The sequence below is a fragment of the Streptomyces sp. NBC_01429 genome (assembly GCF_036231945.1).
Taxonomy (GTDB): domain Bacteria; phylum Actinomycetota; class Actinomycetes; order Streptomycetales; family Streptomycetaceae; genus Streptomyces.
This window is the reverse complement of record NZ_CP109599.1, coordinates 2,981,204-3,036,678: the sequence shown is the minus strand read 5'-3', so window position 1 is coordinate 3,036,678 and position 55,475 is coordinate 2,981,204. Positions and strand designations below refer to the sequence as shown.

54 protein-coding genes, 1 tRNA gene, 1 pseudogene and 1 riboswitch (2 of these 57 running past the window's edge) are annotated in these 55,475 nt (G+C 70.8%); of the genes and pseudogenes, 32 read left to right on the top strand and 24 right to left on the bottom strand.

Annotated elements, in window-relative coordinates:
- The 3 genes from OG627_RS12865 to OG627_RS12855 form a co-directional block, all read left to right on the top strand.
- Nucleotides 1-100: the final stretch of a hypothetical protein gene (locus OG627_RS12865; RefSeq protein ID WP_329064561.1), read on the top strand. Its footprint begins 632 nt before the window's first position; 100 of the gene's 732 nt are visible here — the last part of the coding sequence; its start codon lies beyond the left edge, outside the window; its stop codon occupies nt 98-100.
- Nucleotides 97-1,668 (top strand): serine/threonine-protein kinase, encoded by a 1,572-nt coding sequence (locus OG627_RS12860; RefSeq protein WP_329064559.1) that lies wholly within the window; start codon nt 97-99, stop codon nt 1,666-1,668. The genes OG627_RS12865 and OG627_RS12860 overlap by 4 nt, the downstream gene beginning before the upstream one ends.
- A 142-nt stretch (nt 1,669-1,810) precedes the next feature.
- The gene (locus tag OG627_RS12855) at nt 1,811-2,257 is read left to right on the top strand and encodes a GtrA family protein (RefSeq protein ID WP_329064557.1); all 447 of its coding nucleotides are present in this window, start codon (nt 1,811-1,813) and stop codon (nt 2,255-2,257) included.
- Here OG627_RS12855 and OG627_RS12850 read toward each other — a convergent pair.
- Nucleotides 2,228-3,289 carry an acyltransferase family protein gene (locus OG627_RS12850; protein WP_443073619.1) on the bottom strand — a complete coding sequence of 354 codons (1,062 nt, stop codon included), beginning with the start codon at nt 3,287-3,289 and terminating at the stop codon, nt 2,228-2,230. The genes OG627_RS12855 and OG627_RS12850 overlap by 30 nt on opposite strands.
- A gap of 369 nt (nt 3,290-3,658) precedes the next feature.
- Between OG627_RS12850 and OG627_RS12845 the strand changes: the two genes are divergently transcribed.
- From OG627_RS12845 to OG627_RS12800, 10 genes are all read left to right on the top strand, one after another.
- Complete coding sequence (locus OG627_RS12845; protein WP_329064554.1) at nt 3,659-4,315, top strand: SurA N-terminal domain-containing protein; 657 nt, start codon at nt 3,659-3,661, stop codon at nt 4,313-4,315.
- A gap of 66 nt (nt 4,316-4,381) precedes the next feature.
- Nucleotides 4,382-5,365: a nucleoside triphosphate pyrophosphohydrolase gene (locus tag OG627_RS12840; RefSeq protein ID WP_329064552.1), complete on the top strand. Its 984-nt coding sequence runs from the start codon at nt 4,382-4,384 to the stop codon at nt 5,363-5,365.
- Between the two features lie 145 nt (nt 5,366-5,510).
- Nucleotides 5,511-6,716, top strand: a complete 1,206-nt coding sequence (locus tag OG627_RS12835) for a peptidoglycan recognition protein family protein (RefSeq protein ID WP_329064550.1) — start codon at nt 5,511-5,513, stop codon at nt 6,714-6,716.
- A gap of 119 nt (nt 6,717-6,835) precedes the next feature.
- Nucleotides 6,836-8,104, top strand: coding sequence for a cytochrome P450 family protein (locus OG627_RS12830; protein ID WP_329064548.1), 1,269 nt, complete (start codon nt 6,836-6,838; stop codon nt 8,102-8,104).
- Between the two features lie 240 nt (nt 8,105-8,344).
- Nucleotides 8,345-9,124, top strand: a complete 780-nt coding sequence (locus OG627_RS12825; RefSeq protein WP_329064547.1) for a transglycosylase family protein — start codon at nt 8,345-8,347, stop codon at nt 9,122-9,124.
- A 349-nt stretch (nt 9,125-9,473) separates the two neighbouring features.
- Nucleotides 9,474-9,647: riboswitch (cyclic di-AMP (ydaO/yuaA leader) on the top strand.
- A 6-nt stretch (nt 9,648-9,653) separates the two neighbouring features.
- Nucleotides 9,654-10,376: a transglycosylase family protein gene (locus OG627_RS12820; protein ID WP_329072613.1), complete on the top strand. Its 723-nt coding sequence runs from the start codon at nt 9,654-9,656 to the stop codon at nt 10,374-10,376.
- Nucleotides 10,377-10,615: 239 nt separating this feature from the next.
- Entirely contained in the window at nt 10,616-11,911 is a 1,296-nt protein-coding gene (gene eno, locus OG627_RS12815; RefSeq protein ID WP_329064545.1) for a phosphopyruvate hydratase, read from the top strand.
- A gap of 187 nt (nt 11,912-12,098) precedes the next feature.
- Entirely contained in the window at nt 12,099-12,572 is a 474-nt protein-coding gene (locus OG627_RS12810; RefSeq protein WP_329064544.1) for an FtsB family cell division protein, read from the top strand.
- Nucleotides 12,573-12,629: 57 nt separating this feature from the next.
- Nucleotides 12,630-13,181 (top strand): DUF501 domain-containing protein, encoded by a 552-nt coding sequence (locus tag OG627_RS12805; RefSeq protein WP_329064542.1) that lies wholly within the window; start codon nt 12,630-12,632, stop codon nt 13,179-13,181.
- The gene (locus OG627_RS12800) at nt 13,178-14,119 is read left to right on the top strand and encodes a Ppx/GppA phosphatase family protein (RefSeq protein ID WP_329064540.1); all 942 of its coding nucleotides are present in this window, start codon (nt 13,178-13,180) and stop codon (nt 14,117-14,119) included. Before OG627_RS12805 ends, OG627_RS12800 begins: the two co-directional genes overlap by 4 nt.
- Before the next feature lie 4 nt (nt 14,120-14,123).
- On the opposite strand, the gene OG627_RS12795 is transcribed toward OG627_RS12800, so the two are convergent.
- Nucleotides 14,124-14,393, bottom strand: coding sequence for a type II toxin-antitoxin system RelE family toxin (locus tag OG627_RS12795; RefSeq protein ID WP_329064537.1), 270 nt, complete (start codon nt 14,391-14,393; stop codon nt 14,124-14,126).
- The gene (locus tag OG627_RS12790) at nt 14,390-14,662 is read right to left on the bottom strand and encodes a type II toxin-antitoxin system Phd/YefM family antitoxin (RefSeq protein ID WP_329064535.1); all 273 of its coding nucleotides are present in this window, start codon (nt 14,660-14,662) and stop codon (nt 14,390-14,392) included. The genes OG627_RS12795 and OG627_RS12790 overlap by 4 nt, the downstream gene beginning before the upstream one ends.
- Before the next feature lie 400 nt (nt 14,663-15,062).
- Between OG627_RS12790 and OG627_RS12785 the strand changes: the two genes are divergently transcribed.
- Together OG627_RS12785 and OG627_RS12780 are read left to right on the top strand one after the other, a co-directional pair.
- On the top strand, nt 15,063-16,442 hold the full coding sequence (locus tag OG627_RS12785; protein ID WP_329064533.1) for an NAD(P)/FAD-dependent oxidoreductase: 1,380 nt from the start codon (nt 15,063-15,065) through the stop codon (nt 16,440-16,442).
- Between the two features lie 259 nt (nt 16,443-16,701).
- A complete protein-coding gene (locus OG627_RS12780; protein ID WP_329064531.1) occupies nt 16,702-18,012 on the top strand; it encodes a cyclopropane-fatty-acyl-phospholipid synthase family protein in 1,311 nt (436 codons plus the stop codon).
- Nucleotides 18,013-18,137: 125 nt separating this feature from the next.
- On the opposite strand, the gene OG627_RS12775 is transcribed toward OG627_RS12780, so the two are convergent.
- Together OG627_RS12775 and OG627_RS12770 are read right to left on the bottom strand one after the other, a co-directional pair.
- Nucleotides 18,138-20,696, bottom strand: a complete 2,559-nt coding sequence (locus OG627_RS12775) for an ABC transporter permease (RefSeq protein WP_329064529.1) — start codon at nt 20,694-20,696, stop codon at nt 18,138-18,140.
- 97 nt (nt 20,697-20,793) lie between these two features.
- Entirely contained in the window at nt 20,794-21,564 is a 771-nt protein-coding gene (locus tag OG627_RS12770; protein WP_329064527.1) for an ABC transporter ATP-binding protein, read from the bottom strand.
- Between the two features lie 383 nt (nt 21,565-21,947).
- Between OG627_RS12770 and OG627_RS12765 the strand changes: the two genes are divergently transcribed.
- Together OG627_RS12765 and OG627_RS12760 are read left to right on the top strand one after the other, a co-directional pair.
- A tRNA-Leu gene (locus OG627_RS12765) sits at nt 21,948-22,030 on the top strand.
- 195 nt (nt 22,031-22,225) lie between these two features.
- On the top strand, nt 22,226-23,092 hold the full coding sequence (locus OG627_RS12760; RefSeq protein ID WP_329064525.1) for a Bax inhibitor-1/YccA family protein: 867 nt from the start codon (nt 22,226-22,228) through the stop codon (nt 23,090-23,092).
- A 101-nt stretch (nt 23,093-23,193) separates the two neighbouring features.
- Here OG627_RS12760 and OG627_RS12755 read toward each other — a convergent pair whose 3' ends face one another.
- Nucleotides 23,194-23,424, bottom strand: coding sequence for a DUF4287 domain-containing protein (locus tag OG627_RS12755; RefSeq protein ID WP_329064523.1), 231 nt, complete (start codon nt 23,422-23,424; stop codon nt 23,194-23,196).
- A 114-nt stretch (nt 23,425-23,538) separates the two neighbouring features.
- On the opposite strand from OG627_RS12755, the gene OG627_RS12750 reads away from it, so the two are divergent.
- Nucleotides 23,539-23,868, top strand: coding sequence for a hypothetical protein (locus OG627_RS12750; protein ID WP_329064521.1), 330 nt, complete (start codon nt 23,539-23,541; stop codon nt 23,866-23,868).
- Between the two features lie 16 nt (nt 23,869-23,884).
- On the opposite strand, the gene OG627_RS12745 is transcribed toward OG627_RS12750, so the two are convergent.
- The 3 genes from OG627_RS12745 to OG627_RS12735 all read right to left on the bottom strand — a co-directional run bounded on the left by OG627_RS12745 (nt 23,885) and on the right by OG627_RS12735 (nt 27,621).
- Entirely contained in the window at nt 23,885-24,850 is a 966-nt protein-coding gene (locus tag OG627_RS12745) for a hypothetical protein (protein WP_329072611.1), read from the bottom strand.
- Nucleotides 24,851-25,252: 402 nt separating this feature from the next.
- A complete protein-coding gene (locus tag OG627_RS12740) occupies nt 25,253-26,473 on the bottom strand; it encodes an acetyl-CoA C-acetyltransferase (RefSeq protein WP_329064519.1) in 1,221 nt (406 codons plus the stop codon).
- Nucleotides 26,474-26,595: 122 nt separating this feature from the next.
- Nucleotides 26,596-27,621, bottom strand: a complete 1,026-nt coding sequence (locus tag OG627_RS12735) for an SGNH/GDSL hydrolase family protein (protein ID WP_329072610.1) — start codon at nt 27,619-27,621, stop codon at nt 26,596-26,598.
- 169 nt (nt 27,622-27,790) lie between these two features.
- Here OG627_RS12735 and OG627_RS12730 point away from each other — a divergent pair, with 169 nt between their 5' ends.
- Nucleotides 27,791-29,185 carry a cystathionine beta-synthase gene (locus OG627_RS12730; RefSeq protein ID WP_329064517.1) on the top strand — a complete coding sequence of 465 codons (1,395 nt, stop codon included), beginning with the start codon at nt 27,791-27,793 and terminating at the stop codon, nt 29,183-29,185.
- Nucleotides 29,186-29,479: 294 nt separating this feature from the next.
- Here OG627_RS12730 and OG627_RS12725 read toward each other — a convergent pair whose 3' ends face one another.
- The 7 genes from OG627_RS12725 to OG627_RS12695 form a co-directional block, all read right to left on the bottom strand.
- On the bottom strand, nt 29,480-29,917 hold the full coding sequence (locus OG627_RS12725; protein WP_329064515.1) for a hypothetical protein: 438 nt from the start codon (nt 29,915-29,917) through the stop codon (nt 29,480-29,482).
- A gap of 89 nt (nt 29,918-30,006) precedes the next feature.
- On the bottom strand, nt 30,007-30,537 hold the full coding sequence (locus tag OG627_RS12720; RefSeq protein ID WP_329064513.1) for a potassium channel family protein: 531 nt from the start codon (nt 30,535-30,537) through the stop codon (nt 30,007-30,009).
- Between the two features lie 373 nt (nt 30,538-30,910).
- The gene (locus OG627_RS12715; protein ID WP_329064511.1) at nt 30,911-31,414 is read right to left on the bottom strand and encodes a DinB family protein; all 504 of its coding nucleotides are present in this window, start codon (nt 31,412-31,414) and stop codon (nt 30,911-30,913) included.
- Nucleotides 31,411-32,010, bottom strand: a complete 600-nt coding sequence (locus OG627_RS12710) for a TlpA family protein disulfide reductase (RefSeq protein WP_329064509.1) — start codon at nt 32,008-32,010, stop codon at nt 31,411-31,413. The genes OG627_RS12715 and OG627_RS12710 overlap by 4 nt, the downstream gene beginning before the upstream one ends.
- A gap of 7 nt (nt 32,011-32,017) precedes the next feature.
- Complete coding sequence (locus OG627_RS12705) at nt 32,018-32,470, bottom strand: hypothetical protein (RefSeq protein WP_329064507.1); 453 nt, start codon at nt 32,468-32,470, stop codon at nt 32,018-32,020.
- 89 nt (nt 32,471-32,559) lie between these two features.
- A complete protein-coding gene (locus OG627_RS12700; RefSeq protein WP_329064505.1) occupies nt 32,560-33,774 on the bottom strand; it encodes a hypothetical protein in 1,215 nt (404 codons plus the stop codon).
- A gap of 74 nt (nt 33,775-33,848) precedes the next feature.
- The gene (locus OG627_RS12695) at nt 33,849-34,361 is read right to left on the bottom strand and encodes an RICIN domain-containing protein (RefSeq protein WP_329064503.1); all 513 of its coding nucleotides are present in this window, start codon (nt 34,359-34,361) and stop codon (nt 33,849-33,851) included.
- Nucleotides 34,362-34,582: 221 nt separating this feature from the next.
- Here OG627_RS12695 and OG627_RS12690 point away from each other — a divergent pair, with 221 nt between their 5' ends.
- A complete protein-coding gene (locus OG627_RS12690; RefSeq protein ID WP_329064501.1) occupies nt 34,583-35,092 on the top strand; it encodes a DUF3515 family protein in 510 nt (169 codons plus the stop codon).
- A gap of 105 nt (nt 35,093-35,197) precedes the next feature.
- Here the strand turns inward: OG627_RS12690 and OG627_RS12685 are convergent, their stop codons facing one another.
- Both OG627_RS12685 and OG627_RS12680 read right to left on the bottom strand, forming a co-directional pair.
- Nucleotides 35,198-35,545, bottom strand: a complete 348-nt coding sequence (locus OG627_RS12685; protein WP_329064499.1) for a helix-turn-helix transcriptional regulator — start codon at nt 35,543-35,545, stop codon at nt 35,198-35,200.
- 236 nt (nt 35,546-35,781) lie between these two features.
- Nucleotides 35,782-36,228: an SRPBCC family protein gene (locus tag OG627_RS12680; protein ID WP_329064497.1), complete on the bottom strand. Its 447-nt coding sequence runs from the start codon at nt 36,226-36,228 to the stop codon at nt 35,782-35,784.
- 131 nt (nt 36,229-36,359) lie between these two features.
- Here OG627_RS12680 and OG627_RS12675 point away from each other — a divergent pair, with 131 nt between their 5' ends.
- Together OG627_RS12675 and OG627_RS12670 are read left to right on the top strand one after the other, a co-directional pair.
- Nucleotides 36,360-37,031: a hypothetical protein gene (locus OG627_RS12675; protein ID WP_329064495.1), complete on the top strand. Its 672-nt coding sequence runs from the start codon at nt 36,360-36,362 to the stop codon at nt 37,029-37,031.
- An 80-nt stretch (nt 37,032-37,111) separates the two neighbouring features.
- Entirely contained in the window at nt 37,112-37,489 is a 378-nt protein-coding gene (locus tag OG627_RS12670; RefSeq protein WP_329064494.1) for a hypothetical protein, read from the top strand.
- 15 nt (nt 37,490-37,504) lie between these two features.
- Here OG627_RS12670 and OG627_RS12665 read toward each other — a convergent pair whose 3' ends face one another.
- On the bottom strand, nt 37,505-38,815 hold the full coding sequence (locus OG627_RS12665; protein ID WP_329064492.1) for a class I SAM-dependent methyltransferase: 1,311 nt from the start codon (nt 38,813-38,815) through the stop codon (nt 37,505-37,507).
- A gap of 83 nt (nt 38,816-38,898) precedes the next feature.
- On the opposite strand from OG627_RS12665, the gene OG627_RS12660 reads away from it, so the two are divergent.
- The 3 genes from OG627_RS12660 to groL all read left to right on the top strand — a co-directional run bounded on the left by OG627_RS12660 (nt 38,899) and on the right by groL (nt 42,355).
- Nucleotides 38,899-39,972, top strand: coding sequence for a polysaccharide deacetylase family protein (locus tag OG627_RS12660; RefSeq protein WP_443073464.1), 1,074 nt, complete (start codon nt 38,899-38,901; stop codon nt 39,970-39,972).
- A gap of 353 nt (nt 39,973-40,325) precedes the next feature.
- Entirely contained in the window at nt 40,326-40,634 is a 309-nt protein-coding gene (gene groES, locus OG627_RS12655) for a co-chaperone GroES (RefSeq protein ID WP_023539274.1), read from the top strand.
- Between the two features lie 98 nt (nt 40,635-40,732).
- Nucleotides 40,733-42,355, top strand: a complete 1,623-nt coding sequence (gene groL, locus OG627_RS12650) for a chaperonin GroEL (RefSeq protein WP_329064488.1) — start codon at nt 40,733-40,735, stop codon at nt 42,353-42,355.
- 144 nt (nt 42,356-42,499) lie between these two features.
- Here the strand turns inward: groL and OG627_RS12645 are convergent, their stop codons facing one another.
- The gene (locus tag OG627_RS12645) at nt 42,500-43,273 is read right to left on the bottom strand and encodes an SDR family NAD(P)-dependent oxidoreductase (protein ID WP_329064486.1); all 774 of its coding nucleotides are present in this window, start codon (nt 43,271-43,273) and stop codon (nt 42,500-42,502) included.
- Nucleotides 43,274-43,349: 76 nt separating this feature from the next.
- Nucleotides 43,350-44,024: an MOSC domain-containing protein gene (locus tag OG627_RS12640; RefSeq protein WP_329064484.1), complete on the bottom strand. Its 675-nt coding sequence runs from the start codon at nt 44,022-44,024 to the stop codon at nt 43,350-43,352.
- Between the two features lie 92 nt (nt 44,025-44,116).
- Here OG627_RS12640 and OG627_RS12635 point away from each other — a divergent pair, with 92 nt between their 5' ends.
- Nucleotides 44,117-45,007 carry a LysR family transcriptional regulator gene (locus OG627_RS12635; RefSeq protein ID WP_329064482.1) on the top strand — a complete coding sequence of 297 codons (891 nt, stop codon included), beginning with the start codon at nt 44,117-44,119 and terminating at the stop codon, nt 45,005-45,007.
- A 184-nt stretch (nt 45,008-45,191) separates the two neighbouring features.
- Here the strand turns inward: OG627_RS12635 and OG627_RS12630 are convergent.
- Nucleotides 45,192-45,518: pseudogene (locus tag OG627_RS12630) on the bottom strand (WhiB family transcriptional regulator); the annotation flags it as partial.
- Between the two features lie 425 nt (nt 45,519-45,943).
- Here OG627_RS12630 and OG627_RS12625 point away from each other — a divergent pair.
- From OG627_RS12625 to OG627_RS12610, 4 genes are all read left to right on the top strand, one after another.
- Nucleotides 45,944-46,555 carry a response regulator transcription factor gene (locus OG627_RS12625; protein WP_003948568.1) on the top strand — a complete coding sequence of 204 codons (612 nt, stop codon included), beginning with the start codon at nt 45,944-45,946 and terminating at the stop codon, nt 46,553-46,555.
- A 295-nt stretch (nt 46,556-46,850) separates the two neighbouring features.
- Nucleotides 46,851-47,426 (top strand): sigma-70 family RNA polymerase sigma factor, encoded by a 576-nt coding sequence (locus tag OG627_RS12620; RefSeq protein WP_329064480.1) that lies wholly within the window; start codon nt 46,851-46,853, stop codon nt 47,424-47,426.
- Nucleotides 47,427-47,666: 240 nt separating this feature from the next.
- On the top strand, nt 47,667-49,169 hold the full coding sequence (gene guaB / locus OG627_RS12615; RefSeq protein ID WP_329064478.1) for an IMP dehydrogenase: 1,503 nt from the start codon (nt 47,667-47,669) through the stop codon (nt 49,167-49,169).
- A gap of 163 nt (nt 49,170-49,332) precedes the next feature.
- Nucleotides 49,333-50,457 carry a GuaB3 family IMP dehydrogenase-related protein gene (locus OG627_RS12610; protein WP_329064476.1) on the top strand — a complete coding sequence of 375 codons (1,125 nt, stop codon included), beginning with the start codon at nt 49,333-49,335 and terminating at the stop codon, nt 50,455-50,457.
- Between the two features lie 71 nt (nt 50,458-50,528).
- Here the strand turns inward: OG627_RS12610 and OG627_RS12605 are convergent, their stop codons facing one another.
- Both OG627_RS12605 and OG627_RS12600 read right to left on the bottom strand, forming a co-directional pair.
- Nucleotides 50,529-51,020 (bottom strand): hypothetical protein, encoded by a 492-nt coding sequence (locus OG627_RS12605; RefSeq protein ID WP_329064473.1) that lies wholly within the window; start codon nt 51,018-51,020, stop codon nt 50,529-50,531.
- Nucleotides 51,021-51,160: 140 nt separating this feature from the next.
- On the bottom strand, nt 51,161-52,423 hold the full coding sequence (locus tag OG627_RS12600) for a nucleotide sugar dehydrogenase (protein WP_329064471.1): 1,263 nt from the start codon (nt 52,421-52,423) through the stop codon (nt 51,161-51,163).
- A 344-nt stretch (nt 52,424-52,767) separates the two neighbouring features.
- Here OG627_RS12600 and OG627_RS12595 point away from each other — a divergent pair, with 344 nt between their 5' ends.
- Both OG627_RS12595 and OG627_RS12590 read left to right on the top strand, forming a co-directional pair.
- Nucleotides 52,768-54,474: a glycerol-3-phosphate dehydrogenase/oxidase gene (locus OG627_RS12595; RefSeq protein WP_329064469.1), complete on the top strand. Its 1,707-nt coding sequence runs from the start codon at nt 52,768-52,770 to the stop codon at nt 54,472-54,474.
- 485 nt (nt 54,475-54,959) lie between these two features.
- A protein-coding gene (locus tag OG627_RS12590) for a serine/threonine-protein kinase (RefSeq protein ID WP_329064467.1) crosses the window boundary here: on the top strand, nt 54,960-55,475 show its 5' portion. Its footprint extends 1,383 nt past the window's final position; only the first 516 of its 1,899 coding nucleotides appear in the window; its start codon is at nt 54,960-54,962; its stop codon lies off the right edge, out of view.

Below are 55,475 nucleotides of genomic sequence, written 5' to 3'. Positions count from 1 at the left end.
GGACACCCGGCCGCGCGCCGAACAGCCCCGCATCCAGCAGGTCCGCGCCGAACTCGACGACCTCAGCGACATCCTGAGAAACCAGCGGGAAGGCCAGTGAACGGACGCGTCATCGGCGGCCGTTACGAGCTGTCCACCGTCATCGGCCAGGGCGGCATGGGCCAGGTCTGGACGGCGTACGACCAGCGCCTCGACCGGCGGGTCGCCGTGAAGCTGCTGCGCCCCGACCGGATGGCCGCCGCCACCGCCGCCGAGGAGATGCGCCGCCGCTTCGTCCGCGAGTGCCGCGTCACCGCCCAGGTCGACCACCCCGGCCTGGTCACCGTCCACGACGCGGGCAGCGACGGCGAGGACCTCTACCTCGTCATGCAGTACGTGGAGGGCGCCGACCTCGCCGACCATCTCGCCGAGCACGACCCGTACCCCTGGCAGTGGGCCGTCTCGGTCGCCGCCCAGCTGTGCGCCGTACTCGCCGCCGTGCACGCCGTGCCGATCGTCCACCGCGACCTCAAGCCGCGCAATGTGATGGTCAGACCCGACGGTTCGATCACGGTCCTCGACCTCGGCGTCGCCTCCGTCATCGACCGGGACACCACCCGCCTCACCCACACCGGCTCGCCCATCGGCAGCCCCGCCTACATGGCGCCCGAGCAGGCGATGGGCGGCGCCGTCGGCCCGTACACCGATCTCTACGCCCTCGGCGTGCTCCTCCACGAACTGCTCAGCGGCAACGTCCCGTTCGCGGGCTCCACCGCGCTCGGTGTGCTGCACCGCCATCTGCACGAGCCGCCGCTGCCCGTCCGCCGGATCAGACCCGAGACGCCCGAGCAGCTCGAAACGCTCGTCCTGCGGCTGCTCGCCAAGGACCCCCAGCACCGCCCGTCCGGCGCGCAGGAGGTGTACGAGCAGCTCAGCCCGCTGCTGCCGCGCTCCGGCCACGTCCCGGGCGGCCCCCCGGCGGGCCCGCTCGACCCGACCCGCCCCTTCACCCGCCCGCACGCGCCCTGGCCCGACCGCGCCGCCGCCCCGCCGCCCGCGCCCGCCCCCGTACCGCAGCGGGCCCCGGCGCCCGCCGCGGGGCGGCCCGATGTCGCGGCGGCCGTCGACGAGGTCAAGCGGCTGCTCGGCGAGGGCAGCATCACCCGCGCCGTGGACATCCTGGGCTCCATCCTCCCGGCCGCGGCCGTCGAGCACGGGGAGCGCTCCCCGGTGGTCCGCATCCTGCGCAAGCAGTACGCGTCGACGCTGCTGGACGACGGCCAGTACCGCCGCGCGCTCCCCGAGCTGCGCCGGCTCGCCGACGACCGGAGCGCGGAGGCGGGAGCGGCGGACCCGCAGGCGCTGGGGTTCCGCTACGACGCCGCGCTCTGTCTGGAGCAGCTCGGCGAGGCGAGCGCCGCGCTGGCGGAGTACCGCGCGCTCCTCCCTTACTACGAGACGTACCGGACGAACGGACACGCGCTGCCGCCACCGGGCGGCGACCCCGGGCGCGCCTTCGAGATCCGTCAGCGCATCGGCAATCTGCTGCTGGCGACGGGGGACCACACGGGCGCGCGGCAGCAGTTGCAGAATCTGCTCTGGGACACCGAGCGGGTCTACGGCCCCTACCACCCGCTGCCCGCCGAGATCCGGCGCGCGCTCGACCGCCAGCAGCAGTTCCGGGGCTGAGGCGGCAGCCGGGGCAGACGCGGAAGCCGGGGGCGCGGCGCGGCCGGGCGCGGTGCGGACAAGACGGACACCCCGCGCTGTGCCACACTCCTCGTGGCCGTCATCCCCGTGACGCCGGAGTCCAGGGAGAGCGCGTACGCAGATGACGGTCCGGATCCAGCTGGTCAGATTCGCGTTGGTCGGGGTGGTCAACACCGGCACGTACTACGGCTGCTATCTGCTCCTCCTGCACCGGCTGCCGTACGTCGTCTCGCACGTCGTGGCGTTCGTGCTGAGCATGACCGGCTCGTTCTTCCTCAACAGCCGGTTCACCTACCGGACCCGGCCGACCTGGCGGAAGTTCCTGCTCTTCCCGCTGACCAACGCGGCGAACTTCGTCATCACCACGGCCGGGGTCTATCTGCTGGTGGACGTCGCGCACTACAGCAGCCGCTACTCGCCGCTGATCACGGCGGCGGTGGCCGTCCCCATCACCTTCGCGGTCTCCCGCCTGATCATGCTCCGCCCGGAGCACGAGCCCACCGAGGGCCGGGAGCCCGGCCCCGGCCCCGACCAGGAACTACGCCGCCCGCATCCGTCCCGCCTGTAGCTTCATCGTCCGCTTCAGCCGCGGGCCGAACGGCTTCTCCACCAGCCGGTGGATCAGCCGGGCGAGGACGAGCATGCCCACGATCGTCGCCCCCAGCGTCACGCCCGCCGGTACGCCGAAGTGCCGGTGCAGGACGCTGATCGCGAACCATCCCAGATGCTCGTGGACCAGGTAGAAGGGGTACGTGAGCGCCCCCGCGAAGGTCAGCCAGCGCCAGTTCGCCCAGCGCAGCCACCCCAGCGCCACCGCCGCGACCGACGCGAAGGCGAAGGTGACGATCAGCAGGATCACGTGCGGGGAGCGGGGCTGGAAGACCTGGGTGGCTCCCGGGCTCCACAGCGCGACGGTCGCGAAGTGCTGGCCGAGCAGCCAGCTGGTCGCGACGATGCCCCAGAGCAGCAGATCGCCGCCGTACCGGTGGATCAGATAGAGCGCGAGCCCGCCGACGAAGAACGGCGCGTACTGCGGCATCACGATCTCCGCCACGAGCGGCACGTCGGTGACGGCGGACAGCGCCGCCGCCACCGTCCACAGGCAGCAGAAGACCACCACCCGGCGGTAGGTGACGCCCTTCCACACCACGAACAGCGCGAAGAGCAGATAGAAGCGCGCCTCGACCCACAGGGTCCAGCACACCCCGAGCACCCGGTGCACGCCCACCGGCTGCTGGAGCATCGTCAGATTCACCAGGATCTCGTTCAGCCGCAGCGGCTCGCTGACCGAGGGGAGTACGACACAGGCGGCGGTGACGAGGACGATGGCCGCCCAGTACGCGGGATAGAGCCGCGAGACGCGCGAGCGGAAGAAGTCGCCGAGGGAGCGCCCCCAACTGCTCATGCAGATGACGAAGCCGCTGATGACGAAGAAGACCTGCACGCCCAGGCAGCCGTACACGGCGAGCGCCGACAGCCCCGGGAACAGCTCCTTGGGGGACTGCCCCCAGACCTCGGTGATCTGCCCGCCTCTGCCCGTGTAGTGGTAGAGGCAGACCATGAGCGCCGCCAGGATGCGCAGCCCGTCCAGGGCGCGCATCCGGTCGGGCTTCGGGGCGGGGGCGGCCGGGAGCGCCGCCGGGTCCCGGCGGCCTGCCGGCCCGGGGCCCGGATCCGGATCCTGGACCCGGGCCAGTGTCGCGTGCGTCATGCGGAAGGACACTAGGCGGCGCTCGGTGAACGGGGCGTCGTCCGCCGGGTGAACAGGGCTTCCGGGCAGATGACTTACGGGTGAACGGCGCGGCCCGGAGCCGGCCGGCGCCCCGACCGCGAGGACCGGTGTCCGCACGCGCACCCCAATCTCTCGGTGAATCGTTGTCCAACCAGTGGCCCAGGCCACGCCGACTGCCTAACATCGATCACCGCAAGGTCTTGTGCATCGCCGCACAATCACGCCGGGAGGCCCCCTTTGCACCGCCGTCGTCGCACCGCGATCTCCTTCTCCGTCGCGCTTCTCGCCGCGGCCCCACTGCTCACCGCCTGCGGCAACGACTCCCACGCCGGAGCGGCGGCGGTCGTGGGCGGCCAGCGGATCGAGGTGTCCGCGCTCCAGGCCGAGGTACGGGACGTACGGTCGGCGCAGCGGTCCGCGCCCTATGCCGACCAGCTCATCAAGAACACCGGACAGCTCGGCCAGGCCAAGCTGAACAACATGATCTTCGACCGGATCCTCCAGCGGTCCGCCGACGACGCCGGGGTGAAGGTCAGCCGCAAGGAGGTCCAGGCCATCCGGGAGCAGGCCGTCGCGGGGTCGGGCGGGGAGCGGCAGTTCACCGAGACGCAGCTCCAGCAGCGCGCGCTCACCTCGGACCAGATCGACACCGCGATCCGCCGTGAGGTGCTGTTCGACAAGCTGGCGAAGGCGCTCGGCGCGGACACGTCGACACCGCAGGGCGTGCAGACGGCACTCGCCGATCTGACGGCGACGTCGAAGAAGCTCGGGGTCGACGTCAATCCGCGCTACGGCAGCTGGGACGAGAAGGAGGTCAGGCTGACGGAGGCCAAGCAGTCCTGGATCACCCAGGTCACCCGTGAGGCCACCGAGGAGCAGCCGACGGGCGCCTGAGCGGCGGCCCGTGGCCGGTCGTGGCCCCGGCGATCAGCTGCTCGCCTCCGGCGGTAGGTTCGAGAGGTGACACATGAAGCTCCCGGGGCCCCCGGCCGTATCGTCCTGCTGACCGCCAGCCACCGGGTCGCGCCCGGACTGCTGTCCTGGCCCGCCTGGCAGACGCTGCACGAGGCGGACCGGGTGCTGTGCGCCGACGCCCGCCATCCGCAGCTGCCGTATCTGCGCGACGCCGGGATCACCGTCGAGCACGCCGCACCCGGCGCCGAGGAGCTGGTCGACGCCTGCGCCGGCGGCCGTACGGTCGTGGTCCTGCCCGCCGCCGAGGGGGAGGGGACGGACGCGAGGCTCACCGACGGGCTGGCCAGGCTGGCCGGGTCGGGCCGGGTCCGGATGCCCGATCTGGAGCTGCTCCCCGGTTCGTACGATCTGCCGGGCGCCAGACTGCTCGATCTCGTCCAGGTCATGGACCGGATCAGGGCCCAGTGCCCGTGGTCGTCGGTCCAGACGCACCGGGGGCTCGCCAAGTACGCCATCGAGGAGGCGTACGAGCTGGTCGAGGCGATCGAGGACGGCGACCGCGACGAACTGCGCGAGGAGCTGGGGGACGTGCTCCTCCAGGTCGTCTTCCACGCCAGGATCGCCGAGGACGACCCGGACGAGCCGTTCTCCGTCGACGATGTCGCGGGCACCATCGTGGACAAGCTGATCCACCGCCACCCCCATGTCTTCGGCGACGAGACGGCCGAGACCCCCGAGGACGTCAAGGCGCACTGGCTCCGCAGGAAGGCGGAGGAGAAGCGACGCGACTCGGTCACCGACGGCGTGCCGCTCGGGCAGCCGGGGCTGGCGCTCGCCGCCAAGCTCGCCGGCCGGGTCCGCACCGCCGGGCTGGACGTCGCGCCGCCCGGGGGCGAGGGGATCGGGTACGAACTGCTCGCGCTGGTCGTCCGCGCCGAAGAGGCGGGCGTCGACCCGGAGACGGCCCTGCGCGCGGCCTCCCGGACGTACCGGGACGCGATCCGCGCCGCCGAGGGCCTCGCGTCATAGCCTCGTAACAAGAGAGCCGGCTTCCCCGTACGGGCGCGGGGGGAAGGGGCGGTGGGCCCTACAGGTTCTTGTAGCCTTCGCGTTCCAGCATCCCCGCGCGGGCCGACGCCCGTGCGGCGCACGGAACTTGAAAGGTGCCGCCCTCATGCCCGCTCTCCCCACAGAGCCCTCGCCCGCCGCCCCCGAGGCGGCCGGCTCTCCTTCTTCCGCTCCGCCCCCCTCCTCCCACCGCGTCAAGTCCCGGTTCTCCCGGCGGGGCGTGATCGGCGCCGCCGGGGCGGTGGCGGCGGCGGCCGTCGTCACCCCCATCGTCTCGGCGGCCCCGGCCGACGGCACGAAGGACAGCGCGGCCGACACCACGGGAAACGGCCAGGGCAACGGCGTGAGCGCCGGTCCCGGCGAGAGTGTCGAGACCTTCCCCGAGACCCGTTCCCAGGCGGCCACCGGTGAGCGGCCGGTCGAGGCCGACTTCCCCATCGGCCATGTCGGGGTGCGCTGGGACGGGCCCGCCGACGGCGCCGAGATCCGTCTCCGGCGGCCCGACGGCGGCCAGGGCGCGTGGAAGCCGCTCGGCGGCGGCTGCTCACCGGCCAACGGCGGCGTGGCGCTGGTAGCCGCCGGCGGTGCGGCCGGCTACGTGCTGAAGGCCGCCAAGGGGGTCACCGGCGTACGCTCGCTCGCCATCGACACCACGAAGGGCCCGCGGCACGGTGTCGCGGTCCCGAAGGACACCACCCGCGTGCGGGGAGTCGCCTACCGGTCGCGCGCGGCCTGGGGCGCCGACGAGTCCAAGCGCCTCAACCCGGACGGCACGGAGAACTCCCCGCGGGTCTACTACCCCTTCCAGACCGTCACGGTCCACCACACCGACACCGTCAACGCCGATCCCGACCCGGCGGCCACGGTGCGGGCGATCTACGAGTTCCACGCCATCGACAACGACTGGGGCGACATCGGCTACCACTTCCTCATCGACGCGGACGGCGTCATCTACGAGGGGCGCTACTCGGGCGACGAGGGCCTTCCGGCCCATGACGCGGACGGCGATCTGGTGACCGCCTTCCACGTCGGCGGGTTCAACTCCGGGAACCTCGGTATCGCCCTGCTCGGAGACCTGACGGAGGAGGGGCCGACCGTGGCGGCGAGCGACGCGCTCACCCGGCTCGTCTCCGCGGTGGCGCGGCTGCACGGCCTGGACCCGGCGGCGGAGCTCACCTACGTCAACCCCGTCAACGGCGTCACGAAGGACGTCCGCTCCATCAGCGGCCACCGCGACTGGATGGAGACCGACTGCCCCGGTGACGTGATGTACGGGGAACTGGCGGCCCTGCGCGAGCGCGTCACGGCGTAGCCGGGTACGGACGGGGCCGCGCCGGTCCCGTCCCGTGCTTCCGGCGGTCCTCTCCGGCCGTCCCTCCGGCCGTCCCCTCCGGCCGTAGCCCGCGTCGCCCCGGCGGCTACGGTCGGAGGGTGCCCGACACGTATGAGAACCACCCCGTCCCCGCGCTCTTCAGCTGGGAGTTCGCCACCGACCCCTACCCCGCGTACGCCTGGCTGCGTGAGCACGCCCCGGTGCGCAGGACCCAGCTGCCCAGCGGGGTCGAGGCGTGGCTCGTGACGCGGTACGGGGACGCCCGGCAGGCGCTCGCCGACACGCGGCTCTCCAAGAACTCCGCGCACCACGCGGGGCCCGCCCACGCCAAGGGCAGGACGGGCATTCCGGGCGAGCGCAAGGCGGAGCTGATGACGCATCTGCTGAACATCGACCCGCCCGACCACACCCGGCTGCGCCGGCTGGTGGCCAAGGCGTTCACGCCCCGCAGGGTCGCCGTATTCGCCCCGCGCGTACAGGAACTGACGGACCGGCTGATCGACGGTTTCGCCGCCCGGGGCGAGGCGGATCTGATCCATGATTTCGCGTTCCCGCTCCCCATCTACGCGATCTGCGATCTCCTCGGGGTGCCGCCGGAGGACCAGGACGACTTTCGCGACTGGGCCGGCATGATGCTGCGACATTCAAAGCCGGGACACGGTGGTGGGCCGCGCGGCGGAGTGGCACGTTCCGTGAAGAAGATGCGCGGTTATCTGGCCGAGCTGATCCACCGTAAAAGGGCGAATCCCGGCGACGATCTGATTTCCGATCTGATCAGGTCGAGCGACCACGGCGAACACCTCACGGAGAATGAGGCCGCCGCGATGGCTTTCATCATCCTGTTTGCCGGTTTTGAGACGACGGTCAATCTCATCGGCAATGGCATGTACACGCTTATGCGGAATCCGGAGCAGCGGACCCGGCTCCAGGATTCGCTCGCGGCCGGGGAGACCGGGCTGCTGGCCACGGGGGTCGAGGAACTCCTGCGGTACGACGGTCCGGTGGAGCTGGCGACCTGGCGGTACGCCACCGAGCCGCTCACCCTGGGCGGGCAGCGGATCGAGGCGGGCGACCCCGTGCTGGTGGTGCTCGCCGCCGCCGACCGGGACCCGGAGCGCTTCGCCGACCCCGATGTCCTGGACCTCGCCCGGCGTGACAATCAGCACCTCGGGTACGGGCACGGCATCCACTACTGCCTCGGCGCGCCGCTGGCGAGAGTGGAGGGGCAGACCGCGCTCGCGACCCTGCTGACGCGCCTTCCCGATGTGCGGCTTGCGGAAGATCCTGCCGATTTGCGATGGCGCGGCGGGCTCATCATGCGTGGATTGCGCACACTTCCGGTGCAGTTCACGCCATTGTCCGGCTGATAGCGCGGCGGCCCGGAAAAGGACAATCCGACGGCAATTCTCTGACGGTCCGTCAAGACTGTGACTTTTGCGTGATCTCCGCTGCATCGACTTGTGACAAGCGTTCGAGTACCGCTACGTTCACGACGACTCAGCAGTTCCACGCCGGGTCGAACTGACAGTCAGACGGAAGGCAACCGCATGCGCTCCGGGAAACATCGTCGGCCTCGCCAGGCCCCTGCCCTTCTCGTTGCCGCGGGGGTGACCGGGTCGGCGATCGCCATCCCCCTGCTCGCCGCCAGCGGCGCCGGCGCGGCGGAAGCCTCGACGTGGGACCGCGTCGCCGAGTGCGAGAGCGGCGGCCAGTGGAGCGCCAACCTCGGCAACGGCTCCTACGGCGGGCTCCAGCTGACCCAGGAGGCATGGGACAGCTTCGGTGGTGCGGAGTACGCGGCCAGCCCCGATCTGGCGAGCCGCTCGCAGCAGATCCTGATAGCCGAGAAGGTCCTGGAGGCGCAGGGCACCAAGGCGTGGTCGAGCTGCGCCACGGTCTCCGGCCTCACGAAGGGCATCGCGGGCGTCGTCGGCGGAGTGGTCGAGGGCGTGACCGGCTCCGGGAAGGGCGACCAGGGCACCGGCCAGTCGGGCAGCGGCTCCTCGGCCTCCCCCGGCACCGGCTCCTCGGCGTCGGACGACCAGGGCGACACGCAGACGGACGAGCCCACGACCTCCGGGTCCTCCTCCACCCCCGCGCCCGGAGCCACCGGTTCCGCGAGCCCCTCCGGCTCCGGCACCACCGAGCCCTCCAAGGGCAAGCACCGGGGCGCCGCCGCCAACGAGGACGGCGCGTCGGCCGATTCGGGTACGGAGCGCGAGCCGGACGACCGCGCCTCGCGCGGCGGCGGCTCGGGCCGTACCGGCGGCAGCCTCACCGGCGTGACGGGTGGTGAGGAAGCCGGTCAGGGTGAATCCGTCGTCGTCGGCGGCGAATCCCTCTCCGTCGTGATCGGCACCCAGAAGGTCGCCGGCGGCTGGGTCTGAGTGAACGGGGCGCCGTTGACGCCGACGGCGCCCCGCTCCGCCCTGGCCAGAGGCGTGGCCGCGCGGCCAAAAGGGCCTCGATCGAGGGGCAGTTAGCTGCCTTATGTCCGCTTCTGCGCAAATGAGACAAGGGTCTCTTTGCCGCAACTGCGGTCTTTTGGCCCGCCGGTTGATCCGATCGGCTCCCACCTGCGGAAACGGGGTGGCCCCCCGGGGCCGGAAGGGCGATTCCTCCCGGATGTCCTTCTTTGAACAACCGGTGGGCCTGTGATTACGGTCTGAACCGCTCGCACCGCGGGCCCCGTCGACCGGAACGCCGAATCCTGCCGCCGGTCGGGGGGAGTAGTCGTCGCGTCAAGCGCCGAAGGCAGGAGCGGGGGACCCAAAGGTTCGCGCCGGTCCCGGCCGTCGAGAGACGGTCCGGGCACGGCTTGGGGTGAAGCCGCGTGTGAGAGCACGCGGCCGGGCAACTCACTTGGCCCGAACCCGACAGCTGACCTCGTAGGCGTCGGTGAGGAGATGCTCCATGCTGCTGTTTTCCAGCAAGGCCAAGCACCGTCGTCCGTCCAAGGCGGTCCGCTACGCCACACTCGCCGGCATCACCGGTGCCGCCGTCGCCGCCCCGCTGATCGGCGCCACCTCCGCCTCCGCCGCCACCGCCTCCGAGTGGGACCAGGTCGCCCAGTGCGAGTCCGGCGGCAACTGGGCCATCAACACCGGCAACAGCTTCTACGGCGGCCTCCAGTTCACCAGCTCCACCTGGGCCGCGTACGGCGGCACCGCCTACGCCCCCCGCGCCGACCAGGCGTCCAAGTCCCAGCAGATAGCCGTCGCCGAGAAGGTCCTGGCCGGCCAGGGCAAGGGTGCCTGGCCGAGCTGTGGCGTGAACCTGTCGAGCGCCTCGTACAGCGGCGGCTCCGGTACGCAGGCCGCCCCGAAGCAGCAGTCGGCCCCCAAGCAGCAGTCCGCCCCGAAGCAGCAGACCGCCCCGAAGCAGCAGTCCGCTCCTCAGCAGCAGGCGCAGCCGCAGTCGAGCCGCGCCGAGGCGCAGCCCGCCTCGCGTAGCCAGAGCCGTCCCGTCACGATCAAGAAGGGTGACGGCGAGTACAAGGTCAAGTCCGGCGACACCCTCTCCAAGATCGCCACGGCCCACAAGGTCGAGGGCGGCTGGAAGAAGGTCTTCGACCTCAACAAGGACATCGTCAAGGACGCCGACGTCATCTACCCGGGCCAGCAGCTCCACCTGAGCTGACCCTCCTCCCGGGCCGCCCCGCGCGGCCCGGGCACACCACCCCGATCTCCCCGGCCCGGCGCGTTCACCCCCGTACGCGCCGGGCCGGGGTCTGCGCCGTACGGCCCGGCTTTCCGGCGTTACCGGTCAGTACGGGACGATAGGGGGCGGGCTCGGGCCGACCGATCATCCCGGGCCGGTTAGGCTCATGGCGCAAGGCCACTGAGAGCTTGCGCCCATGCGTCACATCCCAGAAGGAGATGCTCGTGCCGTCCATCGACGTCGTCGTAGCCCGGGAAATCCTCGACTCCCGAGGCAACCCCACGGTCGAGGTCGAGGTCGGCCTCGACGACGGCAGCACCGGTCGTGCTGCTGTCCCCTCCGGTGCCTCCACCGGTGCGTTCGAGGCCGTCGAACTCCGCGACGGAGACGCCAGCCGCTACCTGGGCAAGGGCGTCGAGAAGGCCGTCCTCGCCGTTATCGAGCAGCTCGGCCCGGAGCTGGTCGGGTACGACGCCACCGAGCAGCGCCTGATCGACCAGGCGATGATCGACCTGGACGCCACCGAGAACAAGGGCTCGCTCGGCGCGAACGCCATCCTCGGTGTCTCGCTCGCCGTCGCGCACGCCGCCTCCGAAGCCTCGGACCTCCCCCTCTTCCGCTACCTCGGCGGCCCGAACGCGCACCTGCTGCCCGTTCCGATGATGAACATCCTGAACGGCGGCTCGCACGCCGACTCCAACGTGGACATCCAGGAGTTCATGATCGCCCCGATCGGCGCGGAGTCCTTCTCCGAGGCGCTGCGCTGGGGCGCCGAGGTCTACCACACCCTCAAGAAGGTCCTGAAGCAGAAGGGCCTGTCCACCGGCCTCGGCGACGAGGGCGGCTTCGCGCCGAACCTGGAGTCCAACCGCGCCGCGCTCGACCTCATCCTCGAAGCGATCAACGAGGCCGGTTACGTCCCCGGCCGCGACATCGCGCTCGCGCTCGACGTCGCCGCGTCCGAGTTCTACAAGGACGGCGTCTACGAGTTCGAGGGCAAGTCGCGCTCGGCCGCCGAGATGACCGAGTACTACGAGGAGCTGGTCGACGCCTACCCGCTCGTCTCCATCGAGGACCCGCTCTTCGAGGACGACTGGGCCGGCTGGAAGGTCATCACCGACAAGCTGGGCTCCAAGGTCCAGATCGTCGGCGACGACCTCTTCGTCACCAACCCGGAGCGCCTCGCGCGCGGCATCGAGGAGGGCTCCGCCAACGCCCTGCTCGTCAAGGTCAACCAGATCGGCTCGCTGACCGAGACCCTGGACGCCGTCGAGCTGGCCCAGCGCAACGGCTTCAAGTGCATGATGTCCCACCGCTCGGGCGAGACCGAGGACGTCACCATCGCCGACCTCGCCGTCGCCGTGAACTGCGGTCAGATCAAGACCGGCGCCCCGGCCCGCTCGGACCGCGTCGCCAAGTACAACCAGCTGCTGCGCATCGAGGAGATCCTCGACGACGCGGCGGTGTACGCGGGCCGCAGCGCGTTCCCGAGGTTTCGCTCTGCGAACGATTAAGAGGATGCGCTCCGCGAACGATTAAGAGGATGCGCTCCGCGAACGACTGGTAGTGGACGCGTTCCGACCAGTAGTCACAGGAACGACCCGTACGAGGGCGACGGCCCACCGCCCGTCGTCCGTACGTCCCCGGCCGCGGTCCCGTACCGTGTCCGGGGACGTACGCACGTAACAGGGGAGGCGAGCGATGGCCGGGAACCGGGACCGGTTCTCCACCGCTACCAGGCTGCGGCTGCTCGGTGAGCAGACCGCCGCCCGTGTCTACCGCTCGCAGAACCGCAGGCAGGACCGCCGTTCCCGGCTCACCGGACGCGCGGCCTTCCTCGCCCTCGTGGTCTGCACGCTCGTGGTGGCGCTCGCGTATCCGATGCGGCAGTACGTGTCGCAGCGCAACGAGATCGCCGACCAGGAGCGGCTGGCCCGCGAGGCGAAGCTCCGGGTCGAGGAGTTGCGCGACGAGAAGGCGCGGCTCAAGGACGACGCCTACATCCGGCGGCTGGCCCGCGAGCATCTCCACTATCTGATGCCGGGTGAGACGGGATACACCGTGATCGACCCGGAGACCGCGAAGGAGCGGCGCGAGGACCAGGGGGCGGCCGACCGGCCCTGGTACTCGAATGTCATGGACGGCGTGGACAACGCGGACCGACCGGACAAGTAGCGCCCAGCCGCTGACCTTCGCACCCCTCAACCGCAGAACTTTCAGAACAAGGCAGGCATGAACACGCCCCCTCCGCAGACCGAACGCACCGAGCCCACCGACGCGGACGTCGCGGCCTTCAAGGAACAGCTCGGCCGTCCCCCGCGCGGACTGCGCGCCATCGCGCACCGCTGCCCGTGCGGACAGCCGGACGTCGTGGAGACCGCCCCCCGGCTCCCCGACGGCACCCCCTTCCCGACCACGTACTACCTGACCTGCCCGCGCGCGGCCTCGGCCATCGGCACGCTGGAGGCCAACGGGGTCATGCGGGAGATGACGGAGCGCCTGGCCACCGACCCCGAGCTGGCCGCCGCCTACCGCGCGGCGCACGAGGACTACCTCGCCCGGCGCGACGCCATCGAGGTGCTGGAGGGCTTCCCCAGCGCGGGCGGCATGCCGGACCGGGTGAAGTGCCTGCACGTCCTGGTCGGCCACTCGCTGGCGGCGGGCCCCGGGGTGAACCCGCTGGGCGACGAGGCGCTCGCGATGCTGCCCGAGTGGTGGGCCAAGGGCCCGTGCGTGAGCCCCTGCGCCGCCGTGGCTCCGGACACCGAGGGAGGTACGGCATGACCAGGGTCGCCGCCATCGACTGCGGTACGAACTCGATCCGCCTCCTGGTCGCCGACGCCGACCCGGAGACCGGCGAACTGGCCGACCTGGACCGGCGGATGACGATCGTCCGGCTCGGCCAGGGCGTGGACAGGACGGGCCGGCTGGCTCCGGAGGCGCTGGAGCGGACCTTCGCCGCCTGCCGCGAGTACGCCGCCGTCATCAAGGAGCACGGCGCCGAGCGGATCCGCTTCGTCGCCACCTCCGCCTCGCGCGACGCGGAGAACCGCGACGACTTCGTGCGCGGCGTCGTGGACATCCTGGGCGTGGAGCCCGAGGTGATCACCGGTGACCAGGAGGCGGCCCTCTCCTTCACCGGCGCCACCAAGGAGCTGCCCGGACAGGACGACTGCCTGGTCGTGGACATCGGCGGCGGCTCCACCGAGTTCGTCGTCGGCGACGACCGGGTGCGCGCCGCGCGCTCGGTGGACATCGGCTGCGTACGGCTGACGGAGCGCCACCTCGTACAGGACGGGGAGGTCACCGACCCGCCCACGCCCGAGCGGATCGCCGCCATACGCGCCGACGTCGAGGCGGCCCTCGACCTGGCGGAGGAGACGGTCCCGCTCCGCGAGCCCCGCACCCTGGTCGGCCTGGCCGGCTCCGTCACCACGGTCGCCGCGATCGCGCTCGGTCTGCCGGCGTACGACTCCACCGCGATCCACCGCTCCCGGATCTCCTACGACCAGGTCAAAGCGGTCACCGACCGCCTCCTGGCCGCCACCCACGACGAACGCGCCGCGATCCCCGTCCTGCACCCGGGCCGGGTGGACGTCATCGGCGCCGGCTCCCTCATCCTGCTCGCCGTCATGGAGCGCACCGGGGCCCGCGAGATCGTCGTCAGCGAGCACGACATCCTGGACGGCATCGCGTGGAGCTGCGTGCCCGACGGGCAGTGAGTGCTCAGATGCCGCGGTAGACGTCGTGCCGGTCGCCGGCCTTGACGACGAGGATGATGAGCGCGTCGTCCTCGACCTGGTAGGCGACCCGGTAGTTGCCGACCCGTAGCCGGTAGAGGCCCGAGGGCCCGGCGAGCTTCTTGATGTCGGCGTCCTCGCGGTATGGATCGTCGCCGAGTGCCGTCAGCGCGGCCAGGACGCGCATGGCGGCGGGCCGGTCGATGGCCCGCAGCTGCCGCTGCGCCGCCGCGGTGAACCGGAACGCGTACGTCACGCGGCGTCCTGCGCGCGTTCGGTGAACAGATCGGCCAGCAGCTCGGCCATCGTCACGGTCGGCCCGTCCTCGGCCAGGACGGCTTCCGCCTCCCGCGCGAGCAGCACGTCGGCGGCTTCCTCCAGCGCGTCGAAGTCCGCGATCGGGACCACGGCGGCCACCGGCACGCCGTTGCGGGTGATCACGGTGGGCGTGCCCTCCTCGGCACGATTGATGTGGTCCGCGAGGTGCGCGCGGGCTTCCCGTACGGTCACAGTGCTCTCAGCCATAAGGCAAGTGTACGCGCCTTTGTGTACACGAGCCGGGGCCTTGGCGTGACCCCGGCCGCGCATCGCGAGAAAGTTCGTGAAGTTCTTCACAAGGAATTCGGCCCTGATGGACCCACTTACCGCCGTCCGGGGCCTTCTGTCAGGAGCGCGGGCCCCCGGCGCCCTTATACCGGGCGGTTCCGGGCGCGTTACGGCGGCGTGAATCGGCCGGCCGGTCAGCTGCGGCGCGAAGTGCGGAGGGGCAGCTCACAAGGGGTGAACAACGTCCAAACACCCGGTCCGGTTCCCCTCCGGGGGTGCGATCTGGATCACGTGGGCCGCGGAGTGTAGCACGAGGGAGTCCACTCCTTGTGAAGGGGCTCACGAGCACCCCCCCCGGGCGAGGTGGATACTCGATGGCATGAGCACCACGGAGCGTCCCAGGATCCTCGTTGTAGGCGGTGGGTACGTAGGCCTGTACGCAGCTCGTCGCATTCTGAAGAAGATGCGCTACGGGGAGGCGACCGTCACGGTTGTCGACCCCCGCTCGTACATGACGTACCAGCCCTTCCTCCCCGAAGCCGCCGCCGGCAGCATTTCGCCTCGGCATGTCGTCGTACCGCTGCGACGCGTGCTGCCCAAGGCTGAGGTGCTCACCGGCCGGGTCACGACCATCGACCAGGACCGCAAGGTCGCCACGGTCGCGCCGCTCGTCGGCGAGGCCTACGAGCTGCCCTTCGACTACCTGGTCGTCGCGCTCGGCGCGGTCTCCCGCACCTTCCCGATCCCCGGCCTCGCCGAGCAGGGCATCGGCATGAAGGGCATCGAGGAGGCCATCGGGCTGCGCAACCACGTGCTGGAGCAGCTGGACAAGGCCGACTCCACGACCGACGAGGAAGTCCGCCGCAAGGCGCTGACCTTCGTCTTCGTGGGCGGTGGCTTCGCCGGTGCGGAGACCATCGGTGAGGTCGAGGACCTGGCGCGGGACGCCGCCAAGTACTACACGAACGTCAAGCGCGAGGACATGCGCTTCGTTCTCGTCGACGTCGCCGACAAGATCCTTCCCGAGGTCGGCCCGAAGCTGGGCGCCTGGGGCAAGGAGCACCTCGAGGGCCGCGGCATCGAGATCTACCTCAAGACCGGCATGGACTCCTGCGTGGACGGCCATGTGGTGCTCAACAACGGTCTGGAGGTCGACTCCAACACCATCGTGTGGACCGCCGGCGTCAAGCCGAACCCGGCGCTCGCCCGCTACGGTCTCCCGCTCGGCCCGCGCGGCCACGTGGACACCAGCGAGAAGCTCCAGGTGCAGGGCACCGACTACATCTGGGCCGCCGGCGACAACGCCCAGGTCCCGGACGTCGTCGGCCGCAAGGCCGGCAACCCGAACGCCTGGTGCCCGCCCAACGCGCAGCACGCGCTGCGGCAGGCGAAGGTCCTCGGCGACAACGTGATCTCGGGGATGCGGGGCTTCCCGCAGGCCGAGTACAGCCACGCCAACAAGGGTGCGGTCGCCGGTCTCGGCGTGCACAAGGGCGTCGCGATGATCGTCATGGGCAAGATGAAGATCAAGGTCAAGGGCCGGCTCGCCTGGTACATGCACCGTGGCTACCACGGCATGGCCATGCCGACCTGGAACCGCAAGATCCGGGTCTTCGCCGACTGGACGCTCGCCATGTTCCTCAAGCGCGAGGTCGTCTCGCTCGGCGCCATGGAGACGCCGCGCGAGGAGTTCTACGAGGCCGCGAAGCCGGCCCCGGCCGTCGCTTCGTCGGAGCCGGAGAAGGCCAAGGCGTCCTGACGCGCTCCCGGATTCCGTAAGGCGTCCGCGGCCCGTCCGTCGTACCCGCAGTATCCGCAGCCTCGAAAGGGCCGCCCGCCATCCGTGGTGCGGGCGGCCCTTTCGCGTGCCCCGGTGCGCCCGTACCGTACGAAAGTACGTGGTAGGTGCAGGTATTTTGCCTTCTCATTGCGCGCTGTCGGGACTGCATCGGCACCCCTCCGGTGTTTACGTGGTGTCGAGCACGTCCTTGAATCCACCACCACGGAGGTACAACGCCATGGCCGACGCCGCACTGCGGCTCACCACTCTCGCCGAAGAGTTGCTGGGGGCCCCGCTCCCGGTCCGTATCCGTGCCTGGGACGGCAGCGAATCGGGCCCCCCGGACGCTCCGACCCTGATCATCCGCAACCGCCGTGCCCTGCGCCGGCTCCTGTGGAAGCCCGGCGAGCTCGGCCTCGCCCGGGCCTGGGTGGCCGGCGAGATCGATGTGGAGGGCGACCTGTACGCCGCCCTCGAACGCCTCGCCGGACTCATCTGGGAGCGCGGCGCCGACGCGAAGGACACGGTCCATCCCGTACTCGACCCCCGGATGCGCGCCGCCGCCAAGGGGCTGGTCCGGATCGCGGGCGCCCTGCCGCCGCCCCCGCCGCCCCCGGAGGAGATCCGCCGCCGAACCGGCACCCTGCACACCAAGCGCCGCGACAAGGCGGCGATCAGCCACCACTACGACGTGGGCAACGACTTCTACGAGCTGGTCCTCGGCCCCTCCATGGTCTACTCGTGCGCCTACTGGGACGCGAAGGCCGGAGCGGGTACGGGATACGGACTCGAAGACGCACAGCGCGACAAGCTCGACCTGATCTGCCGCAAGCTCGCGCTCCAGGAGGGCGAGCGGCTCCTGGACGTCGGCTGCGGGTGGGGCTCGATGGCCATGCACGCCGCCCGCGAGTACGGCGCCCGGGTCACCGGCATCACCCTCTCCCGCGAGCAGGCCGCCTTCGCCCGCAAGCGCATCGCGGAGGAGGGACTCACCGACCGGATCGAGATCCGCGTCCAGGACTACCGCGACGTCAGCGACGGTCCGTACGACGCGATCTCCTCCATCGGCATGGCCGAGCACGTCGGCTCCGTCCAGTACCGCGAGTACGCCGACGACCTCTACAACCTGCTGAATCCCGGCGGGCGCCTCCTCAACCACCAGATCGCCCGGCGCCCGGAGAAGGACGAGGGCAGCTACCACGTCGACGCGTTCATCGACGCGTACGTCTTCCCGGACGGCGAACTGGCGCCGCTCGGCCGCACCCTCACCACCCTGGAGGAAGCGGGCTTCGAGGCGCGGGACGTCGAGTCGATCAGGGAGCACTACGCCCTGACCCTGCGCCGCTGGGTACGGAATCTGGAGGAGCACTGGGCCGATGCCGTACGCACCACCTCCGCCGGGCGCGCCCGCGTCTGGCGGCTCTACATGGCCGCCTCGGCGCTCTCCTTCGAGCGCAACCGGATCGGTGTGAACCAGATCCTCGCGGTGAAGACCCCGGAGGGCGGCGCGTCGGGCATGCCCCTGCGCGCCCGCCTGTGGGGCGCCTGACGCCGCGCGGCGCGGGCTGACCGGGGCCAGGCCCCGGTCAGCCCGCACCGTACGGCGCGAGGGCCGGACCCCGTTCCCGGGATCCGGCCCTCCGTGTCAGCGAGGCCCTGGGCGGCCTGCCGGTCCTATTCGGTCTTGATCGCCGTCAGCATGTTCAGCTTCGCGGCGCTGCGGGCCGGCCAGAGCGCGGCCAGCATGCCCACCACCGCGGCCAGCAGCATGAAGAGCGCGATCCGGTCCCACGGGATGACCAGCGCGTAGTTCGGGATGCTGTCCTTGATGGTCTGGCCGATCGCCCAGCCCAGGAAGGTGCCGAGCCCCACTCCGATCAGCGCGCCGAAGACCGAGATCACCACGGCCTCCAGCCGGATCATCCGCTTGACCTTGGTGCGGTCGAGGCCGATCGCGCGCAGCATGCCGATCTCCTGCTGCCGTTCGAAGACGGACATCGCCAGCGTGTTGACGACACCCAGGACCGCGATGATCAGGGCCATCCCCAGCAGGCCGTACAGGATGTTCAGCATCGTGTTGATCATGCCGCTGAACTCGTTCTTGATGCCTTCCATGTCCTTGACGCTGATCGCCGGGTTCTTGCCGAGCGCGTCCACGAGAGCCTGTTCGTTCGCCCGGCTCTCGCCGCCGGCCGTCTTCACCCAGATCTCGGTGATGTACGGCTTGGCCTCGTGCCGGTCGGACAGCTCGGTGGAGGTGATCACGCTGCCCAGGAAGTCGACCTGCTGGATGACGGCGCCGACCTTCAGATCCTCCGTCTTGCCGTCACCGAACTTCGCGGGGACGGTGTCGCCGGGCTTCCAGCCCTTCGACTTGGCGACCTCCTCGCTGATCGCGATGGCGTTCGCGTCCTTCGCCAGCGAGGAGAGGGAGCCCGAGACGGTCTTGAGGCTGAAGACCTTCTCCAGGTCGGCGGAGGAGAGCGCGCTGGCGTTCTCGTACCCGCTCTTGGTCTCGAACGAGGTCATCTGCCGCGGCGAGAGCGCGGACACGCCGGGCGCCTCGCGCAGCGCGTCGACCGCCGACGGGTCGATGTTGCCGAAGCCCGCCATCGACACCTGGTAGTCGGCCCTGATGTTGTCCGACGTCGACTTGTCGATGGCCGTGCCGACCGTGATGGCGACGACCGTGAGCGTGGTGACCAGCGTGAGTCCGATGGCCAGCGCGGAGGCGGTGGCACCGGTGCGCCGGGGGTTACGGACGGCGTTCAGACTGGCCAGCTTGCCGGAGACCCCGAAGACCGAGCTGAGCAGCGGCCGGACGAGTGCGATGACGGGGCGCGACAGCAGCGGGATCAGCACGATGACGGCGATCATCGTCAGGAACGCGCCGCCGCCGATGATGTACCCGCCGTCCTCGTCGGCCGACGCGCCGAGCACGATGACGGCCGAGCCGATCAGCGCCAGCAGGCCGCCGATGGAGTTGCGGACGACCAGCGACTTGGTGGTGGCGGCCAGGTGCGCGCTGCCCATCGCCGCCACCGGCGGGATCTTCGCGGCCTTGCGGGCGGGCAGCCAGGCGGCCAGGACGGTGATCACCACACCGACGGCGAAGGCGGCGATGACCGCGGTGGACGAGATGATCAGCGGGCCCGCGGGAACCTTGGCGTCCAGCAGCCCCATCGCGGAGCGCAGTCCGATCGCGAGACCGAGCCCGATGACGAAGCCGACCGCGGAGGCGACCACCCCGACCACCCCGGCCTCGATCAGCACCGAGCGCTTGACCTGGCGGCGCGAGGCGCCGACGGCACGCAGCAGCGCCAGCTCCTTGGTGCGCTGGGCGACCAGCATGGTGAAGGTGTTGGAGATCAGGAAGACCCCGACGAACAGCGCGACGCCCGCGAAGCCCAGCAGCATCTGGTTGAGGCTGGACAGGCCGTTCTCGATGTCCTTGGCCTGGTCGCTCGCGAGCTGCTCGCCCGTCGCCACGTCGGAGCCCTTGGGGAGGAGCTTCACGATCGCGGCGCGGATCTCGTCGTGCGAGGCCGCGGCCTCCGCGGTGACGGCGAGCTCGCTGAAGTAGCCGGGCTCCAGGTAGAGCTTCTGGGCGACGTCCGTGCTGAACAGCACCAGGCTGCCGCCCGCGTTGACCGCGCCGTCCTCGGTGGTGAAGATCCCGCTGAGGGTGTACTCCTTCACCGGCCCGTTGGTGGCCACGCGTACCTTGCCGCCGACCTTGTACTCGCCCCTGGAGGCGGTGTCCTTGTCGAGGGCGACCTGGCCGTCGTCGGCCGGGCCCGTGCCCTCGGCGAAGTCGTAGGCCGGGTCCTTGCCGTCCTTGCCGGGCGCGAAGTTGCCGCCGGTGTTGGACCAGCCGTTGCCAATCAGCCTGCCGTCGGGGTCGCCGACCCCGGCGAAGCCGCTGACCCGGCTGGTGACGGAGGCGACGCCGGGCAGCTCCCCGATCCGGTCGACGGTCTTCTGGTCGACGCCGGGAGTCCCCTCGTCCGCATCCGAGTCCGAGTCGCTGTCGTCGCCGCGGGTGTCCCAGACGCGGGCGCCGACGGCGACGTCCTTGTAGCTTTTGGCGCTTTGGTTGCGGAAGGCATTGCCCAGGGTGTCGGTGAAGATCAGGGTGCCGGAGACGAAGGCGACGCCGAGCATGACGGCGAGCACGGTCATCAGCAGCCTGGCCTTGTGCGAGAGCACATTGCGCAGGGCGGTACGGAACATGGTGGGAGTCCTGGTGTGGAGGGGGCCGGGGCAGGTGGACAGGACCGGGAGCGGTGCTGACACACCCGGTTGACGGAGCGTCGGATCCAGCGGTGCGTCAGCTGGTACGGCCCTTGGCGTCGAACGCCTTCATCCGGTCGAGCACGCGGTCGGCGGTCGGGTCGACCATCTCGTCGACGATCCGGCCGTCCGCGAGGAAAATCACACGATTCGCGTACGAGGCGGCCATGGCGTCGTGCGTCACCATGACGACGGTCTGACCCAGCTCTCGAACAGAGTTACGCAGGAAGCCCAGCACCTCGGCGCCGGAGCGCGAGTCCAGGTTCCCGGTCGGCTCGTCACCGAAGATGATCTCGGGCCGGGAGGCCAGGGCGCGCGCCACCGCCACCCGCTGCTGCTGGCCGCCGGAGAGCTGGGTGGGCCGGTGGCCGAGCCGGTCGGCCAGGCCGATCATGCTGATCACCTGGTCCATCCACTGCTTGTCCGGCTTGCGGCCCGCGATGTCCATCGGGAGCGTGATGTTCTCCAGCGCCGTCAGGGTCGGCAGCAGGTTGAACGCCTGGAAGATGAAGCCGATCTTGTCCCGGCGCAACTGCGTGAGCTGCTTGTCCTTCAGGGTGGACAGCTCCGTGTCCCCGATCCGCACGGACCCCGAGCTGAAGCTGTCGAGGCCGGCCACGCAGTGCATGAGGGTCGACTTGCCCGAGCCGGACGGGCCCATGATCGCGGTGAACTCGCCCTGCCGGAAGTCCACGGTCACCTTGTCGAGCGCGACCACCTGGGTCTCACCCATTCCGTAGACCTTCGACAGCTCGGAGGCGTGGGCGGCGACCGCGGTGGCGCGGTGGGCGATCGGGGTGGTGGTCACGGGGGGATCTCCTGTCGGGACGGGCTCGCTGCGGGGACGACCCCATCGTGTCGTCCGCGCACCGCCCGGGGCGTCCGTCCTCGTGCCCGTTCCCGGGGCCCTCTTGGGTCTGACCGCCGGGGCGCGCCCTCCTCCTCGGGTATGACACGACCCCTGAGACGCCCGCGACAGGATGCCGATTGCGTGACCGGGCGGCGACTTTTCGTCATTCCTGTGAGCCTCGTTACGAGATGCCCATCCGCGCCCGGCATGTGCGGATGGGCCGGTACGTGTGCTGACGCACCCTCAGACGTCAATAAAATAAGACAACATCGGGTAGTCACTCGGCTGTTCGAGTGGTGTGTCCCGATAGGCTCCTGTGCCAACGCGGCGTCGCGCGCCGTGCCCGGATGGTGGAATGCAGACACGGCGAGCTTAAACCTCGCTGCCCCTCGGGGGCGTGCCGGTTCAAGTCCGGCTCCGGGCACATCACCGGCCGGCATCGGCGGCTCCAGGTGCGCAGGCCGCATTTCCGGATGTGAGATGGGGCACTCTTCCGGGACGCGGGACCCGCGTCCCGCGCCACGATTGGTGAAAGATCCTCCCCGAGCACTAGGGCATTGCCTTTGCTCTCCCATTACTCTTAACGCAAGGCCGCGCTGGGTGGCCATGGAGGAGTGAGATGAGGAGCAGTAACCCGGTCTTCTCGCGACGGGGCTTCAGCCGCGACAACGGCCACGCGGGCTTCAACGCGGCGCCGCAGGCCGGGGGCGCCGCCGTTGGAACCAACCCCTACGCGACCAACCCGTACGCGCCGCAGCAGGGCGCCCAGTTCGGGGCGGGCCCGCAGGCGCCCGCGCGCGCCGACGTCATGACGATCGACGACGTCGTGACGCGCACCGCCATGACGCTGGGCACGGTCGTCCTGACCGCCGTCCTGTCCTGGGTCCTCCTGCCGGTGGACCAGGCCAGCCTCGGCAAGTCGTACGGCATCGCGATCGGCGCCGTACTGGTGGCGTTCGTCCTGTCGATGATCCAGGCGTTCAAGCGCAAGCCGGCCCCGGCGCTGATCCTGTCGTACGCCGCCTTCGAGGGTGTCTTCCTCGGCGTGATCAGCAATGTGGTGAGCACCTACGTCGCCCCCGGCGTGGTGATCCAGGCGGTCATGGGCACCATGGCGGTCTTCGCCGGTGTCCTCGTCGCGTACAAGATGCGCTGGATCCGCGTCACGCAGCGCTTCTACGGCTTCGTGATGGCCGCCGCCATGGGCTTCATGCTCCTGATGGTCGCCAACATGCTCTTCAGCGTCTTCGGCGGCGGTGACGGCCTCGGCTTCCGCAGCGGCGGTCTCGGCATCCTCTTCGGCGTCATCGGGATCATCCTGGGCGCCTGCTTCCTGGCGCTCGACTTCAAGCAGGTCGAGGACGGCGTCGCGTACGGCGCGCCGCGCGAGGAGTCCTGGCTCGCGGCCTTCGGTCTCACCGTGACCCTGGTCTGGATCTACATGGAGATGCTGCGTCTCTTCTCGATCCTGTCGGGCAACGACTAGGCAGCAGTACGAAGGACGGCGCGTCACTGAAGCGCCGAAGGGGTCCGCGGGCTTTCGCCCGGGGACCCCTTCTTCATTGGCCGGCCTCTTCGTGGGCCGGGTTACCGGAGGCGGCGGGCGGCCCGCCGCAGGTCGTACTCGTGGACGATCGCCTTCGCGTGTCCGTACGCGAGGTTGTGCTCACCCCGCAGCCAGCTGACCTTCTCCTCGAAACGGAAGAGGGACGGGCCTTCCTCGACGGTGCGCAGCCAGTCGGAGATCTCGCGGCCGGTGCAATGGGGGATTCTGGAGAGGAGATTGCGATGGGTCTCTTCGGAGAAGACAAGGGACATCGGCGCCTCCGGACGCTTCGCGCGTACTGGTCCTTTCCGCCCACCGTGCCTGAGCGTGCCGCCCTTGGCAAGACCCGCTGGCTCGGCGCCCGGGCGGGCGCGTAGGGTCGCCGCGTGCTCGATACAACGCCGCTGACGGCTGCCACGGACCGATTCGCCGACCGGCTGCGCAGCGCGCCGCAGAGCCGCCTCCAGCGCGGCGCCGCCGCTGCCGCGCTCGCGCTGGCCAGGGAACTGTCCGTACGGGCCCAGCGGCTCGAAGGGGCCGAGGGGGCCGGGGTCGAGCCGCGGATCATGCCGGACGCGGGGGTCTTCGCGGTCGCCGACCAGCTCACCGTCGCGGCGGCCGACCTGGTCGAGGCATGGCGAACGGCCCCGTCCGAAGCCGAACTGGACGAGGCCGTGAGGCTGGTCGAGCGGGCGGTCGCCACCGCCAAGCTGTGAGCGGCGGTGCGGCGACCTACAGCGAGGCTATGACGCGGTCAGCGAGGATGTAGACGTGCTCGGCGCCGTCCGCGCTCTCGCCGTAGCCGCCACCGCCGGTGGCGTCGTCGCCGCACGCGAAGGTCAGCGCGTAGGCGCCGGAGACACCGGACCCGCCCAGCAGGAACGGGCTCTCACCGGCCCGCAGCGCGTCGGCGAGCCGCTCGGCGGTCTCGCGGTGGCCCGGCGTCATGCAGAGCGTCGTACCGTCCGCGAAGACATAGACGTCGAGCGTGCCGAGGGGGCCGGGCCGCACGTCCGCGAGCGCCGTACGGGTCTCGGCCAGCTCCTCCAGCCGCGCGACGGTCCGCTCGTGGTCGGTGACGACCGGCGTGCTGACCGGCACGAAGTCCGGGTGCGAGGGGTGCCGGCGACGGGCGGCGGCCAGCTCGGGGGAGTCCTCGGCGAACTCCGCGCCCTCGACCGGCCCGCTCACCTCGCTGACCTCGGTCAGCTCCGGGTAGTCCGCGAAATCGGTGAAGTCGGCGAAGTCGTCGAGCGCTTCGAGGGATTCCAGCGCGTCGGTCTCGGCGGCTCCGTCGGTGCCGTCGAAGCGCAGCGCCTCCAGACCGGCGAAGTCCGCCTGGCGCGGTACGTAGAAGGGAGTCTCCTCGGTACCGAGTCCGGCCAGTCCGCCCAGCATCGACGGGGCGTCGGCCGCGTCCCTGGCCTCCTGCGCGGCCCAGAAGGCGCGCGCCTCGGCCAGCTCGCGCTCCCGCTCCTCGGCCAGCGCCTCGGCCACCGCGGTCCGTATGGCCTGGGTCTGGGTGGGGTGCATCGCGCTTCTGGCCTGCGGTACGGAGGCGGAGAAGCCGCCCGGGCGGTCCGCCACCAGCTCGCGGCGCAGGGCGCTGACCTGCCGGCGCAGCACATGAGCGGCGTGCAGGGCAGCGACACCCACGGCCGTGGCGGTGGCCGTGGTCAGCAGCAGGGCAAGAGACATGGCGCTCACTGACTACTCCCGATTCCGATCGATACCCCCGACTTCCTACCTCAGCTTGTCGTGGGCCCGAGCCCGTCGTCAGTGCATTACGTCACCAAATGGACAGGTCTTTGGGCCTTATATTTCCTGCGCGCGCGGTTCTGACCTGGGCAAACGAATCTCCCCCGGGCGTAGGTCACATCCTGGGGGAGATTCAGTCACGACTGGGGATCGGTGCGGCGGAACAGTGCTTTTCGGTACGGCGTGACTACGGTGCGCGACGAGCGGCGGTGGATCGGGCGACCCCTACCCTCCGCTGCGGCTCAGCTCAGCCGCTCGTTTATTTGGTCGCGCTGAACTTCGCCTCCGCTGCGGGCAGGTGCCGCCCTCGTGCCTCGGGCGACCCCTACCCTCCGCTGCGGCTCAGCTCAGCCGCTCGATCACCATCGCCATTCCCTGGCCCCCGCCCACGCACATCGTCTCCAGGCCGAACTGCTTGTCGTGGAACTGGAGGCTGTTGATCAGCGTGCCGGTGATCCGGGCGCCGGTCATGCCGAAGGGGTGGCCGACCGCGATCGCGCCGCCGTTGACGTTCAGCTTCTCCAGCGGGACGCCCAGGTCCCGGTAGGACGGGATGACCTGCGCGGCGAACGCCTCGTTGATCTCGACCAGGTCGATGTCGTCGATGCCCAGCCCGGCCCGGGAGAGCGCCTGGCGGGACGCCTCGACCGGCCCGTACCCCATGATCTCCGGCGAGAGGCCGGTCACTCCGGTGGAGACGATCCGGGCCAGCGGCGTGAGGCCCAGCTCGCGCGCCTTGGTGTCGGACATGATCACGAGCGCGGCGGCGCCGTCGTTCAGCGGGCAGCAGTTGCCGGCCGTGACCAGACCGTCGGGGCGGAAGACGGGCTTGAGGCCCTGTGTGCCCTCCAGGGTGACCCCGGCACGCGGCCCGTCGTCCGCGGAGACCACCGTGCCGTCCGGGGTCGTCACAGGCGTGATCTCGCGCTGCCAGAAGCCGTTCTTGATGGCCTCCTCTGCGAGGTTCTGCGACCGCACGCCGAACTCGTCCATCTCCTGGCGCGTCACGCCCTTGAGCCGGGCCAGGTTCTCCGCCGTCTGCCCCATCGCGATGTACGCGTCGGGGACGAGGCCGTCCTCGCGCGGGTCGCGCCACCCCGCGCCCTCGCTCTGCGCGACCTCGGCGGTCCTGGCCTCGGCGTCGGCGAAGAGCGGGTTGTGCGTGCCGGGCATGCCGTCGGAGCTGCCGTTGACCGAACGCGAGACCATCTCGACGCCCGCCGAGATGAAGACGTCGCCCTCGCCCGCCTTGATGGCGTGCAGCGCCATCCGGGAGGTCTGGAGCGAGGAGGAACAGTAACGAGTGATGGTGCAGCCGGGGAGATGGTCCATCCCGAGCTGTACGGCGACGATCCGGCCGAGGTTGTGGCCCTGCTCGCCGCCCGGGAGGCCGCAGCCGAGCATCAGGTCGTCGATGTCGCGCGGATCCAGCTCGGGGATCTTCGCGAGCGCGGCCCCGATGATCGTGGCGGTCAGGTCGTCGGGCCGCAGCTCCTTGAGCGAGCCCTTGAAGGCCCGGCCGATCGGCGAACGGGCGGCAGAGACGATCACGGCTTCTGGCATCACGGCTCCATGAGGGCGAGAAAGGCAGGACTGAGGGGGAAGTTACCCGCACGTAGCGCGTGGGTCACCGGGGCGGACATGTGATGCGGGACTCTTTTCTAAGCGCTTGCTCAGAACGGTGGTCACTTCTTGCTCGGCGTCTGCCTGGCGTCCCGCCCGGCGCCCTCCTCCTCGTCCGCCGCCCCCGCCCGCGCGTCGGTGGTGGGCAGCACATGGCGGCGCCTGCGGTGCTTGAGCAGCGCCCAGGGCGCCCGGACGCCCGTGACCTCCGTACCCGCCTGGGCGGCCGCCGCCGAAGCCGCCTTCGCCACCGTGAGCATGTCCTCGTCCCGGGACGCGTCGAGGTGGTCCGTCTCCGGCCACAGGCCCAGCACCGCGCAGAGCGTGGGCAGGAGCGCCATCGCCGCCGTCGCGTACCCCTCGGCCGAGGGGTGGTAGTTGTCCGGGCCGAACAGCTCCCGGGGGTTCGCGGCGAACTCCGGGCCCAGCAGGTCCCCCAGCGAGACCGTACGGCCGCCCTGCTCGACCGCCACGATCGTCTGCGCGGCGGCCAGCTGCCGGCTCACCCGGCGGGCCACCCAGCGCAGCGGCTGGTACACCGGCTCGATCGTGCCCAGATCCGGGCAGGTGCCGACGACGACCTCCGCGCCGGCCGTCCGCAGCCGCCGTACCGCCGCCGCCAGGCACCGCACCGACTCGGTCGCCGGCATCCGGTGCGTGACGTCATTGGCGCCGATCATGATCACGCAGACGTCCGGCGGATGGGTCGTCGCCGACAGCAGCTGGGTGACCTGGCGTTCCAGATCGTCCGACCTGGCGCCCGGCAGCGCCACGTTCCGCAGATCCACCGGGCGCTCCGCGACCGCCGCCAGTCCCGAGGCGAGCAGCGCCCCCGGTGTCTGCCCGGCCCTGCGTACGCCCTGGCCCGCCGCGGTGGAGTCGCCGAGCATGCCCATCCGCAGCGGTTCGGTGTGTCCGAAGGCCAGCCCGTACCAGCCGTCCCCGCGGGGCGGTACGGGAGCGACCCCGCCGCCCACCGACCGCTTCGCGAGCTGGACCTCCGCCAGCAGTACCCCGACTCCCGCCGCGCCCAGCAGCCCGATGCTGCCGCCGCCGTATGCCGCGCCCGCGGCGATCCGCCGTGCCACCCTCGCCCTCGACACCGTCCGCGTCACCTCCCTGTGCGTACGAGTACGCGCCCCGGTCGTCCGGTCGAAGGGCACGTACACCAGCTAACTGCCCCGTAAGGACCGTCGCCCAATCTCACCCGGAGGCGCATACGCTGGCCGGACCATCACGGAGACCCCGGAGACAACGGTGCAATTCCACGACTCGATGATCAGTCTGGTTGGCAATACCCCGCTGCTGAAGCTGACCAGCGTGACCGAAGGCATTCAGGCGACAGTCCTGGCCAAGGTCGAATACTTCAACCCCGGAGGTTCGGTCAAGGACCGGATCGCCCTGCGCATGATCGAGGCCGCGGAGGAGAGCGGAGAGCTGCTGCCCGGCGGCACGATCGTCGAACCGACGAGCGGCAACACGGGCGTCGGCCTTGCCATCGTGGCCCAGCGGAAGGGCTACAAGTGCATTTTCGTCTGCCCCGACAAGGTCTCCACGGACAAGATCAACGTGCTGCGCGCGTACGGCGCCGAGGTCGTCGTCTGCCCCACGGCGGTCGACCCCGAGCACCCCGACTCGTACTACAACGTCTCCGACCGGCTGGTGCGCGAGACACCGGGCGCCTGGAAGCCGGACCAGTACAGCAACCCGAACAACCCCCGTTCGCACTACGAGACGACCGGTCCCGAGCTGTGGAAGCAGACGGACGGAAGAATCACCCATTTCGTCGCGGGCGTCGGTACGGGCGGCACCATCTCCGGCACCGGCCGCTTCCTCAAGGAGGCCAGCGACGGGCGGGTGCGGATCGTGGGCGCCGACCCCGAGGGGTCGGTCTACTCGGGCGGCTCGGGCCGGCCGTACCTGGTCGAGGGCGTCGGTGAGGACTTCTGGCCGACCGCGTACGACCGTACGGTGACGGACGAGATCGTCGCCGTCTCCGACAAGGACTCCTTCCAGATGACCCGGCGCCTCGCCAAGGAGGAGGGCCTGCTCGTCGGCGGCTCCTGCGGCATGGCGGTCGTGGCCGCGCTGAAGGTGGCGGAGGGGCTCGGACCCGACGACGTGGTCGTCGTCCTGCTGCCGGACAGCGGCCGCGGCTACCTCAGCAAGATCTTCAACGACGAGTGGATGAACGACTACGGCTTCCTCGACCACAGCGGGGACGCGCCGCGCGTCTCCGACGTGCTCCAGTACAAGGCGGGCCCCATCCCGACGCTCGTGCACATGCACCCCGAGGAGACCGTCGGCGAGGCCATCGAGGTCCTGCGCGAGTACGGCGTCTCGCAGATGCCGATCGTCAAGCCGGGCGCGGGTCACCCCGACGTGATGGCCGCCGAGGTCATCGGCTCCGTCGTCGAGCGGGAGCTGCTCGACGCGCTGTTCACCCAGCGCGCCTCGCTCGGCGACCCGCTGGAGAAGCACATGTCGTCGCCGCTGCCGCAGGTCGGCTCGGGCGAGCCGGTGGCCGACCTGATGGCCGCGCTGAGCGGTCCCGGTGCGTCGGACGCCGCGATCGTGCTGGTGGAGGGCAAGCCGACCGGCGTGGTGAGCAGGCAGGATCTGCTGGCGTTCCTCTCCAAGGACGCGAAGTAGCCGCTCGGAGCGGGTGAACGAGCCGCCCGGAGTCGCGGGTTCGTGAAAGTGGTACGAGCGCGACACGTCCGCGCAGCACCCTCTTAACACGCGTCCGGCACATTGGTTGTTGTCGGCGTCAAGGACTTCCGGAGCGGCTCCCGGACCTCCATGGACGCCCGGACACGTAAGCCGGCCCTGACCCGGAGCGTGTCCCTCGCGGGGACCGCCGTCGTCCCGCCCCCCGGTAACGGGGGTGCGGCGGTCCCCGCGACTATCTTTTCCCCGCCTCCCGCGCCGGACCGGCCGGGCCGGTCAGCCCTCCCAGTCGGAGGACTCCTGCCGCCGCCGTTCCTTCCACTGTCCCCATGGGGCCGAGGGCATCCGGTGCGCCGAGTTGAGGGCGTTCACCCCGACGATGCCCAGCCAGCAGACGATCAGGCCGCCGATCCCGGCGTTCACGACGGCGATCGCGGAGAGCGGGACGGCGAGAATCAGTGAGATCACCGCGAAGCCGAAGCGCTCACCGAACCCCTCGGCCGCCCCGGACGGGCGCGAGGATCCGCGGGCGGCCGCCAGCTGCTGTTCCGCGAGCTGACGGCGCACCTGGCGGTCGGCCGTACTGTCCAGTCGCCGCTCGACCTTCTCCAGGAACGATTCGACGAGCGCGGAGTCGTATTCCTCCCCCAGATCCCGCCGGGCCTGGAGGGTCGCGTTGAGTTCTTTCCGCAGATCGGGGTCGTGGGCGTCCATGGGCCAACGGTAGGCGGCGGAAGCGTCCCGGACAGTGGGGCATGCCCCCGTATCCGGCGGGGGGAGGCGTCAGGGACGGGGCCGGAGCGTCAGGCGGAGGGCGGCTGGTCCGGGCCCGGACCCGGCCCCGGCCCCGGGCCGCCCGAGCGCCGCACCAGCTGTTCGAGGTGGTCGAAGCGGGCGTGCAGGGCGCGCAGTTCGTCGGAGGCTTCCGCCCTCCCCTTCCGCTCGGCGCCTTCGAGCGCTTCGGCGACCTTGTGGGCGCGCCGCGCCGCGCTGCCGACGAACCAGGTGGCCAGGGACGCGGTGACGATGCTGAAGACCGAGATCCCGACCAGCATCACCACGCCCGCGATCAGGCGGCCCGGGACGGTCACGGGATAGAGGTCGCCGTACCCGACGGTGGTCGCGGTCTCGACGGACCACCACAGGGCGAGCGGGAACGAGGTGATGGTCGCCTTGGGCGCCGCCAGCTCGAACGGGACGATGATCCAGGAGCCGAGCAGCAGGACCACGACGACCCCGAGGGCGGCCCACGAGGCGGCCTTGACGTGCAGCCGCCGCCACCGTTCGTTGCCGAGCAGTCTGCGCAGCAGGTAGAGGGGGGAGAGCGGCGGCATGGACGTACCTCACCGGGGAGCGGTCGCGAGCGGTACTGCGGGCGGTACTTCGGTACTTCGGTACTTCGGTGCTTCGGTGCTTCATGGCGCGGTGGCCGCCTCGAAGCTACGCGGGACGGGCCGGTTCGCCGGGTTCTGACACACACTCGCCCGGGGGGACCGGGCGGAGGGGCGCGGGCCGGGCGACAGCCTCGGGCCCATGCCGCCCCGTACCCCTCTGCCGCCTCCTCCGCCGCGCGGGCGGTGGAGCACTACCGGTGGGCGGTGCTGCTGGTCGTACCGGCGCGGCGGGGTGCGCCGGCGGCGCACTGACGCCGCCGCCCCGCTCCGGCTCTCCTGCCCCCGCCCGTTGGCCTCCGCGCCCGTCCGTCCGTCAGGCGCCCACGCTGCCGTCGATCGCCTCGCGCAGGAGGTCGGCGTGGCCGTTGTGGCGGGCGTACTCATGGATCAGATGCAGCATCACCATCCGCAGGGACACCTCTTCCCGCCAGCTCGCCGCATGGGCCGTCACCTCCAGCGACTCCGCCGCCGCCTCGATCCGGCGGGCGTGCTCGACCTCCGTACGCCAGGCGCCGAACGCCTCCTCGCGCGTGGCCGTGCCGGGCTCGTACGCCACCTGGTAGTCGCCCTCGGGGGACCATACGAGCGGGATGTCCTCCCCGTTGACGACCCGGCGGAACCAGGCGCGCTCCACCTCGGCCATATGCCGGACGAGCCCCATCAGGCAGAGCGTGGAGGGCGGCATCGACCGCCGCCGCAGCTCCTCGTCGCTCAGGCCCTCGGTCTTCATGGCCAGGGTCGCCCGGTGAAAGTCGAGATACGAGCGGAGCATCTCGCGCTCGCCGGAGGTCGGGGACGGGCCGACGCGTTCGGTCATGGAGTGGGCGCCCCGTTCGAGGGATTCGTGGGAGTGGGCAGCAGGGGGGTGAGGAGCTTCGCCACCTCCGCCTCGGTCACCATGCCCATCCGGGCCGCCGCCACCTTCCCCGTCCGGTCGACGACGATCGTGAACGGGAGGGACTGCGCGTTCACCAGGCCGCGCGGGAGTCTCAGGATCTGCCGTTTGGCGGGGTCGTGCAGGGACGGGTAGGGGAGACGGAACTCCTGCTGGAACGCGAGGGCGTCGGCCTGGCTGTGGTCGTTGTCGATGCCCAGTACGTCGACGCCGCGGCCGCCCCACTTCTCCTGGATCTTCTTCAGCTCGGGCGCCTCCGCCCGGCAGGGACCGCACCATGAGGCCCACGCGTTGAGCAGGACGACCTTGCCCCGGTGGTCGGACAGGCGGATCTCGTCCCCCTCCAGGGAGTTCCCGGTGAGGTCGGGGGCCGTGGGGCGCTCGCCCTCCGCGTAGACCTTGCTGAACGCGTCCCCCGGGGTGGAGTCGCTGACCGGTTCCGGAGCGGCGCAGCCCGTGAGCAGCGCGCCGCTGGTGAGGAGGGCGCAGGTCACCAGCGCCGTGCGAGGGGTGCGCATCGCCCGGTCAGACCGCCGCCGGCCCGCGCGCCCCGGCGCGGCTGAGGACGACCTCCAGGTGCGGTGACCGCCACGCGGACAGCAGCCAGGCCGCCGGGAGTTGCAGTGTGAAGAGGGCGAGGATCGCCATGACGAACGCCGCGTCCACCGGCCCTTCGTCACCGGCGGCCCATGCCGAGATCCCCGAGCAGAGCAGCAGCACCGCCAGGTAGACCGCCCCGTCGATCAGCGCCACACGCCAGTTCGGCAGCACCGCGAGCACCCGGCGGACCAGGGTGAGGGCGATGACCGCGGTCACGACGAAGACGGCGTTCCACGGGTCCGTCACCCAGAACGACACCCAGGCCCCGAGGCCACCGGACGCCGCCTGCCAGGCGAGGTCGACCCCGGCCCCGGTCAGCCAGGACAGAACAACGACGGTGAGCGCGTAGGAGACGGCACTGCGCCAGGTCACGGTCACGTCGACCCCCCTTTCGTCACGGGCCGCCCGACGGCGTCCCGCTTCACGGCTCATTGTCCTCTCCGTACCGGCTGACCGGGGCCCGGGGGTCAGTAGCCCCCGTAGTTGCCGATCGTGCCCCGCTCGCACGCCGGCTGGGACAGGCACAGCAGGCTTGCCATTCTCGACTGGTGCACGGTCTTCGTGGTGTGCTTGGTGCTGCTGGTGTACCCGTACAGGTACATCTCGTGGTCCGGGGCCTGCCGGTACTTGCCCGACACGTAGAAGTCGCCGTTGCGCGCCAGCCGCGCGTCGTAGAACACGCCGATGCCCGCCCGGGAGACCCCGCCGGTCGGGCAGAACGGGTCCGTCGCCTCGATCTGCCCGTGCACGTCGCGGGTCTTGCCGTCGTACTTGGACTTCGTCCGGAAGTCGATGCCCTTCGCTGACGCCTTCCGCTTCTCCACGAACTTGCCGGTCTTGGCCTTGTACACCTTCGTCACGCCGGTCTGCGGGAACAGGTCGTACGAGGACTTCGTCCAGTACACGGTCCCGCGGAGGCCGGCCCGGAACGCCGGGCCGGTCACCTTGCTGGAGAAGCCGCGGTTGTCACCGGCGTACTTGTAGCCCTTGGTGTACTTGCAGCCCGACACCGAGCCGAGCTTGCTCGGAATGGTGGCCCACTTCTGCCGGATGAACGACCGCCACACCACCGTGGTCCTGGTGTACTTCTTCGCCTTCGCCTCGACCTGCCGCGCTGTCTTCGCGAGGGTGGCGGCGTCGTCGGACACCGGAACGGTCGCGGTCAGACCCCAGGTGTGCCCGACGCCCCCGACCTCGCCCGTGATGGTGTAACGGACCTCGCTGCCCGCCGGAACCCCGGTGTCCCGCAGGCTGTGACCGGACGCGTTCGCGATCTTCACACCGTCGCGGTAGACCTCGTACCGGGAAGCCCCCAGATCGGGCCAGGACAGATCCACGAACCGGGACGACGCCGCCCACGCCGCCCGCTCCGCCTTCGCCGGGGAGGACGCGAGCGTGATGTCGGCGATCACCCGCTGGCCACCGGCCGCCAGGATCTGGGTGTCGGTCGCCTCGCCCACGTACGTCCTGACCGGTGTCACCCGGGCCGACGAGGACGTCCGGAGGGCCGGCTTCGCCCCGCCGAACAGGCCGCTGTCCGCGTCCAGGACGAACGTGGGCGTACCGCCGGCCGCCGCCGCGGGCACCTCCTGCCCGGCGGCGGCGGTCAGCGAGGACGCCAGAAGGACCGGGGGAATCGCCGCCACCGCGAGCACGCGTGGCACGGATCGGCTCCACCGCATGAGAAACACTCCTTTGGTCGGGGGAGGTCTGTCGCGTCGTCTGTCGCGTTGTCCGGGCATCCGGCCGGGCCCGGTCAGGAAAGACCCCACTCCTGACGCACCCGCTCCTTGTCCGACGGGCTGGAGTGCCGTGTCTCCAGATACGGCTTCGAACCGGACTTGGTCGAGTTCGAGGCGATCGCCTTGCCCTTCGACTTGCTGATGATGAGTGAGCCGCTGAGCGCCCACTGCTGGCTCTTGGCCGACGCCTTGCAGGTGGACTGGACGAGGCGGCTCTTGGAGCCCACGTTCAGGCACTTGCCGGACTTGTCGTTCTTGATGGTCAGCAGTGACTTGTTGCCGCTCAGCCGCTTCATCGTCCAGCGCTGCGTCTTGTCGGTCTTGGCGCACTTGCCGACGACCAGCCGCGCGTTGTTCTTCTTGCTGCCCCCCATGGACAGGCATACCTTCGGTGCCCACACCCGCTCCAGCCGGGTGTGCGCGTACGGATCCGCCGCCCGCTGCGCGGCCTGGGCCGGAGCCGCGACCCCGGCCGCCGTTCCGGCCATCAGCACGGCGAGTGCGAATGAACTGGCTGTTGTGCGCATCGATTCCCCCTGAACGTCCGATACCGTCGATCCGTTGGACACATCGAACGTAGAGGTGAATGCCGGCTGCCACCATGTCCGTTGGGGAGGTGTCCGAAAGGGCAATACCCGAAGGGGCGGGGCCGGCGCGGGAGCGGAAAACGGGCCGCGTCCACCTCTGCGTCCCGGTGCCCCGACGTTCTGACCAGCCGTCTCCGCATCGGGAAGTCGACCACCGAGCAATGCCCTTCACACAACTCACGCGTCGCACGCGTCTCACCCGCCGGACCGGGCTCGCGCTGGCCACCGGGGCGTGCGTCCTGGCCGCCGGCGCGGCCTTCGCGGTCCACGCGCTCACCGGGACGGACGCCGGGGTGCCCCCCGCCAAGGAGTCCGGCGCGCCCCACTGCCTGCGCGTCACCGAAGACGCCCCCGCGTCCCTCGGTGGCCTCTCCCGACGCGACAACAGCCTTCCCGGCATCGCCGTCTGGGGGGACCGCGGCATCGTGCTGCGCTGCGGAGTCACCCCACCGGGACCGAGCGGTGACCCGTGTTTCGCGGTCGACGGCGTGGACTGGGTCATCGATCAGGAACAGTCCACCCCTGACCGGAAGGTCATCGTCACCTACGGCCGCAGCCCGGCCACTCAGGTCATCTTCGGCGGCGGGGGCAAGACCGACGCCGCTTTGGTCGGCCTCTCCCGGCTCGTCGCTCCCATTCCGCAGACGTCCCAGTGTCTGGCGGCGAACTGAGGCGCTGACCGGGACATCGAGGAACTGGCGGGCTGAGGAACCGAGTTGCCGAAGGGCTCCGTGCCCGCCCGGCACGGAGCCCTTCAGGTCACGCGGCGGAGGTGATCACGTGGCGGAGGGTGTCCGCCACGGCCCGGGGACCACGGGGAGGTGCCGTGTGCACGCCAGATCCGAGCACAGCGTGTCATGAGCCAGCGCCGAGACGATCGCCGCCTGTGTCCGCGTCTGCTGCCCGATCTTGGTCACGATGTTCGCGATGTGCGCCTTCACGGTGCGCTCCGCGATCTTCAGCTCGCGGGCCAGCTCCCGGTTGCCCAGTCCTGTCCCGAGGAGCAGCAGCACCTCCCGCTCCCTCCCCGTCAGGCTCTCCAGCCGTTCCGCGCCGTACGACGGATTCCGTCCCGTGCGCACATGCGAACGGATCGTGTCCTGTGCGTTGGATCCCCCGGTCATGTTCGGCCTTCCTGGCCCCGGCTTCTCCCAGCAGACCCCCGTGGTCTGGATTCCGGCCGAGACCGGAGGTGAATCTACCGCCGCGGGGCGGCAGAAGCACGCCATTACGGTGGTTGGGCCGCGCGGTTCCCGCCACACTCCGGAGGCGAGCGGTGGCCGGATACCGGTGGACGTGACCGGAGGGCGCGGGGGCGGAGTTCGCGATGGCGATGCTCCCGCGCCGCCGGGCGCGGCCGTCAGAGATGCGCCGTCAGGTACGCGTTGCGGGACCTGATCAGCCTCGGCATGTACCGGCCCAGGACGGCGGCGTCGGCCAGCCTGCCCAGGGGGCCCAGCGGGGAGGCGAAGTCGATGATGTCCGTCATCCGGGTCCCCCCGGCGCCGTCGGGCTCGAAGCGGTGTTCGTGGCGCCAGTGCCGGAAAGGGCCCGCCGTCTGTTCGTCGACGAAGGACCGGGGCGGATCCCAGGCGGTGATGCGGGCTGTCAGTTTCCAGGTGAGGCCGAAGTGCCGGGCCTGGAAGGTCACCGTCTGGCCGAGCGTCAGACCGCCCCGCGTCGTACCGCCCACCGCCCGCTCCCCGGAGGCGGCCATCGAGCGGGTGTGCGCCTCCACGTCCAGGCAGGCGTCGAAGACCTGCCGGGGAGGGACGGGCAGCAGGGTGACGATCTCGGAGCGCGGCACGGATTCCCTTTCCGGGGCGGGGCGGCGGGTGGTCGCGCCTCACTCTAGAACCCGGTCGGCCGGGGCCCGTCCCCGTATCCCCGCGGCACCCCGCCGCGTTGAGGTCCCTGTGCACCGCTAACCTCTGCGGAATGATCAGCCGCACTCCGCTGCCGCCACCGCCCCGGGACATCCGTTCCTGGTCCGACCACGAGGCCCGGCTCGCGGTCCGGGACGGGGCCATGGCGGAGCTGGCGCGGCGCGGTCTGTCCGTCGGGCGGCTGGTGCTGCTGTGGCTGCTGGGAGCGGTCGCGGTGGTCGGCTGGGCGGCGCTGGGGCTGGCGGTCCGGAGCATGGAGGACGGCGGGCTCGGATACGCGACCGGGCTGGCGGCGCTGGTCCTCGGACTCGTCCTGCTGGCCGGCGCGGGCGTCGGGCTCGCGCTGTGGGCGAGCAGGGGCCGGGACGTACGGCGGCGCCTGGTGGACTGGGCGGGCGTCGGACCGGTCTTCCCCGATCCCGCGACGGCCCGTCTGCTGCGGGTGCCCGGACGGTGTGCCACTTGGCTGCTGCCGTCGGTCGCGCTGTGTCTGCTGGGGCTGCGCACGGCACTGCCCCCCTTCGCGACGGTCCTGACCGCCACCGAGCATCCCGTGGGGCCGGAACCGCTCGTGCTGGGCGAGCTGGTGTACGTACTGGGGCTGGGCGCCACGGTCCTGGTGACGGGGTTCCTGGGGCTGCTGAGGTCGGTCGACCACCAGCTGTGGGCCGCGCGGTATCTGCGCCGGATCCCGGTCCGCCGGGGCGGTGGCGCACATCGCTGAGGCTGTTGAGGCCGTTCCTACGGTGTCCGGCCTATCCTGAATGAGGAACGCGTGCGCCATTCAGGGCTAAGGGGCGGCGGATGGACTGGCTTTGGTGGGTTTTCGTCTTCTTCATCGTGGGTGGCTTCGGCTGGATGGCCGACACGGGCCGTACCGCGCTCAAGACCCGGCACGAGCGCAGAATGGAGCGCTTGCGGCTGGTGGAGCAGGAACGCGAGAAGGAACGGCTGGCGCTTGAAGAGGCGCACAAGCAGCCGGAACCTGTCTGCGGCTGCTCACACCATCTGGCGGTCCACGACCGTCAGGGCAAGTGCCACGAGGACGTGGAAGCGCCCGTGGAGTGGGACGAGGAGAAGAAGCCCCTGCGGTACGAGCGCCGCCAGTGCAACTGCCAGCAGTACATAGGCCCTCAGCCGCTGTCCCGGATCTACGCGGACGAGCTGACGGACCTGGCCTGAGGTCTGCTGCTCGGGTCAGGCACCGACCGGGTGGCCGATCAGCATGGTCGGCGCGCCCGCCGCCCTGGTGAGGAAGACCGTGGCGGCGTGCGGGCCCTTGAGTTTCATGCGGCGGCGCAATTCCTCCGGCTCCACGGCGGAGCCGCGCTTCTTCACCGTCAGGACGCCCACCTCGCGCTCGCGGAGCAGGGCCTTGAGCCGCTTGAGGTGGAAGGGCAGCTCGTCGGTGATCTCGTACGCGGTCGCGTACGGGGTGGGGCGCGCCTCGTCGGCCGTGATGTAGGCGATCGTCTCGTCGATCAGTCCGCCGTCCAGCTCCTCGGCCACCTCGGCGACCAGATGCGCGCGGATGACGGCGCCGTCGGGCTCGTACAGGAACCGGCCGGTGCGGCGGACGGGCGGATCGGGCAGGCCGCGGCCCGTCAGGGTGACGGTGGCGCCGGACGAGAGCAGAGTGGCGCGGCGCGTGCCGGGGACGACGGCGCCCGGCCGGTGCCAGAGCACGGCCTCCTTGACATCGCCGCCGTACGAGATCCACTCGGCCTCGAAGTCGTCGGGGACCAGCTCGTGCGGAATCCCCGGGGCGATCTTGATCGCGCCCGTACCGACCCGGCGCACCGCCTCGATCGCCCAGGACAGCGGCGGTGAGTACGCCTCCGGGTTGAAGATCCTGCCCCGGCCGCCGCGCCGCGCCGGGTCGATGAACAAGGCTTCGGCGCCGGTCAGGTCGTACTCCAGCACATCGGCCCGCGTCACCGTCACGGGCGGTCCGCCGGGCGCCAGCGTGCGCAGATTGGTGCGGGCGATCTCGCAGGTCAGCGGGTCGATGTCGACGGCGGACACGGCGAGGTCCGCGCGTACCAACTCGATGGCGTCGCCGCCGATACCGCAGCACAGGTCGGTGACCCGGGGCGCTTCGCCGTCCGCCGGCGCCATGAGGGCGCGGAACCTGGCCGCCCGGTGGGCGGCGACGGCGCCGCGGGTGGCCTGCTCGACGCCGTTCGGCGTGAAGTACATCCGGTACGCGTCCCGCGCCCCGAACTTCACCACCGCGCGCTGGCGCAGCCGGGCCTGGGCCAGCGCGGCCGAGACCAGTTCGGCGGGGTGATCGCGGCGCAGCCGGGTCGCCACCGCCAGTTCCGCCGCGGGGTCGTGGTCCCGCAGCTCGGCGAGGAGGGACTGCCCCTCGACGGAGAGCAGCGGCGCGAGGAGGGAGGGGGCGGGTTCGGCGGGCGCGCCTTCGGCGGGCGCGCTGTCGAAGGGCGTGCCCTCGACGGCGGGGGAGGGGGTGGCGGGGGTGGAGGCGCGGTCGGTCACCCGGTCCATTGTGGGCCAGCCGGGGGACGGTGCGCGTCCCGGCGGCGGTGTCGGCCGTGCGGAGGCGTTCCGCGCTGACAGGATGCGGCGCCATGCAACTAGTACGACAAAACGAAGAAAATACCTCAAAGGGTACGGGAGATGCGGGGGTCTCCGCGGCGTCGCGGAAGCGCGCCGGACGCCCCGCCCGCGGACACCGGCGCCTGGGGCGGGGCCGCGCGGTGCTGGCCGTGCTGCTGGTGGCGGCCATCGGCTCCGGCTGTGCCGCCACGGAGTCCGGCGGACCGGCCACGCCCGGCAAGTCCGCCGACGGCCACCAGGGCCACGACGGAGGGCCGGGGCACGACAAGGGGCACCCGGCCGCCGGGGCACCGCACGGGCAGCAGGGGAAGGGTGAGGCCGGGGCCCTCTCCACGAACGCCGAGGCGGTGCGCCGGGCGCAGGCGGTGCGCGCCGTCGCGGCCAAGAAGTGGGGACTCGCGAAGACCCCGTTGGCCGCGCCCCCGCCACCCGCCGTCAAGCCGAAGATCACCAACCGTGAGGGCTTCGAGATCGCGGACGAGCAGGAGGGCGAGAACCTGCCGCCCGTCTTCACCACCGTCCCCGTCAAGGACCGGGTCGTCTTCCTGACGATGGACGACGGTATGGAGAAGGACCCCGAACTGCTGCGGATGATGACCGAGCTGAAGATCCCGTACACGGCCTTCCTCAGCGACTACGTCATCAACGACAACTACGGCTACTTCAAGCAGATGCAGGACCGCGGGGTCACCCTCCAGAACCACACGCTCAACCACAAGTACCTGCCGGGGCTGTCCTACGAGGAGCAGAGGCGCGAGATCTGTGACCAGCAGGACAAGCTGGAGAAGCGGTACGGGAAGCGCCCCACCCTCTTCAGGCCGCCGTACGGCAACTACAACGGCGACACGGTGCGGGCCGCCAAGACCTGCGGGGTGAAGGGGCTGCCGCTCTGGACGGCCGAGGCGTATCCCGACCGCATGGAGTGGCGCGAGTGGGACAAGGACCTGCACCCCGGCGACATCGTCCTCACGCACTTCCGCGGGCGCGACGACTGGAACGCGACCATGCCCGATCTGATCAGGGCCGCGATGAAGCGGATCACGGACAAGGGGTACGCCGTGGCCCGGCTGGAGGACTACATGTGACCTCCGCGGTATGAGCCCCGCGCGCCGGCCGCCGTCCGAAGGGACGGCGGCCGGCGCGCGGGGCCGCTCACGCCGCTTCCCGCGCCGCTTCCCGTGGCGGAACCCTTGGCCACGGGTGTGCGTTCCCGTAGCGAACCCCCTCGTGGATCCGCGTGGAGCGAACCGCCACGACGGCCTGAATTGGCACTCCGCTTGACCGAGTGCTAATCGCGGTCATAGTCTCAGGTCTGGCACTCCCCACTGGAGAGTGCCAAAGCGCGACTAGCAGGTCCGGCACCCGCGACGACGGACCCATCTGGTCGCCACCCTCAGACAGTTAACCCCGTGAGATCTCCGAAGGGGGAGGTCGGATCGTGACGACCGCCAGCACCAAGGTTGCCATCAAGCCGCTCGAGGACCGCATTGTGGTCCAGCCGCTCGACGCCGAGCAGACCACGGCCTCTGGCCTGGTCATCCCGGACACTGCCAAGGAGAAGCCCCAGGAGGGCGTCGTCCTGGCCGTGGGCCCGGGCCGTTTCGAGAACGGCGAGCGGCTTCCGCTCGACGTTTCCGTCGGCGATGTCGTTCTGTACAGCAAGTACGGCGGCACCGAAGTGAAGTACAGCGGCGAGGAATACCTCGTCCTCTCGGCTCGCGACGTGCTCGCGATCATCGAGAAGTAATTCACCGAAAGTTTTGCTTTTGAGCTGCGCCCTCGGCCACCCAGCGATTGCCGGGCGGACGGGGGCGCAGTTCATTCGAGAGGACAAGAGAAGCAGCCATGGCGAAGATTCTGAAGTTCGACGAGGACGCCCGTCGCGCCCTTGAGCGCGGCGTCAACAAGCTTGCCGACACGGTGAAGGTGACGATCGGCCCCAAGGGCCGCAACGTCGTCATCGACAAGAAGTTCGGCGCCCCCACCATCACCAACGACGGTGTCACGATCGCCCGCGAGGTCGAGCTCGACGACCCGTACGAGAACCTCGGCGCCCAGCTCGTGAAGGAGGTGGCGACCAAGACCAACGACATCGCGGGTGACGGCACCACCACCGCCACCGTGCTGGCCCAGGCGCTGGTCCGCGAGGGTCTGCGCAACGTCGCCGCGGGCGCCTCCCCGGCCTCCCTGAAGAAGGGCATCGACGCCGCGGTCAAGGCCGTCTCCGACGAGCTGCTCGCGACCGCCCGCCCGATCGACGACAAGTCCGACATCGCCGCCGTCGCCGCGCTCTCCGCGCAGGACGACCAGGTCGGCGAGCTGATCGCCGAGGCGATGGACAAGGTCGGCAAGGACGGTGTCATCACCGTCGAGGAGTCCAACACCTTCGGTCTGGAGCTGGACTTCACCGAGGGCATGGCCTTCGACAAGGGCTACCTGTCCCCGTACATGGTGACCGACCAGGAGCGTATGGAGGCCGTCCTCGACGACCCGTACATCCTGATCCACCAGGGCAAGATCGGCTCCATCCAGGACCTGCTCCCGCTGCTGGAGAAGGTCATCCAGGGCGGTGGCTCCAAGCCGCTGCTGATCATCGCCGAGGATGTCGAGGGCGAGGCGCTCTCCACCCTCGTCGTCAACAAGATCCGTGGCACCTTCAACGCCGTCGCGGTGAAGGCCCCCGGCTTCGGTGACCGCCGCAAGGCCATGCTCGGCGACATCGCCACCCTCACCGGTGCGACCGTCATCGCCGAGGAGGTCGGCCTCAAGCTCGACCAGGCCGGTCTGGACGTGCTGGGCTCCGCCCGCCGCGTCACCGTCACCAAGGACGACACGACCATCGTCGACGGCGCGGGTGCCGGCGACGAGATCACCGGTCGCGTCAACCAGATCAAGGCCGAGATCGAGTCCACGGACTCCGACTGGGACCGCGAGAAGCTCCAGGAGCGTCTGGCGAAGCTGGCCGGTGGCGTGTGCGTGATCCGGGTCGGCGCCGCCACCGAGGTGGAGCTGAAGGAGAAGAAGCACCGTCTGGAGGACGCCATCTCCGCGACCCGCGCCGCGGTCGAGGAGGGCATCGTCTCCGGTGGTGGCTCCGCTCTGGTGCACGCCGCCAAGGTGCTCGAGGGCAACCTCGGCAAGGAGGGCGACGAGGCCACCGGTGTCGCGGTCGTCCGCCGCGCCGTCGTCGAGCCGCTGCGCTGGATCGCCGAGAACGCCGGCCTTGAGGGCTACGTCATCACCTCCAAGGTGTCGGAGCTGGACAAGGGCCACGGCTTCAACGCCGCCACCGGCGAGTACGTCGACCTGGTGAAGGCCGGCGTCATCGACCCGGTCAAGGTCACGCGCTCCGCCCTGGAGAACGCCGCGTCCATCGCCTCGCTGCTGCTCACGACCGAGACCCTGGTCGTCGAGAAGCCGGCCGAGGAAGAGGCCGAAGCGGGCGGCGGCCACGGCCACAGCCACTGATCACCCTTTGCGGCTGAGCCGCCGCCGCTCTCGCGGAGGTGGCTGCTCGCCGTCGTGGTTCCTCGATCGAGGGCCGCGGCGGGCGAGCGGGCCCGGTACCCCTTCAGGGGTGCCGGGCCATTCGCGTCACCAGGGCCATTCGCGTCACTTGGGGCCGTACTTGCGCCCCGTCTTCGACGTGATCCCGCCGAGCAGCCCGCGCGGTGCCAGCTTCACCGCTCCCATCAGCGCCTTGTACCGGGGATCCGGTACGGACACGGTCTTGCCGCGGGCCAGATCCGCCAGCGCCGCCGTCACCAGCTTGTCCGCGTCCAGCCACATCCAGTCGGGGACGTTGTCGACGCCCATCCCGGCCCGCTCATGGAACTCCGTCCGCACCATGCCGGGACACAGCGCCATCAGCCGCACCCCCGAATCCGTCAGATCCCGGGCCACCCCCTGGGTGAACTGGACGACCCACGCCTTCGAAGCCCCGTACGTCCCGCGCGGCACGAACGCGGCCACCGACGCCACATTGACGACCCCGCCCCGCCCGCGCGTCTTCATGCCGGTGACCGCCACCGTGGTCAGCCGCAGCACCGCCTCGCAGTGCACCTTCAGCATCGTCAGCTCGTCGGCCACGGAGACTTCGAGGAAGCGCCCCTTGTTGCCGAACCCCGCGTTGTTGACGAGCAGATCGACCGGTGCTCTCCGGTCGGAGAGCCGCTTCTCCACCGACTCGATACCGCCGTCCGTGGCGAGATCGGCCGTCAGCACCTCGGCCTCGATGCCGTGCCGGTCGTGCAGTTCGGTGGCCTGATCGCGCAGGCGCTCGATGTCGCGGGCCACCAGCACGAGGTTGTGCCCGTCCGCCGCCAGCCGCCGCGCGAAGGCGGCGCCGATGCCCGCCGTCGAGCCCGTAATCAAAGCAGTCGTCATACGCGGCACGTTAGTGCCTGACCCGGCGCCCTTGATGTGGGTGTTCCGTGGATGGACGGCCCGCCCGTCCGCCGGGTCAGGGCCGATTCGCCGACTTCGCGACATACTCCCGGGCGATCCGCAGCCCCTCGGTATGCAGCGCCTCACCGGCCGCCAGGGTCCGGGGCAGCAGCTCGCGCTCGGTGGTGACCGCCCGGAACGCCATGGCCACCGTCACCTCGTGCGCGGGCCGGTGGACGATCTCGATCGGGTCGCCCGCGCGGATCTCGCCGGGCGTGATGACCCGGAAGTACGCGCCCGTCACGGCCTGCGCGGTGAAGCGTCCGACCCAGCCCTTCTCGCCCAGCCTGCTCTGGAACGTACGGCACGGAATCCGCCCGCTCGTCGCCTCCAGCACCAGATCGGGCCCGATCCGCCAGCGCTCGCCGATCTTCGCGCCGGTGATGTCGGCCCCGGACGTCGTGAGGTTCTCGCCGAAGACGCCGTTGGCCAGCGGCCGACCCAGCTCCCGCTCCCAGAAATCCAGGTCCTCCCGGGCGAAGGCGTACACCGCCTGGTCGGAACCACCGTGATGGCGCAGATCGCAGACCGCGTCACCGGCGACACCGCTCCCGCCCTCGCCCTTCGCCCCCGGGTCCGCCACCCGGACCGGGCCCTCCACCGGACGTTTGTCGATCCCGGTGAGGCCACCGGGCGCGTCGGAGTACTCGACGGCCTTCGGCCGTCCCACATTCACGGTCAGAAGCTTCATACACGCACGCTAAACGCCCCTGCTCCAAGCTCACCACCTGTTATCGGGCGATTTCTCAAAGACGCGCTTATGGACACGCTTATGGTGGACGGGTGATCGAAGCCCGTCATCTCCGTGTCCTGCGCACCGTGGCCGCCACCGGTTCCTTCTCCGCCGCCGCCCGCGAACTGGGCTGCACGCAGCCCGCCGTCAGCCAGCAGATGCGGGCGCTCGAAGGCTCCGCCGGCACCCCGCTGGTGGTCCGCACCGGGCGCGAGACGCGGCTGACCCAGGCGGGCGAGGTGCTCGTACGCCATGCGACGGGCATCCTGGCCGGGCTCACCGCCGCGGAGGAGGAGGTCGCCGCCATCGCCGGGCTGCGCGCGGGCCGGGTCCGGCTGGTGTCCTTCCCCAGCGGCAGTTCCACCCTGGTCCCCACCGCGCTGGCCGCCCTGCGCGCCGCCCACGCCGGCCTGCGGGTCTCCCTCGTCGAGGCCGAGCCGCCGAGTTCGGCGGCGATGCTGCGCGACGGCGAGTGCGACGTGGCGCTGGCGTTCCGGTACGACGGCTCCACCACGGAGTGGGAGGACCTGGTCGTGCGCCCCCTGCTCGTGGACCGGCTCGTCGGCCTCGTCCCCGAGGGGCACCGGCTCGCCGCCGCCCGTACCGTCCCGATCGGAGAGCTGGCCGGTGAGTCGTGGATCGCCGGGTGTCCGCGCTGTCGCGAACAACTCGTGGAGGCCTGCGAGCGGTCCGGGTTCACGCCCCGGATCGATTTCGCGACGGACGACTACCCGGCCGTGATCGGCCTGGTCGCGGCCGGACTCGGCGTTGCGGTGCTGCCGGAGCTGGCGATGGAGTCCGTCCGGACGGAAGGCGTCCGGACGCTCGCGGTCGAGCCCGCCGTCCAGCGGGAGATCGTGGCACTGACCCTGCCGGACCTCGCCCGCGTCCCGGCCGTCGCGGCCACGCTGGACCAGCTCGTGCTGGCCGCCGCGCGCTGATCGCCGATCGGACTCCTACTGGGCGTCGACTGGGCGCCGAACGGGCGCCGTGTGCCGATGCAGGAACGTTTCTTCCCGTACTGGAGAACGATTTCGTACGTCAGCCGCTGCCGTGCGCGGTGTGTCCCGCATGGCCCACGTGTCCCGCGTGCCCGGCACGGTCGGCGTGGCCGCCGTGATCCGGGCCCGCTCCGGCCGCCGGCCCCGACGGGGCCGACGCGGTGATCAGCCGGGTGCGTGCCCGCCCCATCAGCTCCTCGCGCTCGTCCTCGGTCAGTCCGCCCCACACGCCGTACGGCTCCCGTACCGCCAGCGCGTGCGCCGCGCACTCCGCGCGGACCGGGCACCGCATGCACACCTCTTTCGCCGAGTTCTCACGCGCGCTTCGTGCCGCGCCTCTTTCCCCCTCCGGGTGGAAGAAGAGCGAACTGTCGACACCACGACAAGCCGCGAGGAGCTGCCAGTCCCACAGATCTGCGTTCGGTCCGGGAAGGCGGGAGAAATCTGCCATTGCTCATGTCCCCTTGAAACCGTGCTGAGGCGGATACGGGCGGCTTGGACGCCGGGTACGAGCGCGACGCGCAACTCGCACCGGTGCTCACGACCGTACATCTACTATCTAAGTAGATGTAAATATGACTCATTACGAATCTAGCCACAGACACCAGTGAAAGTGAAGAAAAGCCGCTAAATGGGGCATGGTTTCCCCCGGTGTGCCAGGGGTGGGCGCCGTTCTTCTCCGTGTGCGCCCCCTCGCGGGGAGTGCGGAACTCGATCCTCCGACCCGTAACTCTTTCGAGTGACCATCGTTGAGTGTGTGAGGCGGTTGAGAGAATGAGCGATCGGGCACATGTCCGAGAGCGTCAATCGCACAGGTGACGACATGTACCCAGCCTGGAGGCTCAAGGTGACGCGCATCAGCTGCGGAGGACGGTCATGACATCCGTCCTCGTCTGCGACGACTCCCCGCTTGCCCGAGAGGCGCTCCGCCGCGCGGTCGCGACCGTGCCCGGTGTCGAGCGCGTGACGACCGCGGCCAACGGCGAGGAAGTCCTCCGCCGCTGGGGCGCGGATCGGTCCGATCTGATTCTCATGGATGTCCGCATGCCTGGACTCGGGGGTGTGGAGACGGTCCGGCGGCTGCTCTCGGCCGACCCCGGCGCCCGGATCATCATGCTCACGGTGGCCGAGGACCTGGACGGCGTGGCTCTCGCCGTCGCCGCCGGTGCCCGTGGATATCTGCACAAGGACGCCTCCCGCGCCGAGCTGCGCGCGACCGTCACCCAGGCGCTCGCCGATCCGACCTGGCGCCTCGCGCCGCGCCGGCTCCGCTCGGCCGAGATGGGCGCGGCGCCCACCCTCACGGCCCGCGAGATCCAGGTGCTCGAAGGGATGAGTCACGGCCGCTCCAACGCGGAGATCGGCCGTGAGCTGTTCCTTTCCGAGGACACGGTCAAGACGCACGCCCGGCGCCTCTTCAAGAAGCTCGGCGCCTCGGACCGCGCGCACGCGGTCGCGCTCGGCTTCCGCTGGGGCCTCGTGCGCTGACCCGCCGTACCGGTTTCCCCGCCCGCCGAGAGGTTCCGCCGAGTCCGTAACCGATTCCGTACGGACCTCTGGGCGAGCGGCGGTGGCCGAGTGGGCGGGGGCAACGTACGCCCGTACACACCCGTTTCCCGCGCTATGCCGCATCCTTGGAGATGTGGAGTTCCTCGGGGACGAGTCGGACGAGCGCGAGGGGAGGGCGCCGGGAATGAGTTCTGCCGCACCCGCTCATAACGCTTCGGTGCACAACTATGGACGCGGCGCCGCCGATCAGCAGCCGCCAAGGCACCATGGACCGATGCGCGATGACGAGACCACGGTGATCGGTGCGCTCGTTCACCGTGCCGTCGACGGCGACGAAAGGGCTACGCACGATCTGCTGGCGCGGGTCCACCCGCTCGCGCTGCGCTACTGCCGTACGCGGCTGAGCCGGCTGCCGGGTGATGCGCGCCACTTCGTGGAGGACCTCGCGCAGGAGGTGTGCGTCGCGGTTCTGATGGCGCTGCCGCGCTACCGCGACACCGGACGCCCCTTCGAGGCGTTCGTCTTCGCCATCGCCGGACACAAGGTCGCCGACCTCCAGCGGGCCGCCATGCGGCACCCGGGGTCGACCGCGGTGCCGTCCGACGAGATGCCCGAGCGGCCCGACGATTCGCTGGGCCCGGAGGAGCGCGCGCTGCTCAGCAGCGACGCGGAATGGGCCAAGAAGCTGCTCGCGAACCTGCCGGACAACCAGCGCGAGCTGCTGGTGCTCAGGGTCGCGGTCGGGCTCACGGCCGAGGAGACCGGGCAGATGCTCGGAATGTCGCCCGGAGCCGTGCGGGTCGCCCAGCACCGCGCGCTCAGCAGACTGAGGGCCCTGGCCGGGCAGTGATCACCGGCGCGCAGTGATCACCGGCGCCCGGCGCGTCCGATGCGCGGGCGGGGCACCCGATGCGCCGGCGGGGCACGCGATTGCCTGGCGGGGCGGGCGGCGGAGGCGGCGCGGCACCGACATGGGAGTCTACGGATGAACATACGAAGCCGATCGGTGATCTTGTTCGTGGAATGAGAGGCTCGCGGAGCCCGTTAGCATGGACATCCGCACCGATCAAGGTCATTTGGGGAAGGTGTCATGACTGCAAACGTCGACGGAGTGCCCGAGAAATTCGCGACGCTCGGGCTGACATACGACGACGTGCTGCTGCTGCCTGGCGCCTCGGAGGTCCTGCCCAACCAGGTGGACACCGCGTCGCTGGTCTCCCGCAACGTCAAGGTGAACATCCCGCTGCTCTCCGCCGCGATGGACAAGGTCACCGAGGCCCGGATGGCGATCGCCATGGCGCGGCAGGGCGGCGTCGGCGTGCTGCACCGCAATCTCTCCATCGCCGACCAGGCCAACCAGGTCGACCTGGTGAAGCGCTCCGAGTCCGGCATGGTGACCGACCCGATCACCGTCCACCCGGACGCGACGCTCGCCGAGGCCGACCAGCTCTGCGCCAAGTTCCGGATCAGCGGCGTCCCGGTCACCGACCGCGCGGGCAAGCTGCTCGGCATCGTCACCAACCGTGACATGGCCTTCGAGGCGGACCGTACGCGCCAGGTGCGCGAGGTCATGACCCCGATGCCGCTCGTCACCGGCAAGGTCGGCATCTCCGGCGTGGACGCCATGGAGCTGCTGCGCCGTCACAAGATCGAGAAGCTGCCGCTGGTCGACGACGCGGGCATCCTCAAGGGCCTCATCACGGTCAAGGACTTCGTCAAGGCCGAGAAGTACCCGAACGCCGCCAAGGACGCCGAGGGCAGGCTGCTCGTCGGCGCCGCCGTCGGCGCCAGCCCGGAGGCGCTGGAGCGCGCCCAGGCGCTGGTCGCGGCGGGCGTCGACTTCCTGGTCGTAGACACCTCGCACGGCCACAACAGCAACGCGCTGAGCTGGATGTCCAAGATCAAGTCGAGTGTCTCCGTCGACATCATCGGCGGCAATGTCGCCACCCGGGACGGCGCCAAGGCGCTGATCGACGCGGGTGTGGACGGCGTCAAGGTGGGCGTGGGCCCCGGCTCGATCTGCACCACCCGTGTCGTCGCCGGCATCGGTGTTCCCCAGGTCACCGCGATCTACGAGGCGGCGGTCGTCTGTCAGGCGGCCGGTGTCCCGGTCATCGGCGACGGCGGCCTCCAGTACTCGGGCGACATCGGCAAGGCGCTCGCCGCCGGTGCCAGCACGGTGATGCTCGGCAGCCTGCTCGCGGGCTGCGAGGAGTCGCCGGGAGAGCTTCAGTTCATCAACGGCAAGCAGTTCAAGTCGTACCGCGGCATGGGCTCGCTCGGCGCGATGCAGTCGCGCGGCCAGGGCCGCTCGTTCTCGAAGGACCGCTACTTCCAGGCCGAGGTCTCCTCCGACGACAAGCTCGTCCCCGAGGGCATCGAGGGCCAGGTCCCCTACCGGGGCCCGCTCTCCGCCGTGCTGCACCAGCTCGTCGGCGGCCTCCGCCAGACCATGGGGTACGTGGGCGCCGCGTCCATCGACGAGATGGAGAGCAAGGGCAAGTTCGTCCGGATCACCGCGGCGGGCCTCAAGGAGAGCCACCCGCACGACATCCAGATGACGGTCGAGGCGCCGAACTACACCCGGGGCTGAACCGCGCGCATCCATGAGGGACGGTCCCCGGCGCGGGACCGTCCCTCACGGTTGTGCCGGGCCGCGCCCACCGGCACGAGGTGCCGGGACGTGCCGTCGGGCACCGGGTGAACGGGCGTCGGGGATACTGGGACGGCAGACGTAGAGGGAAAGGCCACACATCGTGACTGAGATCGAGATCGGGCGCGGCAAGCGCGGCCGCAGGGCGTACGCGTTCGACGACATCGCCGTCGTCCCGAGCCGGCGCACCCGGGATCCGAAGGAGGTCTCGATCGCCTGGCAGATCGACGCCTACCGGTTCGAGCTGCCGTTCCTGGCCGCGCCCATGGACTCCGTGGTCTCCCCGCGGACGGCGATCCGTATCGGCGAGATGGGTGGTCTGGGCGTCCTCAACCTGGAGGGCCTGTGGACCCGGTACGAGGACCCGCAGCCGCTGCTCGACGAGATCGCCGGGCTCGACGAGGCGACCGCCAACCGCAGGCTCCAGGAGATCTACGACGAGCCTATTAAGGAAGAGCTGATCGGGCAGCGCATCAAGGAGGTGCGCGACTCGGGTGTGGTCACCGCGGCGGCGCTCTCGCCGCAGCGCACCGCCCAGTTCTCCAAGGCTGTGGTGGACGCCGGGGTCGACATCTTCGTCATCCGCGGTACGACGGTCTCCGCCGAGCACGTCTCCGGCGCGGCCGAGCCGCTGAACCTCAAGCAGTTCATCTACGAGCTGGACGTCCCGGTCATCGTCGGCGGCTGCGCCACGTACACCGCCGCCCTGCACCTGATGCGGACGGGCGCGGCGGGCGTGCTGGTCGGCTTCGGCGGCGGCGCGGCGCACACCACCCGCAACGTGCTGGGCATCCAGGTCCCGATGGCCACCGCCGTCGCGGATGTCGCGGCGGCCCGCCGTGACTACATGGACGAGTCCGGCGGCCGGTACGTGCACGTCATCGCGGACGGCGGGGTCGGCTGGTCCGGCGACCTGCCCAAGGCGATCGCCTGCGGCGCCGACTCCGTCATGATCGGCTCTCCGCTGGCGCGTGCCAGCGACGCGCCCGGCAAGGGGCGTCACTGGGGCATGGAGGCCGTCCACGAGGACGTGCCGCGCGGCAAGCTGGTCGACCTGGGCATCGCCGGGACGACGGAGGAGGTCCTGACGGGCCCCTCGCACAGCCCGGACGGATCGATGAACTTCTTCGGCGCGCTGAAGCGGGCCATGGCGACGACGGGCTACAGCGAACTCAAGGAGTTCCAGCGCGTCGAGGTCACGGTGGCGGACTCGCAGCACAGCCGCTGACCGCGGCTCCTCGCCGGAAAAGGCCGCCTCTTCGAGAAGAGGCGGCCTTTCGCGTTCGGGACGGCGACCTCTCAGGCCGCTGCCTTGCGGGCGCCGGAGAAGGCGGCGAACGCCGCGAGCGCGAAGAAGAGGAAGGTCATGACACCGCTGCCCTCTTTCCAGAGGGTGTTCAGCTCACCGGTGTGCCGGAAGAGGATCTCCGTCGCGGTCAGGCTCTGCGACTTGGCGATGATGATCGCGATCTCGAAGAGCTGCCCCACGTAGACGGCGGCCAGGGACAGAAGGGCGCTGACGACCGGCAGGACCGGGTTGGGGCCGCCCACCTTGCCCGCGGCGAAGCCGGTCAGGAAGCCGACACCGACGGCGGCCCAGCCGATCTCGCGCTCCATGGCGCCGGCGATCCCGCCGTACACCGCGGCGGCGACGAGCGCGGCGACGAAAGCGGCCGCCAGGCCGAGGCCGAGGCTGTCGTTGACCGGAGGCGGGGCGTACGGGGCGGGCGCGCCGGCGTTGTCGGCGTTGTCGGCGAACGGGTTGCCGGTCGGTGGAACGGACTGGCTCATGGTGTGGATCCCCCCAGGGAAAACGGCGTGTACATGACTTGCGCACGACCGTCACGGACATTAGCAGCCCGGTCGGACATCCCGGTGAGGTATTTCCCCGGGGACGCCGCGGCGGCGGGCGTCCGGCGGGGAGGCCGTGGTCAGAGCCGGTACGCCGCGCCCGCCGGGCTCGCGCCCCTGGTGTCCAGCAGCAGTTGCGCCTTGACCGCGAGGCCCTGGAGGTCGTACGTGCGGTGGTGCTGGAGCAGGACCGTCAGATCGGCGTTGGCGGCGGCCTCGTAAAGAGAGTCCGCGCGCGGTACGGGCAGCTCGCGCACGCGCCAGTCGGGTACGTAGGGGTCGTGGTAGCTGACGGTGGCGCCCAGGTCCATCAGCCGGCAGGCGATCTCGGTCGCCGGTGAGCTCTCCTGGTCGGCCAGGTCGGGCTTGTAGGTGACGCCGAGGAGCAGCACCCGGGCTCCGCGCGCGGACTTGCCGTGTTCGTTGAGCAGGGTGGCGCAGCGCTGGATGACGTACTGCGGCATGCGGCTGTTGATCTCCTGGGCGAGGCCGACCATGCGCAGCGGATGGCCGGGGGTGCGGCCCGCGTGCGGCAGATAGCTGGGGTCCATCGGCACGCCGTGGCCGCCGACGCCGGGGCCCGGCCGGAACGCCTGGAAGCCGAAGGGCTTGGTCTCGGCGCAGCGGATGACGTCCCAGAGGTCGACGCCGAGGTCGTGGCAGAGCACGGCCATCTCGTTGACGAGGGCGATGTTCACATGCCGGAAGTTGGTTTCGAGGAGCTTGACGGTCTCCGCCTCGCGCGGGCCGCGGGCGCGTACGACCTTGTCGGTGAGGCGGCTGTAGAAGGTGGCGGCCGACTCGGTGCAGGCGGGGGTGAGGCCGCCGATCACCTTGGGGGTGTTGGCGAAGCCGTAGGCACGGTTGCCGGGGTCGAGCCGTCCGGGGGAGTAGGCGAGGTGGAAGTCGCGGCCGGCGCGCAGGCCCGATCCCTCCTCCAGGATCCCGCGCAGGAAGCCCTCCGTGGTGCCGGGCGCGGCGGGTGACTCCAGCAGCACGGTGGTGTGCGGGCGCAGCCGGGCGGCCAGGGCGCGGGCCGCGGCGCCGATCGCGGTGAGATCGGGGGTGCGGTCGGCGCCGAGGGGGGTGGGGGCGCAGATCACGGCGGTACGGACCCGGCCCAGCTCGGTGGGGTTGGTGGTGGGCCGGAACCCTCCCGAGAGCATCCGGCGGACGTCGGAGGCGGTGAGCGGGCCGTCGACCGGGCTCTGGCCCGCGGCCAGTTTCGCGACGGGACGGGGGTCGGTGTCGTAGCCGATGGTGTCGATACCGGCGGCCACGGCGGCCTGGGCGAGGGGGAGGCCGAGGTGGCCGAGTCCGATGACGGCGAGATCTGCGGGCATGGCGGTGGCCGCGTCCTTCCTGCGGTCCTGTCCGGGTGATCTTTGCCGGGCCCGGACAGGATCTAGCCGGAGTTGACAGTGAGCGCAAGCCCGGTGGACAGAATGAGCGAGCGCACAGTCAGACTAGGCTTAAATATGACCGTTATGCGGTAGGGCGTGGCCGAGAGTGAACGTTTGTCAGATATTGCGCCTTTTGGGGGTCGATGGGTGCGGGCTTTGGTCCGCCGCCGAGCGGCCTGTGACCGGGTGTGACGGGAGTTATCCACAGCCGGTGGCTGAAGTCGCCGACTGCGGACAGAATCGATCTGTGGGCCCGACCACGCGGGGGACGATGGGAGGCAGCGGTGAGGACAGCGACACTGGGACCTGGGGAGCGCGCCCGAGCGCTGGCGGCGATGACCGAGCGCGAGCTGGACGTGCTGGTGGTCGGTGCGGGGGTGGTCGGGGCGGGCACCGCTCTCGACGCCGTCACACGCGGGCTGGCGACCGGACTCGTGGAGGCGCGCGACTGGGCCGCCGGCACGTCGAGCCGGTCGAGCAAGCTGATCCACGGCGGTCTGCGCTACCTGGAGATGCTCGACTTCGCGCTGGTGCGCGAGGCCCTCAAGGAACGGGGGCTGCTGCTGGAGAAGCTGGCGCCCCATCTGGTCAAGCCCGTGCCGTTCCTGTACCCGTTGCGGCACAAGGGCTGGGAGCGGGTCTACGCGGGATCGGGCGTCGCGCTGTACGACGCCATGTCCGTCTCGTCGGGCCATGGCCGCGGGCTGCCCGTCCACCGCCATCTCTCCCGTCGCAACGCCCTGCGGGTGGCGCCCTGCCTGAAGAAGGACTCCCTGGTCGGCGCGTTGCAGTACTACGACGCGCAGATGGACGACGCGCGCTATGTGGCGACCCTCGTCCGCACGGCCGCCACCTACGGCGCGCAGGTCGCCAACGGGGCGCGGGTCATCGGCTTCCTGCGCGAGGGCGAGCGGGTCGTGGGCGCGCGCGTGCGGGACGTGGAGGCCGGCGGCGAGTACGAGATCCGGGCCAAACAGGTCGTCAACGCCACCGGGGTCTGGACGGACGACACCCAGGGGCTGATCGCCGAGCGCGGCCAGTTCCACGTCCGGGCCTCCAAGGGCATCCATCTGGTCGTGCCCAAGGACCGGATCCACTCCTCGACCGGGCTGATCCTGCGGACCGAGAAATCGGTGCTGTTCGTCATCCCCTGGGGCCGCCACTGGATCGTCGGCACCACCGACACCGACTGGGACCTGGACAAGGCCCACCCCGCCGCCTCCAGCGCCGATATCGACTATCTGCTGGAGCATGTGAACTCGGTGCTGTCCGTGCCCCTGACCCGCGACGACGTGCAGGGGGTGTACGCGGGGCTGCGCCCGCTGCTGGCCGGGGAGTCGGACGCGACCAGCAAGCTGTCGCGCGAGCACACGGTCGCGCATCCGGTGCCCGGCATGGTGGTCGTCGCCGGGGGCAAGTACACCACCTACCGGGTGATGGCCAAGGACGCGGTGGACGAGGCGGTGCACGGTCTCGACCAGCGGGTGGCGGACTGCGTCACGGAGGACGTTCCGCTGCTCGGCGCCGAGGGGTATCACGCGCTGTGGAACGCGCGGGCCGGCATGGCGGCCAGGACCGGGATCCACGTGGCCAGGGTCGAGCATCTGCTGAACCGCTACGGCACGCTGGTGGAGGAGCTGCTGGAGATGATCGCGGCCGACCCGGGACTCGGCGAGCCGCTCGGCGGGGCCGACGACTATCTGCGCGCCGAGGTCGTCTACGCGGCCTCCCACGAAGGGGCCTGTCACCTGGAGGACGTACTGACCCGCCGGACCCGGATCTCGATCGAGACCTTCGACCGGGGGACGCGCAGCGCACGGGAGTGCGCGGAGCTGATGGCGCCGGTGCTCGGCTGGGACAAGGACCAGATCGAGCGGGAAGTCACGCACTACGAGAAGCGGGTGGAGGCCGAACGGGAGTCGCAGCGGCAGCCGGACGACCAGACGGCGGACGCGGCGCGGCTGGGCGCACCGGACATCGTGCCGACCTGACGGCCCGGGGGAGGGCCGGTCGGGCGGGGGAAGGCAGGTTGGGCGGGGGCGGTCTCGGCGGCGGCACCGGCTCGGAGGTTTCTGCGGCCGGCACCGGCTTGTCTTGAACCGGGGGGAGGAGAGGCACGTATAGACGCACGGGCGGCGGGCGGACGACGCCCGGTGGGTCCGGCCGCAGTGCGGGTGCCCGACTGAGTGACACACGCTCAGAAGTGCACCCCACGCGCACCATCCGTCACAGCGGACTCACCCGTTACGCGTGCACTTGTGCAGAATTCGAACAGGGGCATGGTTGACGGAGTGTTCGGTGCTGCCCCGGGCAGTGGCATGGTGAGGGGTCCATCGGGCGGCGCCATCCCGGCGGGCACCGGACCCGGGAGCAGTGGCGGTCCCGGAGTGAGGGACAATGAAGGCTCTGCCAGGGCGCGTTACGGCACCGTGCGGCGGCGGGCGCGCGCCAGGATCAGGGATCGCAGAGGGGACGCATGTCGGAGTCGAAGCAGTCGCGGGACACGGCGCAGGAGCCTCGGCGGGAAGCCGTGAAGGGCACCGACGACACCCCGGAAGGCCGCCTGCTCGCGGGCAGGTACCGGCTCGGCGCGGTCCTCGGACGCGGTGGCATGGGCACGGTGTGGCGGGCCCTCGACGAGACGCTCGGCCGGACGGTCGCGGTGAAGGAGCTGCGCTTCCCCTCCAGCATCGACGACGACGAGAAGCGCCGGCTCATCACGCGCACACTCCGCGAGGCCAAGGCGATCGCCCGGATCCGCAACAACGGCGCGGTCACCGTCTTCGATGTCGTGGACGAGGACGACCGGCCCTGGATCGTCATGGAGCTGGTCGAGGGCAAGTCCCTCGCCGAAGCCGTCCGCGAGGACGGTCTTCTGACGCCCAGACGGGCCGCGGAGGTCGGGCTCGCGATCCTCGACGTGCTGCGCCTGGCGCACCGCGAGGGCATTCTGCACCGCGATGTGAAGCCGTCCAACGTGCTGATCGCCGAG

What these genes read in the sequence shown, in the direction of transcription:
- OG627_RS12855 (WP_329064557.1), top strand. Translation starts at nt 1,811, where the DNA reads ATGACGGTCCGGATCCAGCTGGTCAGATTCGCGTTGGTCGGGGTGGTC.
- OG627_RS12850 (WP_443073619.1), bottom strand. Translation starts at nt 3,289, where the DNA reads ATGCGCGCCCTGGACGGGCTGCGCATCCTGGCGGCGCTCATGGTCTGC.
- OG627_RS12835 (WP_329064550.1), top strand. Translation starts at nt 5,511, where the DNA reads ATGCCCGCTCTCCCCACAGAGCCCTCGCCCGCCGCCCCCGAGGCGGCC.
- eno (WP_329064545.1), top strand. Translation starts at nt 10,616, where the DNA reads ATGCTCGTGCCGTCCATCGACGTCGTCGTAGCCCGGGAAATCCTCGAC.
- OG627_RS12810 (WP_329064544.1), top strand. Translation starts at nt 12,099, where the DNA reads ATGGCCGGGAACCGGGACCGGTTCTCCACCGCTACCAGGCTGCGGCTG.
- OG627_RS12805 (WP_329064542.1), top strand. Translation starts at nt 12,630, where the DNA reads ATGAACACGCCCCCTCCGCAGACCGAACGCACCGAGCCCACCGACGCG.
- OG627_RS12800 (WP_329064540.1), top strand. Translation starts at nt 13,178, where the DNA reads ATGACCAGGGTCGCCGCCATCGACTGCGGTACGAACTCGATCCGCCTC.
- OG627_RS12790 (WP_329064535.1), bottom strand. Translation starts at nt 14,662, where the DNA reads ATGGCTGAGAGCACTGTGACCGTACGGGAAGCCCGCGCGCACCTCGCG.
- OG627_RS12785 (WP_329064533.1), top strand. Translation starts at nt 15,063, where the DNA reads ATGAGCACCACGGAGCGTCCCAGGATCCTCGTTGTAGGCGGTGGGTAC.
- OG627_RS12780 (WP_329064531.1), top strand. Translation starts at nt 16,702, where the DNA reads ATGGCCGACGCCGCACTGCGGCTCACCACTCTCGCCGAAGAGTTGCTG.
- OG627_RS12775 (WP_329064529.1), bottom strand. Translation starts at nt 20,696, where the DNA reads ATGTTCCGTACCGCCCTGCGCAATGTGCTCTCGCACAAGGCCAGGCTG.
- OG627_RS12760 (WP_329064525.1), top strand. Translation starts at nt 22,226, where the DNA reads ATGAGGAGCAGTAACCCGGTCTTCTCGCGACGGGGCTTCAGCCGCGAC.
- OG627_RS12755 (WP_329064523.1), bottom strand. Translation starts at nt 23,424, where the DNA reads ATGTCCCTTGTCTTCTCCGAAGAGACCCATCGCAATCTCCTCTCCAGA.
- OG627_RS12745 (WP_329072611.1), bottom strand. Translation starts at nt 24,850, where the DNA reads ATGTCTCTTGCCCTGCTGCTGACCACGGCCACCGCCACGGCCGTGGGT.
- OG627_RS12740 (WP_329064519.1), bottom strand. Translation starts at nt 26,473, where the DNA reads ATGCCAGAAGCCGTGATCGTCTCTGCCGCCCGTTCGCCGATCGGCCGG.
- OG627_RS12725 (WP_329064515.1), bottom strand. Translation starts at nt 29,917, where the DNA reads ATGGACGCCCACGACCCCGATCTGCGGAAAGAACTCAACGCGACCCTC.
- OG627_RS12720 (WP_329064513.1), bottom strand. Translation starts at nt 30,537, where the DNA reads ATGCCGCCGCTCTCCCCCCTCTACCTGCTGCGCAGACTGCTCGGCAAC.
- OG627_RS12715 (WP_329064511.1), bottom strand. Translation starts at nt 31,414, where the DNA reads ATGACCGAACGCGTCGGCCCGTCCCCGACCTCCGGCGAGCGCGAGATG.
- OG627_RS12710 (WP_329064509.1), bottom strand. Translation starts at nt 32,010, where the DNA reads ATGCGCACCCCTCGCACGGCGCTGGTGACCTGCGCCCTCCTCACCAGC.
- OG627_RS12700 (WP_329064505.1), bottom strand. Translation starts at nt 33,774, where the DNA reads ATGCGGTGGAGCCGATCCGTGCCACGCGTGCTCGCGGTGGCGGCGATT.
- OG627_RS12695 (WP_329064503.1), bottom strand. Translation starts at nt 34,361, where the DNA reads ATGCGCACAACAGCCAGTTCATTCGCACTCGCCGTGCTGATGGCCGGA.
- OG627_RS12690 (WP_329064501.1), top strand. Translation starts at nt 34,583, where the DNA reads ATGCCCTTCACACAACTCACGCGTCGCACGCGTCTCACCCGCCGGACC.
- OG627_RS12685 (WP_329064499.1), bottom strand. Translation starts at nt 35,545, where the DNA reads ATGACCGGGGGATCCAACGCACAGGACACGATCCGTTCGCATGTGCGC.
- OG627_RS12675 (WP_329064495.1), top strand. Translation starts at nt 36,360, where the DNA reads ATGATCAGCCGCACTCCGCTGCCGCCACCGCCCCGGGACATCCGTTCC.
- OG627_RS12670 (WP_329064494.1), top strand. Translation starts at nt 37,112, where the DNA reads ATGGACTGGCTTTGGTGGGTTTTCGTCTTCTTCATCGTGGGTGGCTTC.
- OG627_RS12665 (WP_329064492.1), bottom strand. Translation starts at nt 38,815, where the DNA reads ATGGACCGGGTGACCGACCGCGCCTCCACCCCCGCCACCCCCTCCCCC.
- OG627_RS12660 (WP_443073464.1), top strand. Translation starts at nt 38,899, where the DNA reads ATGCAACTAGTACGACAAAACGAAGAAAATACCTCAAAGGGTACGGGA.
- groL (WP_329064488.1), top strand. Translation starts at nt 40,733, where the DNA reads ATGGCGAAGATTCTGAAGTTCGACGAGGACGCCCGTCGCGCCCTTGAG.
- OG627_RS12645 (WP_329064486.1), bottom strand. Translation starts at nt 43,273, where the DNA reads ATGACGACTGCTTTGATTACGGGCTCGACGGCGGGCATCGGCGCCGCC.
- OG627_RS12640 (WP_329064484.1), bottom strand. Translation starts at nt 44,024, where the DNA reads ATGAAGCTTCTGACCGTGAATGTGGGACGGCCGAAGGCCGTCGAGTAC.
- OG627_RS12625 (WP_003948568.1), top strand. Translation starts at nt 45,944, where the DNA reads ATGACATCCGTCCTCGTCTGCGACGACTCCCCGCTTGCCCGAGAGGCG.
- OG627_RS12620 (WP_329064480.1), top strand. Translation starts at nt 46,851, where the DNA reads ATGCGCGATGACGAGACCACGGTGATCGGTGCGCTCGTTCACCGTGCC.
- guaB (WP_329064478.1), top strand. Translation starts at nt 47,667, where the DNA reads ATGACTGCAAACGTCGACGGAGTGCCCGAGAAATTCGCGACGCTCGGG.
- OG627_RS12605 (WP_329064473.1), bottom strand. Translation starts at nt 51,020, where the DNA reads ATGAGCCAGTCCGTTCCACCGACCGGCAACCCGTTCGCCGACAACGCC.
- OG627_RS12600 (WP_329064471.1), bottom strand. Translation starts at nt 52,423, where the DNA reads ATGCCCGCAGATCTCGCCGTCATCGGACTCGGCCACCTCGGCCTCCCC.